57 protein-coding genes, 1 tRNA gene and 1 pseudogene (2 of these 59 only partly in view) are annotated in these 56,003 nt (G+C 53.5%); 31 read left to right on the top strand and 28 right to left on the bottom strand.

What is annotated here, in order from left to right:
* A protein-coding gene (locus tag EDF78_RS05675) for a hypothetical protein (protein ID WP_119826701.1) crosses the window boundary here: on the bottom strand, positions 1 to 1,059 show its 5' portion. The gene continues 117 nt to the left of window position 1, outside the view; the window shows 1,059 of its 1,176 coding nt (coding positions 1-1,059); the start codon lies at positions 1,057 to 1,059; its stop codon lies off the left edge, out of view.
* Between the two features lie 256 nt (positions 1,060 to 1,315).
* Here EDF78_RS05675 and EDF78_RS05670 point away from each other — a divergent pair, with 256 nt between their 5' ends.
* Positions 1,316 to 2,383: a DUF1176 domain-containing protein gene (locus tag EDF78_RS05670; protein WP_095925049.1), complete on the top strand. Its 1,068-nt coding sequence runs from the start codon at positions 1,316 to 1,318 to the stop codon at positions 2,381 to 2,383.
* Positions 2,384 to 2,467: 84 nt separating this feature from the next.
* Here EDF78_RS05670 and ybcJ read toward each other — a convergent pair whose 3' ends face one another.
* Positions 2,468 to 2,686, bottom strand: a complete 219-nt coding sequence (gene ybcJ, locus EDF78_RS05665) for a ribosome-associated protein YbcJ (RefSeq protein ID WP_095925050.1) — start codon at positions 2,684 to 2,686, stop codon at positions 2,468 to 2,470.
* Between the two features lie 32 nt (positions 2,687 to 2,718).
* Entirely contained in the window at positions 2,719 to 3,591 is an 873-nt protein-coding gene (gene folD, locus EDF78_RS05660) for a bifunctional methylenetetrahydrofolate dehydrogenase/methenyltetrahydrofolate cyclohydrolase FolD (RefSeq protein WP_095925051.1), read from the bottom strand.
* A gap of 185 nt (positions 3,592 to 3,776) precedes the next feature.
* On the opposite strand from folD, the gene EDF78_RS05655 reads away from it, so the two are divergent.
* Positions 3,777 to 4,688, top strand: a complete 912-nt coding sequence (locus EDF78_RS05655; protein ID WP_133822713.1) for an L-lactate dehydrogenase — start codon at positions 3,777 to 3,779, stop codon at positions 4,686 to 4,688.
* A 146-nt stretch (positions 4,689 to 4,834) separates the two neighbouring features.
* Positions 4,835 to 4,911 (top strand) — tRNA-Arg (locus tag EDF78_RS05650).
* Between the two features lie 15 nt (positions 4,912 to 4,926).
* Here the strand turns inward: EDF78_RS05650 and EDF78_RS05645 are convergent.
* Both EDF78_RS05645 and EDF78_RS05640 read right to left on the bottom strand, forming a co-directional pair.
* Positions 4,927 to 6,090 carry a site-specific integrase gene (locus EDF78_RS05645; protein ID WP_133822712.1) on the bottom strand — a complete coding sequence of 388 codons (1,164 nt, stop codon included), beginning with the start codon at positions 6,088 to 6,090 and terminating at the stop codon, positions 4,927 to 4,929.
* 244 nt (positions 6,091 to 6,334) lie between these two features.
* Complete coding sequence (locus EDF78_RS05640; protein WP_131692667.1) at positions 6,335 to 6,547, bottom strand: hypothetical protein; 213 nt, start codon at positions 6,545 to 6,547, stop codon at positions 6,335 to 6,337.
* A 188-nt stretch (positions 6,548 to 6,735) separates the two neighbouring features.
* Here EDF78_RS05640 and EDF78_RS25935 point away from each other — a divergent pair, with 188 nt between their 5' ends.
* Entirely contained in the window at positions 6,736 to 7,632 is an 897-nt protein-coding gene (locus EDF78_RS25935) for a hypothetical protein (protein ID WP_131692666.1), read from the top strand.
* A complete protein-coding gene (locus EDF78_RS05630) occupies positions 7,632 to 8,066 on the top strand; it encodes a hypothetical protein (protein ID WP_013575348.1) in 435 nt (144 codons plus the stop codon). The genes EDF78_RS25935 and EDF78_RS05630 overlap by 1 nt, the downstream gene beginning before the upstream one ends.
* Here the strand turns inward: EDF78_RS05630 and EDF78_RS05625 are convergent.
* Positions 8,057 to 8,629: an RNA 2'-phosphotransferase gene (locus tag EDF78_RS05625; RefSeq protein WP_242675555.1), complete on the bottom strand. Its 573-nt coding sequence runs from the start codon at positions 8,627 to 8,629 to the stop codon at positions 8,057 to 8,059. The genes EDF78_RS05630 and EDF78_RS05625 overlap by 10 nt on opposite strands.
* 136 nt (positions 8,630 to 8,765) lie before the next feature.
* Here EDF78_RS05625 and EDF78_RS05620 point away from each other — a divergent pair, with 136 nt between their 5' ends.
* From EDF78_RS05620 to EDF78_RS05615, 3 genes are read left to right on the top strand one after another with little or no spacing between them, the layout of a single operon-like run.
* Complete coding sequence (locus EDF78_RS05620; protein WP_243839420.1) at positions 8,766 to 12,368, top strand: hemagglutinin repeat-containing protein; 3,603 nt, start codon at positions 8,766 to 8,768, stop codon at positions 12,366 to 12,368.
* A gap of 32 nt (positions 12,369 to 12,400) precedes the next feature.
* On the top strand, positions 12,401 to 12,562 hold the full coding sequence (locus tag EDF78_RS25735; RefSeq protein WP_166654442.1) for a hypothetical protein: 162 nt from the start codon (positions 12,401 to 12,403) through the stop codon (positions 12,560 to 12,562).
* Entirely contained in the window at positions 12,559 to 12,855 is a 297-nt protein-coding gene (locus EDF78_RS05615) for a hypothetical protein (RefSeq protein ID WP_131692664.1), read from the top strand. The genes EDF78_RS25735 and EDF78_RS05615 overlap by 4 nt, the downstream gene beginning before the upstream one ends.
* Before the next feature lie 325 nt (positions 12,856 to 13,180).
* On the opposite strand, the gene EDF78_RS05605 is transcribed toward EDF78_RS05615, so the two are convergent.
* From EDF78_RS05605 to EDF78_RS05585, 4 genes are all read right to left on the bottom strand, one after another.
* Positions 13,181 to 13,432, bottom strand: a complete 252-nt coding sequence (locus tag EDF78_RS05605; protein ID WP_119826691.1) for an XRE family transcriptional regulator — start codon at positions 13,430 to 13,432, stop codon at positions 13,181 to 13,183.
* 451 nt (positions 13,433 to 13,883) lie between these two features.
* Positions 13,884 to 14,228, bottom strand: coding sequence for a DUF1294 domain-containing protein (locus EDF78_RS05595; RefSeq protein WP_133822711.1), 345 nt, complete (start codon positions 14,226 to 14,228; stop codon positions 13,884 to 13,886).
* Positions 14,229 to 14,244: 16 nt separating this feature from the next.
* The gene (locus tag EDF78_RS05590) at positions 14,245 to 14,874 is read right to left on the bottom strand and encodes a DNA-binding protein (protein ID WP_095925058.1); all 630 of its coding nucleotides are present in this window, start codon (positions 14,872 to 14,874) and stop codon (positions 14,245 to 14,247) included.
* Positions 14,875 to 14,971: 97 nt separating this feature from the next.
* Positions 14,972 to 15,685 carry a DUF2461 domain-containing protein gene (locus EDF78_RS05585; RefSeq protein ID WP_095925059.1) on the bottom strand — a complete coding sequence of 238 codons (714 nt, stop codon included), beginning with the start codon at positions 15,683 to 15,685 and terminating at the stop codon, positions 14,972 to 14,974.
* 388 nt (positions 15,686 to 16,073) lie between these two features.
* Between EDF78_RS05585 and rfaQ the strand changes: the two genes are divergently transcribed.
* Positions 16,074 to 17,231, top strand: a complete 1,158-nt coding sequence (rfaQ, locus tag EDF78_RS05580) for a putative lipopolysaccharide heptosyltransferase III (protein WP_243839419.1) — start codon at positions 16,074 to 16,076, stop codon at positions 17,229 to 17,231.
* 80 nt (positions 17,232 to 17,311) lie between these two features.
* The gene (locus EDF78_RS05575) at positions 17,312 to 18,451 is read left to right on the top strand and encodes an O-antigen ligase family protein (RefSeq protein WP_229921001.1); all 1,140 of its coding nucleotides are present in this window, start codon (positions 17,312 to 17,314) and stop codon (positions 18,449 to 18,451) included.
* Positions 18,452 to 18,482: 31 nt separating this feature from the next.
* On the opposite strand, the gene EDF78_RS05570 is transcribed toward EDF78_RS05575, so the two are convergent.
* A complete protein-coding gene (locus tag EDF78_RS05570) occupies positions 18,483 to 18,809 on the bottom strand; it encodes a hypothetical protein (protein ID WP_095925062.1) in 327 nt (108 codons plus the stop codon).
* 395 nt (positions 18,810 to 19,204) lie between these two features.
* On the opposite strand from EDF78_RS05570, the pseudogene EDF78_RS05565 reads away from it, so the two are divergent.
* Positions 19,205 to 19,357 (top strand): annotated as a pseudogene (locus tag EDF78_RS05565) (MFS transporter); the annotation flags it as partial.
* Positions 19,358 to 19,440: 83 nt separating this feature from the next.
* The gene (locus EDF78_RS05560; protein ID WP_119826681.1) at positions 19,441 to 19,986 is read left to right on the top strand and encodes a sugar O-acetyltransferase; all 546 of its coding nucleotides are present in this window, start codon (positions 19,441 to 19,443) and stop codon (positions 19,984 to 19,986) included.
* A gap of 200 nt (positions 19,987 to 20,186) precedes the next feature.
* Here the strand turns inward: EDF78_RS05560 and EDF78_RS05555 are convergent, their stop codons facing one another.
* Positions 20,187 to 21,086, bottom strand: coding sequence for a LysR family transcriptional regulator (locus tag EDF78_RS05555; protein ID WP_095925296.1), 900 nt, complete (start codon positions 21,084 to 21,086; stop codon positions 20,187 to 20,189).
* A gap of 321 nt (positions 21,087 to 21,407) precedes the next feature.
* Between EDF78_RS05555 and EDF78_RS05550 the strand changes: the two genes are divergently transcribed.
* The 7 genes from EDF78_RS05550 (at position 21,408) to EDF78_RS05520 (ending at position 28,902) form a co-directional block, all read left to right on the top strand.
* On the top strand, positions 21,408 to 21,743 hold the full coding sequence (locus EDF78_RS05550) for a helix-turn-helix domain-containing protein (RefSeq protein ID WP_095925064.1): 336 nt from the start codon (positions 21,408 to 21,410) through the stop codon (positions 21,741 to 21,743).
* A gap of 96 nt (positions 21,744 to 21,839) precedes the next feature.
* Positions 21,840 to 22,991 (top strand): efflux RND transporter periplasmic adaptor subunit, encoded by a 1,152-nt coding sequence (locus EDF78_RS05545; protein ID WP_133822708.1) that lies wholly within the window; start codon positions 21,840 to 21,842, stop codon positions 22,989 to 22,991.
* Positions 22,992 to 23,009: 18 nt separating this feature from the next.
* Positions 23,010 to 26,135 carry an efflux RND transporter permease subunit gene (locus tag EDF78_RS05540; RefSeq protein WP_133822707.1) on the top strand — a complete coding sequence of 1,042 codons (3,126 nt, stop codon included), beginning with the start codon at positions 23,010 to 23,012 and terminating at the stop codon, positions 26,133 to 26,135.
* A gap of 146 nt (positions 26,136 to 26,281) precedes the next feature.
* Positions 26,282 to 26,677, top strand: coding sequence for a cupin domain-containing protein (locus tag EDF78_RS05535; protein WP_095925297.1), 396 nt, complete (start codon positions 26,282 to 26,284; stop codon positions 26,675 to 26,677).
* A 276-nt stretch (positions 26,678 to 26,953) separates the two neighbouring features.
* Positions 26,954 to 27,958, top strand: coding sequence for a diguanylate cyclase (locus EDF78_RS05530; RefSeq protein ID WP_232770010.1), 1,005 nt, complete (start codon positions 26,954 to 26,956; stop codon positions 27,956 to 27,958).
* A 30-nt stretch (positions 27,959 to 27,988) separates the two neighbouring features.
* Positions 27,989 to 28,351: a hypothetical protein gene (locus tag EDF78_RS05525; protein WP_133822706.1), complete on the top strand. Its 363-nt coding sequence runs from the start codon at positions 27,989 to 27,991 to the stop codon at positions 28,349 to 28,351.
* 38 nt (positions 28,352 to 28,389) lie between these two features.
* On the top strand, positions 28,390 to 28,902 hold the full coding sequence (locus EDF78_RS05520) for a cupin domain-containing protein (protein ID WP_195816822.1): 513 nt from the start codon (positions 28,390 to 28,392) through the stop codon (positions 28,900 to 28,902).
* A 75-nt stretch (positions 28,903 to 28,977) separates the two neighbouring features.
* On the opposite strand, the gene EDF78_RS05515 is transcribed toward EDF78_RS05520, so the two are convergent.
* Complete coding sequence (locus tag EDF78_RS05515; protein ID WP_095925070.1) at positions 28,978 to 29,223, bottom strand: hypothetical protein; 246 nt, start codon at positions 29,221 to 29,223, stop codon at positions 28,978 to 28,980.
* A gap of 313 nt (positions 29,224 to 29,536) precedes the next feature.
* Here EDF78_RS05515 and EDF78_RS05510 point away from each other — a divergent pair, with 313 nt between their 5' ends.
* From EDF78_RS05510 to cspE, 5 genes are all read left to right on the top strand, one after another.
* Positions 29,537 to 30,550 (top strand): phosphatase, encoded by a 1,014-nt coding sequence (locus EDF78_RS05510; RefSeq protein WP_119826671.1) that lies wholly within the window; start codon positions 29,537 to 29,539, stop codon positions 30,548 to 30,550.
* Between the two features lie 89 nt (positions 30,551 to 30,639).
* Positions 30,640 to 32,727, top strand: coding sequence for a prolyl oligopeptidase family serine peptidase (locus EDF78_RS05505; protein ID WP_133822705.1), 2,088 nt, complete (start codon positions 30,640 to 30,642; stop codon positions 32,725 to 32,727).
* Between the two features lie 192 nt (positions 32,728 to 32,919).
* A complete protein-coding gene (locus tag EDF78_RS05500; protein WP_133822704.1) occupies positions 32,920 to 34,050 on the top strand; it encodes an ABC transporter substrate-binding protein in 1,131 nt (376 codons plus the stop codon).
* Between the two features lie 184 nt (positions 34,051 to 34,234).
* The gene (locus EDF78_RS05495; RefSeq protein WP_095925074.1) at positions 34,235 to 34,978 is read left to right on the top strand and encodes a DUF2076 domain-containing protein; all 744 of its coding nucleotides are present in this window, start codon (positions 34,235 to 34,237) and stop codon (positions 34,976 to 34,978) included.
* A 176-nt stretch (positions 34,979 to 35,154) separates the two neighbouring features.
* A complete protein-coding gene (gene cspE, locus EDF78_RS05490) occupies positions 35,155 to 35,364 on the top strand; it encodes a transcription antiterminator/RNA stability regulator CspE (protein WP_009636912.1) in 210 nt (69 codons plus the stop codon).
* Positions 35,365 to 35,426: 62 nt separating this feature from the next.
* On the opposite strand, the gene EDF78_RS05485 is transcribed toward cspE, so the two are convergent.
* The 3 genes from EDF78_RS05485 to crcB form a co-directional block, all read right to left on the bottom strand.
* Positions 35,427 to 36,614, bottom strand: a complete 1,188-nt coding sequence (locus EDF78_RS05485) for a multidrug effflux MFS transporter (protein WP_133822703.1) — start codon at positions 36,612 to 36,614, stop codon at positions 35,427 to 35,429.
* A gap of 9 nt (positions 36,615 to 36,623) precedes the next feature.
* A complete protein-coding gene (locus tag EDF78_RS05480) occupies positions 36,624 to 37,280 on the bottom strand; it encodes a TetR family transcriptional regulator (RefSeq protein WP_133822702.1) in 657 nt (218 codons plus the stop codon).
* Between the two features lie 310 nt (positions 37,281 to 37,590).
* Positions 37,591 to 37,974, bottom strand: coding sequence for a fluoride efflux transporter CrcB (gene crcB, locus EDF78_RS05475; RefSeq protein ID WP_133822701.1), 384 nt, complete (start codon positions 37,972 to 37,974; stop codon positions 37,591 to 37,593).
* A 114-nt stretch (positions 37,975 to 38,088) separates the two neighbouring features.
* On the opposite strand from crcB, the gene EDF78_RS05470 reads away from it, so the two are divergent.
* A complete protein-coding gene (locus tag EDF78_RS05470; RefSeq protein ID WP_095925078.1) occupies positions 38,089 to 38,511 on the top strand; it encodes a GNAT family N-acetyltransferase in 423 nt (140 codons plus the stop codon).
* Between the two features lie 4 nt (positions 38,512 to 38,515).
* On the opposite strand, the gene EDF78_RS05465 is transcribed toward EDF78_RS05470, so the two are convergent.
* Positions 38,516 to 39,862, bottom strand: a complete 1,347-nt coding sequence (locus EDF78_RS05465; RefSeq protein ID WP_133822700.1) for an aminotransferase class I/II-fold pyridoxal phosphate-dependent enzyme — start codon at positions 39,860 to 39,862, stop codon at positions 38,516 to 38,518.
* A gap of 210 nt (positions 39,863 to 40,072) precedes the next feature.
* On the opposite strand from EDF78_RS05465, the gene EDF78_RS05460 reads away from it, so the two are divergent.
* The 5 genes from EDF78_RS05460 to EDF78_RS05440 all read left to right on the top strand — a co-directional run bounded on the left by EDF78_RS05460 (position 40,073) and on the right by EDF78_RS05440 (position 44,722).
* Positions 40,073 to 41,029, top strand: a complete 957-nt coding sequence (locus EDF78_RS05460) for a nitrate ABC transporter substrate-binding protein (protein ID WP_095925298.1) — start codon at positions 40,073 to 40,075, stop codon at positions 41,027 to 41,029.
* Positions 41,030 to 41,073: 44 nt separating this feature from the next.
* The gene (locus EDF78_RS05455; RefSeq protein ID WP_095925080.1) at positions 41,074 to 41,868 is read left to right on the top strand and encodes a deaminated glutathione amidase; all 795 of its coding nucleotides are present in this window, start codon (positions 41,074 to 41,076) and stop codon (positions 41,866 to 41,868) included.
* Positions 41,869 to 42,048: 180 nt separating this feature from the next.
* The gene (locus tag EDF78_RS05450; RefSeq protein ID WP_095921140.1) at positions 42,049 to 42,957 is read left to right on the top strand and encodes an ABC transporter substrate-binding protein; all 909 of its coding nucleotides are present in this window, start codon (positions 42,049 to 42,051) and stop codon (positions 42,955 to 42,957) included.
* Positions 42,954 to 43,937: an amino acid ABC transporter permease gene (locus EDF78_RS05445; RefSeq protein WP_119826655.1), complete on the top strand. Its 984-nt coding sequence runs from the start codon at positions 42,954 to 42,956 to the stop codon at positions 43,935 to 43,937. Before EDF78_RS05450 ends, EDF78_RS05445 begins: the two co-directional genes overlap by 4 nt.
* Complete coding sequence (locus EDF78_RS05440; RefSeq protein ID WP_095921142.1) at positions 43,934 to 44,722, top strand: amino acid ABC transporter ATP-binding protein; 789 nt, start codon at positions 43,934 to 43,936, stop codon at positions 44,720 to 44,722. The genes EDF78_RS05445 and EDF78_RS05440 overlap by 4 nt, the downstream gene beginning before the upstream one ends.
* 34 nt (positions 44,723 to 44,756) lie before the next feature.
* Here the strand turns inward: EDF78_RS05440 and EDF78_RS05435 are convergent, their stop codons facing one another.
* The gene (locus tag EDF78_RS05435) at positions 44,757 to 45,821 is read right to left on the bottom strand and encodes a diguanylate cyclase (RefSeq protein ID WP_119826653.1); all 1,065 of its coding nucleotides are present in this window, start codon (positions 45,819 to 45,821) and stop codon (positions 44,757 to 44,759) included.
* Between the two features lie 258 nt (positions 45,822 to 46,079).
* Between EDF78_RS05435 and tatE the strand changes: the two genes are divergently transcribed.
* A complete protein-coding gene (gene tatE / locus EDF78_RS05430) occupies positions 46,080 to 46,283 on the top strand; it encodes a twin-arginine translocase subunit TatE (RefSeq protein ID WP_095921144.1) in 204 nt (67 codons plus the stop codon).
* Positions 46,284 to 46,374: 91 nt separating this feature from the next.
* Here the strand turns inward: tatE and lipA are convergent, their stop codons facing one another.
* The 10 genes from lipA to rsfS form a co-directional block, all read right to left on the bottom strand.
* Positions 46,375 to 47,340 (bottom strand): lipoyl synthase, encoded by a 966-nt coding sequence (gene lipA / locus EDF78_RS05425; RefSeq protein WP_095921145.1) that lies wholly within the window; start codon positions 47,338 to 47,340, stop codon positions 46,375 to 46,377.
* 306 nt (positions 47,341 to 47,646) lie between these two features.
* Entirely contained in the window at positions 47,647 to 48,585 is a 939-nt protein-coding gene (locus EDF78_RS05420; protein ID WP_095921146.1) for a YbeF family transcriptional regulator, read from the bottom strand.
* A 61-nt stretch (positions 48,586 to 48,646) separates the two neighbouring features.
* Positions 48,647 to 49,345, bottom strand: a complete 699-nt coding sequence (lipB, locus tag EDF78_RS05415; RefSeq protein ID WP_095921147.1) for a lipoyl(octanoyl) transferase LipB — start codon at positions 49,343 to 49,345, stop codon at positions 48,647 to 48,649.
* A gap of 57 nt (positions 49,346 to 49,402) precedes the next feature.
* Entirely contained in the window at positions 49,403 to 49,666 is a 264-nt protein-coding gene (gene ybeD / locus EDF78_RS05410; protein WP_095921148.1) for a DUF493 family protein YbeD, read from the bottom strand.
* Between the two features lie 125 nt (positions 49,667 to 49,791).
* The gene (gene dacA, locus EDF78_RS05405; RefSeq protein WP_095921149.1) at positions 49,792 to 51,000 is read right to left on the bottom strand and encodes a D-alanyl-D-alanine carboxypeptidase DacA; all 1,209 of its coding nucleotides are present in this window, start codon (positions 50,998 to 51,000) and stop codon (positions 49,792 to 49,794) included.
* Positions 51,001 to 51,170: 170 nt separating this feature from the next.
* Positions 51,171 to 52,319: an endolytic peptidoglycan transglycosylase RlpA gene (rlpA, locus tag EDF78_RS05400; RefSeq protein WP_095921150.1), complete on the bottom strand. Its 1,149-nt coding sequence runs from the start codon at positions 52,317 to 52,319 to the stop codon at positions 51,171 to 51,173.
* 9 nt (positions 52,320 to 52,328) lie between these two features.
* Positions 52,329 to 53,441, bottom strand: a complete 1,113-nt coding sequence (gene mrdB, locus EDF78_RS05395) for a peptidoglycan glycosyltransferase MrdB (RefSeq protein WP_095921151.1) — start codon at positions 53,439 to 53,441, stop codon at positions 52,329 to 52,331.
* A 6-nt stretch (positions 53,442 to 53,447) separates the two neighbouring features.
* Positions 53,448 to 55,352, bottom strand: coding sequence for a peptidoglycan DD-transpeptidase MrdA (gene mrdA, locus EDF78_RS05390; RefSeq protein ID WP_095921152.1), 1,905 nt, complete (start codon positions 55,350 to 55,352; stop codon positions 53,448 to 53,450).
* A gap of 38 nt (positions 55,353 to 55,390) precedes the next feature.
* Positions 55,391 to 55,861, bottom strand: coding sequence for a 23S rRNA (pseudouridine(1915)-N(3))-methyltransferase RlmH (rlmH, locus tag EDF78_RS05385; protein WP_112287631.1), 471 nt, complete (start codon positions 55,859 to 55,861; stop codon positions 55,391 to 55,393).
* Between the two features lie 3 nt (positions 55,862 to 55,864).
* Positions 55,865 to 56,003: the final stretch of a ribosome silencing factor gene (gene rsfS / locus EDF78_RS05380; protein ID WP_095921154.1), read on the bottom strand. The gene runs 179 nt beyond the window's last position; 139 of the gene's 318 nt are visible here — the last part of the coding sequence; its start codon lies off the right edge, out of view; it ends in the stop codon at positions 55,865 to 55,867.

Below are 56,003 nucleotides of genomic sequence, written 5' to 3'. Positions count from 1 at the left end.
ATACAGCCCTTTTTGCGTGAAATACCATGCCGGGAACTGCCACACCGACGGATCCGAATAGTCGCAATCATCATCGCTTTCTTCAGTCGGTTTCTTCATCTGCTGCGGATAGGCGGCGGTCAGTTGTTTGACCAGCCACGGCGCCCACGCCTTTTCGCGGTATTGTGCAAAGGTGTCGAAATCGACATCGTTTTTGCCGGTAAGCGCGTGATCTTCCGTGTTCAGATAATGGAACGGCGCGCCTTCGCCGACCCAGACCACGTCTTCCAGCGTCAGGGTGTCAGCGGTTTTCGCGTTCAGATTGACGGGAGCTTCACCGAAATCAGGATGCGCACCGCCACAGTCGTAAGTCGTAAATACGCTGATGCTGACCACGTCGGTACTCAGGTATTCCGGCGTGACGGTCTGCCGGTACTCGCCCTGACCAAAACGGCTCGCGCCGAGCATACAGGCATGCCAGCCACTGACTTCCTGCCACAGGCGGGCACGCAGTTTCTGATTAATCGCCGGCAGGCTGGCTTCCGGATAACCGGAAATAATCTCAAAGAAACTGATTTTCGATTGCGGTTCAGTCCACCATTGCAACTGATAACCCATAAAGTTTTCGCTTTTTCCCGCTTTCAGTTCCAGTGCGGATAAACGCAAATACTCGTACGGATCGGTGTGGATCAGCGAACTGAGATACCCGTCGTCCGCCGCCGTCGCCGGGAGTTGCGCCGGTTTCAACGTCACAGGTAATGTTTTGCCCTGCGGGTTAGTCCAGCTGCCTTGCCAGCCGCCGTTTTCATCTTTCGTCAGTGAAAGTTCAGGGCGCGGCGTATCGTCAAAATCATCCAGCCCTTCCTGAAGTTTCAGATCCTGACCGTCAAGCGTACCGTTCAGCGGCAGATCCAGACGATATTTCTGGTAGAAATAACGGCCTGTGACCTCGTCAGGTTTGTTTAAATCCAGTTCGACCACAATGCTGGTTTTGCCCAGCGTACCGGTGTACACCAGCGGCGGCTCTTCAGCCAGCGCGGGCAGTGACAGCACCGCTATCAGCCATATCCATAACTTCATCCGCATCTCCCAGAGAAAAGAATCTTATCCTTTGCGCCATTATTGTTTGTTATAGGCTCAGCCAGTGTACTGAAAGTTTCCCTGCGTCACCATTCTGGGATTTGATATGTCATGAAAAATTATTGTCTGCGAAAAAACAAATCCGGCCGGGTATCTCTTTCTAATTTCGAATAAAAAATGCTGCATTGTTGGCAGTGTCGTGGCGACGGTTACGCTATTATCAGAAAGATAATGTCGAAAAGAGCTGAAAATCATGATGTGCAGATGGATAACCGCCCCTTTATGCCTGCTGGCCGGAATGCTGGCTTTTAACGCGCAGGCCGAGCCGTTACAGGCGATGTATAACGACTGGCAACTGAGCTGCGATAACCTGAATCACTGTACCGCCCGCAATTCACAGGACGGGCAGGAACTGGTGATGAAAATTACCCGTGAAGCCGGACCGGAGGGCAAAGCCTCGGTCAGCATTGATTTCCAGCGCAACAGTGAGGAACAGACGACGGAAGCGCCGGTGGCTAACCGCCTGCAGATGAACGGTAAAACGCTGAGCTTCAATCACCGCGAATGGGATGTCAGCAAAAAACACCTGTCCACCACTAACCGTCTGGTGGTGAATGATTTTATCGCCGCGATCCGCGAAGGCAGCAGCATCCAGCTGGCGGGTAAAACGGATCCGTCTCAGCCGGTCAGACCGGCGATTTCCCTGAAAGGCATCAAAGCCGCGCTGCTGGCGATTGATGCACAGCAGGGGCGCGTCGGCAGCAAAACGGCGTGGATAAGCCGCGGCTCAAAGCCTGCCAGCAGCGTTCCGCCGATCCCGGCGACACCGGTGCTTCCGCGTTTCAGCGAACCGCATGCATTATCTGACTCTGAGATTTCCGCCATTACTCAGAATGCCGCGACGACCATTGAAAATAACGATTGCAGTCTCGACCCTTCCGAACGCGAAGTGCATATTTTTGCCCTGAGCAATGACAAGGTGCTGATGACCGTCAACTGCGACATGGGCGCCTATAACCTCTATGCGTTAGGTTTTCTGGTCTCGCGTCAGACACCTTATAAAATGGACGATCTGGCGCTGACCATGCCGTTCAAACTGGGCGAAGACGACGGGGCGCCGGAACTGATTAACGCTGACTTTGACCCGAAAACCGGCATGCTCTCCACTTACGATAAAGGGCGCGGTGTCGGCGATTGTGGCGTCTCCTCGCGCTGGGTATTTGATGGCAAACAGTTCCGGCTGGCGGCGTTTGCTTCAGAGCCAGCCTGTGACGGCTACAGCAGCGGCGGCGAATGGCCGGTGTTGTGGGTGACGCAGCAGTAAGGCGCCCGCGCTGAGGATAAAAAAATGCCCTGTGAGCTTTCGCTTGCAGGGCATTTTCTTTTGCAGTGCATCGTCGGCGTAAAATTACGCGGACGCTTTCACCACGACTTTGTTGCTGGCGAACTCAACGTTCTGATCAGCAACGATTTTGCAGCGTTTACGGGTTTCAACTTTGCCGTTGACCTTGACCTGGCCTTCAGCAATCACCGCTTTCGCGGTACCGCCGCTGTCACACCAGCCCATAAATTTGAGCAGGTCGCACAGTTCTACGTGCGGGTGTTTTTCGAGAAAGAAAGTTTCCATGTGTTCCTGACTTATTGTGTAGTGCAAATTGTTTAAGGCTTACTGGCGCTGATGTCGTGATATTCCTCGCACGCCTGCAAGGTATTCTGAATCAGCGTCGCGACCGTCATCGGGCCAACGCCGCCCGGCACCGGTGTGATAAAGGAAGCGCGCTCAGCGGCGGCATCATATTCCACATCGCCGACAACTTTACCACTTTCCAGACGGTTAATACCGACATCAATGACAATCGCGCCCGGTTTAATCCATTCGCCGGGAATAAAGCCCGGTTTACCGACCGCCACCACCACCAGATCGGCGTTCTCAACATGATGGCGCAGATTTTTGGTGAACCGGTGGGTGACGGTCGTTGTGCAACCAGCCAGCAGCAGTTCCATGCTCATCGGACGGCCAACAATATTGGACGCGCCGATCACCACAGCGTTCAGCCCGAAGGTATCAATGCCGTAACGCTCCAGCAGCGTCACAATGCCGCGCGGCGTACAAGGGCGCAGCGTCGGCGCACGCTGGCACAGACGGCCAACGTTATACGGGTGGAAGCCATCGACATCTTTATCAGGGTGAATACGTTCCAGCACTTTGATGTTATCGATACCGGCAGGCAGTGGGAGCTGAACCAGAATGCCGTCGATTTCGCTGTCGTTATTGAGTTTTTCGATCAGATCCAGCAACTCACCTTCAGTGGTGGTGGCCGGTAAATCGTAAGAGCGCGAGATGAACCCGACTTCTTCGCATGAGCGGCGTTTGCTGGCGACATAAATCTGTGACGCCGGGTTTTCACCGACCAGCACCACGGCCAGCCCGGGCGCACGTTTTCCTTCTGCCAGTCGTTGTTGAACACGCGCCGCAACTTCGCTTCTGACTTGCTGCGCAATCGTTTTACCGTCAATAATCTTTGCTGCCATCAGGGATAAAATCCATCAATTAATAAATGCAGGGGGATGCGCCTATTTTGTCAGAAGCCGCGCACGCTGTCAGGCGTTGAATGCGAATAACTTATGACGGGCGGGTGAGAATTTAACCTGAGACAGTGGCGAAAAAAGTGTCTATTTTAGAGATGACTCTTTTTAAATCATAAGGAAAGCGATAAATGACACGCAAAGTGGGGATCATCGGTGCCGGCCATGTGGGCGCTGACGTTGCATTCTCGTTGGTCACGCAGGGCTTGTGTGACGAGATTGTCTTGCTGGATGAAAATGAACCGAAGGCGGCCAGTCAGGCGCTGGAACTGCGCGATATGGCCTCGCTGACGGCTTCCCGGGTGCAGGTGATTGCCAATGATTATCACGAACTGCATGACGCCGATGTGCTGGTGATCGCCGTCGGCCCGAAAACCTTACTGCGCGAAGACCGTCTCGAAGAACTCGCCGAGACCCGCGCCGCCGTGCGTGAGGTCATTCCCCGCGTGGTCGCCAGCGGATTTGGCGGCGTGATTGTTAATATCACCAACCCGTGCGATGTCATTACCCAGATTATTCAGCAGACCAGCGGCTTCCCGGATACCCAGGTGTTCGGCACCGGCACGTCGCTGGACACCGCGCGCATGAAACGTGTGGTCGGCGAGTTTTTCGGTGTCGATCCGAAAAGCGTGACCGGCTATGTGATGGGCGAGCACGGCGAATCACAGTTTGTCGCCTGGAGCACCGTGACGCTCGGCGGCCGTCCGGTAGCGGAGCTGGCGGGCGATCGTGACGTCGACTGGGCAAAAATGGACGATGCCGTACGCGGCGGTGGCTGGGAGATTTTGCAGGGGAAGGGCTGGACCAGTTTTGGTATCGCGACGGCAACAGCGCGGCTGGTGGATGCGATTTTGTCCGATGCGCACAGCATTTATCCCGTGTCTGCTCTGGATGAAGAACTGAGCGTCTATATCGGTCAGCCTGCCGTTATCGGCAAAAAAGGCATCGTACAGACGCTGCAACCGGAACTGACGGCTTACGAAGGTGTGGCTTATCATGCCTCTGCGCGGGTTATTGCTGCCGCGCTGAAATCCGAAAAATAGCCGATACTGATCACATAACGTTGCAAGGCAGCCCGGGAATATCTGCAAATTGTTCAGGCATTAAGCAGTGAGTTCGAAAGCCATTGACTCATCCCGGTCTGCCCGTATAATCCGAACCCGCAACGCTCCCGAAAGGGACACGCAATGCGCCCTTAGCTCAGTTGGATAGAGCAACGGCCTTCTAAGCCGTAGGTCACAGGTTCGAGCCCTGTAGGGCGTACCATTTAAAATCAAGTGGTTAAGCCTTCTTCACTTCACCATCAAAATCCAAAAGTGCCAGATTAGTGACATGAATCGCCATAACGTCATCGATTTTGCGTGCGTGCTCGGTCAGGTGATTTGGTGACAGGTGTGCATACCTGCGTACCATTTCGATAGATTCCCAGCCTCCCATTTCCTGCAATGCAGAAAGTGGCACTCCGGCCTGAACTAGCCAGCTTGCCCAAGTGTGCCTCAGGTCGTGGAAACGGAAATCTGTAATTCCTGCCCGCTTTAAACCAGTCCTCCAAGCCGTGTTATCATCAACGCGCATCTTTCTCACCTCAGCAGTCTTTGTTCCATCAGCGCGGTGCCATGCTGAGTTATGGACAAACACGAACTTGTTGTGACGACCAATCTGCTCTTTCAGAACTTTGCATGCGGTATCATTCAGTGCGACGCCAATAGCCTTGCCCGCTTTGGCGTTCTCCGGATGTATCCATGCAACCTTCCTCTGCATATCAATCTGCGACCATTCCAAATCCAAAATGTTAGACCTGCGCAGTCCAGTTGCCAGCGCGAAGATCACAATCGGTTTGAAGCTGTCCGGCATGCATTCTATGAGCGTTAATGCTTCTTCGCGTGTCAGCCATTTGACGCGGCGGGAGATTGGCTTTCTCGTCTTGATGACAGGTGCCTTGCTTAGCCACTTCCATTCATCGGCGGCGATCCGAAATAATCCGCGAATGAATGAAAGGTATTGGCTGCGCGTGGCCGCTGAAATCATCTTCTCTTTGTACTCAGGGACTGGCTTACCTTTCCTCAGAGCTGCATCCCTGCGCGATTCCCATATCTGCTTGTGCTTCCTGTTAGGCATCCTTGCCACCGCTTTCATCACCTTATCCTCAGTAATGCTGGATAGCGGCTTTCCGGAGAAATGACCCAGGAAGAATTCAATCTTCGCCCTGTCATCGTCCAGTGATCGCTTATGTTCCTTTTCCGTCAGCCAGCGCAGGCAAGTTTCATCAAATGTGTGCTCGGCTATCTCACCGAGCTTATCGACTCCCCATGCTTCGGCCTTTAGCTGATCGAAGAGCTCCTGCGCTTGCTTCTTGTCTGACGTGCCAAGGCCGCGTCTAACTCTTTCGCCGTTCGGGCGAACGAAATCACAGTACCAGTTGCCGTACCTTTGTTTGAGCCCCATGCAGTATTCCTCTCTGTATGGCCGGCTCCTGCATTCACGGCCTGATTGTGTTGCTGATTGTGGATATATTCAAGACATGCTGACTTCAGGATTTCGAATCGCCCTCCACCATTTGCTCCGGACTTGCCGGCCATGAGCTTTCCAGCCTTAATTAACTGGCGAACGGTGCGGGGGGATTTCTTGAGAAACGCTGATGCTTCAGGCAGGTCGAATAGCACATCATCCATGCGGATATCTGCCATGCTTACCTCTCTTCAAACTGACCATTGATGCAGCCAATAGTCCACATGAACAGAGCCAGGCTGTATGCGGGAGAAATCGGCTGATGGTGTTTTTTAATGATGGGACCGGATAGGGTGTCGAAGGGTGCTTTGGGATTTGCTGCTATTGCTGAGTGGAGTTCGTCGCTACATCTTCGCGCAGCGGAGCGCAGGGCGTTTCTTTCTGCCTCGGTCATGTCTACTCCAGTTTTACACCGGGGATTTTGCCTGCTGAGATGGCGTCGTAGATATCACGAGCATCATCTTGTGTAGATGTTCCTTCGTTCAAGATTGAAATCATCTGCTCTATAGCCTCATCCCTTGCCACATCTTCAGGTGAGCGGATAGGGCGGAAGAAATCCTTATTAATTCCATTGTAATCACCATGCCGCTGACCACTGGCTACGATGATTACATCGCCATCCTGACCAAGCACTTTCTCTATACCCCATTCCAAATCGACAGCGCCAGTTTGCCGATGTTCGGGTATTCGGTTAGTGATCAAACCGGGGATGCGCTATCCCACTACGGTGTGGGGACGCGTATAGGTGGCCTGACGCAATTTACCGCCGGGGAACTCCAGGCGGTGGGTGGGGCAGCAATATGCACGACCACCGCGGGTGTAGCTTGCCTGGCAGGCGGTTATCTGGCAGCCTCAGGGATAGATACGGCTAATGCAGGCTTTAACACCTTCCTGTCTGGTGTCAACCAGAAAACCAGCGGTGCGTATTTGCTGGAAGGGTTGGGAGTCTCTCCACAGTACTCGGAAGGGATTTACGGCCTGACGCAGGTGGGCGCGGCGGGGATTGGCGGAGTAGGAAAAGCGACGTCAGTTACTGCCGATGTGGGTGCAAAAGGCGCTGGCAGTGTCACATTCCATGCGGCGGATGATATTCGGTTCTCGCAAAATAGCTTTTCATTCAATAAAACTGACCGAGACACGGGTAAAAATTACACATACGACGATTTGGTACAAAGCATGCGGACTAATGGTTGGAAAGGTGATCCAGTTGACGTCGTTAAAATGCCTGATGGCAAGCTGACTAGCATGGATAACACTCGAATTGCCGCGGCCAGAGAGGCGGGGATCGACGTTAAAGCTAGCGTCCGTGGATTTGATGATCCATTGACGCCAGCTATTCAAGAGGCTAGAGGGTGGCAGAATTTTAATACTTGGGGTGAGGCCATTACTGGTCGTATAAACAAACAGTCAGGGGGGTTTTCTACTTCTAATCCTTACGGTTCAACAGAACCACCACGTATTTCTGGAGGTGCTAAATAATGAAGCCTTTTTTGTACGACCTTCCAATTTTACCCAATAGTTTTGAATTCCCTGTTGATTACTTAGATGTGGTTTTAGCTGATGAGTTTTTAGATATAGAGCCTTGGCGGCTTCTATCGAAAGATATGGCGACATCTCTTTTTTATTACAGCTCGATGCTTTTGAAGTTTTCGGGGGCTGCCCTGGTTCCCTTTGCAATTATTCAAGATGAGTCAGGGCTGTATAATGATGGCTGGGTTGTTCTTGCTTGTTTTGATGGGGGAGGTAAGGATGGCACTACGGGTGTCCGGATTTATGATTATTCAAAACCGAAGTTAAGTCCTTGGGATAATTTGTCTTATTCTGGTTTCTCTGAATGGTTTAGTGCTGCCAAAGAAGAGTCTTCCCGCTATAAAGCCGAGCAAGTCGAAGACAAAGACAATGGCTATTCCTGATATATGAAAAAATTGGGGACATGGTTCGTTAACCATACGCCATTCTCAGCCTGAAAAAAGTTGAATCCCTGTTGGTGCATCCGCAGGGCTTCAACTTTTAGCACCGCAGGCTTTCCATATCGCTGTCCGACAGCTACGGCTGTGGTTATGTCTTGTGATAGATGCACATGGTGACGTGAACCTGCAATCAATCCTTGCTGAAGAATAGATTCAAAAAAGCGTGTTGCAGTGCCATGGTAGAGGAATTCTGGCGGTTTTTTCTCCATATGTTGAAGGTTCACGTCTGGTGTAGAATGTCCCTGAACTGCACGAATACGCTGGCCATCTTCGGAGAGAGTAAAACGTTTCTTATCACTGCTATTTACTACTGTCTGAATTATTGCCTGATCAAGTACGCGGCCTTCTTTCGCCGCGCCGAGAATCAAAGAATTGATATCTGCCCAGCCTTCTACATCAAGTTGCAATCCGATGGTGTCAGGTTTATGACGTAAAATATAACTTAGAAATTTACTTATTTCGTTAAGCATCTTGCTGTCCATGATTGCCCTAATTATGTTTGCCATGGGTGTGATGCCTGAGATATTAGCACACCCAAAACACGTCTCTTCCACGTTTTGAAATGCACACTGAATAGACGTCCCTGCCCATAATTCTGCATAATCCCAACATCCCAATTAAATCTTCAAACTCCGTCAGACGTTGACTTTAAAAAACATCGCTGGCGCACTCAAAATCCTGCTGAACGAATGGTCTTCGAGATCTGCCGGAGACCACGCAGGCAGCGCCGTCACCGCCAAAGGCGACGCCACGCTGGCGGCAGTCAACGACATCAACCTCAACACGATGGACAAGAGCAGCCATCAGAGCAGCGGTAAAAATCAGACTGACAGCAACAACGCCACCCGCACGGTGGTGAGCAGCGGCGGCGACCTGACGCTCAGCGCCGGGCGCGACCTTAACTCGCAGGCGGCGCAACTGACCGCCGACCTCAACGCCTCACTCAGCGCCGGTCGCGACGTCAACCTGAACGCGCAGCAGACCAGCACCTACAGCGAAACCCACGGCAGTAAAAGCGTGAGTATCCGTGAAAATGTCGGGCAGGAAGGGACAGCGGTGGTCAGCGGCGGAAGTACACAAATTAGAGCGGGTCAGGATGTTAATGCTCACGCCGCAAGTGTCACTGCGAAGCAGAACATCTCAGTCAATGCCGCTCGTGATGTCAATCTTGATACTGCCACAGAGAGCAGTTACGCCTACGACGAGAAGACGAAAACCAAGAAACACCTGTTCTCCGGCACGACCACGCACACGGTCGCTGAGGACTATGCCACCACAGAGAAAGCCTCGCAGCTGAGTGGCGACAAGGTGTCAGTTGTTGCCGGGCAAGACCTGACGGTCAAAGGTTCGTCCGTGGTCGGTGACGGGGATGTGACGCTGAAAGCGGGGAAAGACCTCAACATCGCGGCGGCGACAGAGGAACAGTCCAGCTACCGGCTGAGTGAGAAAAAAACCAGCGGCATGTTCAGCGGAGGCGGTCTGGGCGTGACGTTCGGCAGCAAATCCTCGCGTCAGCAAATCAATCAGGACGGCACCACCCAGAGCCAGAGCAGCAGTGCCGTCGGCAGCACCGGCGGCAACGTGAATCTGATTGCCGGTGAACAGGCGCATATCGGTGGCTCGGATGTGATCGCTAAAAATGACGTCAACATCGTCGGCGGCTCGGTCACGGTTGACCCCGGCAATGACATGCTGACCCGCAAACAAATCTACGAGCAGAAACAAAGCGGCCTGACGGTCTCGCTGTCGAGCCCGGTGACGGATGCGCTGTTGTCGCTCACCAGCATTGCCAAACAGGCCTCACAGACCGGCGACGGCCGAATGAAAGCACTGTATGGCGTGCAGGCGGTGGAGCAGGGCTGGATGTCCTCGATGGACGGGACCGCAACGCAGGCGTCTCAGTTGATGAATGGCAAAGTGGATGGCAACCTGGTCCAGTTGCAGGTCAATATCGGTGCGAGTAAAAGTAAATCCACTTCCGAACTGGAACAAAATCAGGTCACTGGCAGCACGATTACCGGTGGACGTAATGTTGCCATCGTTTCGACAGGTGCCAACGGGCAAAGCGGTGATATCACTATCACCGGCAGCGGTGTGACGGGAAATAAAGTCACGCTTGCTGCGCAGAACGATCTGCTATTGCAGGCCGCGACGAATAACAGCAAACAGACGAGTAAAGACAGTTCAAACGGCTGGAGTGTCGGCGCGCATATCTCACTGGGTAAGGAAACCGGCATTGGGGTACAGGGTAATGGGTATGCTGCGAAAGGTTCCTCGGACGGTGAAACGACGGAATACGTCAATACCCGCGTAAATGCCAAAGATAACCTGATGCTAAGCAGCGGGCGTGACACCGTACTCTCCGGAGCGCAGGCGTTGGGCGATAAAATCACGGCAAATATCGGGCGTGATTTGACGCTCACCAGTCAGCAGGATACCGACGACTACCAGAGTAAACAGCAGAGCATCAGCGGTGGATTCAGCTTCACCTTTGGGTCGATGACGGGCTCCGCTTCCCTGAGTATGAGCAAGTCTAAAACCCAAAGTGAATACGCCAGCGTCGGCGACCAGAGCGGGCTGTTTGCCGGTAATCAGGGCTATGACATCTACGTCGGTGACCATACACAACTGAACGGCGCTGTTATTGCCTCGACGGCTGATGCGGCAAATAACAGCCTGAATACCGGGACGCTGGGCTGGGACGATATCGAGAACAAGGCAAACTACAGTGCCAGCAGCGTCGGGGTCAGCGCCGGTTTCTCATCCAGTAAAGACCAGGGGGACGTGCGGCACAATGCAGGGGGTGTGCTGCCGGTGATGACCAATGCCAGCGGCAGCGCATCGGGCACCTCCCGTTCAGCGGTTGCTGATGGCAGCATTACGGTGCGTGATACCGGCCAGCAAACGCAGGATGTGAGTACGCTGAGCCGTGATACGGAGAACGCCAACGGGCATATCGATAAAATTTTCGACAAGCAGAAAATAGAAGAAAATCAGGCCGTGGCGCAGGCTATCAGCCAGGTGGGCGTCCAGACGATGCAGAATGTGGTCATGCAGGCGCAGGTGAATGCACGAAGTGACGCACTCGCAAGATTGTCAGGCACGGCGGAGTACAACAATGCCTCGCCTGCCGACCAGCAGAAGATGCTGGAGAACTCACCGGAAAACGTTGCTGCTGAGCAGAAATACGGCATCGGCAGCCCGTTCTGGACGGCGGGCACGGCGATATCAGGCGCGCTGGCAGGCTTAACCGGTGGCGACATGAGCCAGGCGCTGGCGGGCGGGCTGGCCCCTTATCTGTCTCTGGCGGTGAAGGCGGCGACCACAGACGCCAAAGGCAACGTTAACCAGGCTGAGAATATTACGGGGCACGCCCTTGCCGGCGCGGTAGTTGCCTATCTGCAGGGCGGCTCCGTGACCGGAGGCGCAGCGGGTGCGGCGACCGGCGAACTGGCGGCGCAGCTGATTGCGAAAGAGCTGTATCCGGGAGTAAAACCGGAAAACCTGACGAATGAGCAAAAGGCGAATGTGAGTGCCTTGAGCACGCTGGCCGCAGGACTGGCAGGCGGCGTGGCGGGGAATTCGTCTGTTGCAGCCGGTACTGCGGGGATTGCAGGGAAGACTTCGGTTGAGAATAACTATCTAAGCGCAGATCAAGGACTCGCTTTTGATAAAGAAATGCAGAGTTGCAAAGCTTCCGGTGGTGACTGTACGGCAGTGATTGATAAGTGGAAGAAAGTCAGTGACGAGCAAAGTGCAACCCTCGATCCTAAATGCGCTGAGAATCCTTTGCTTTGTCAGAACGTTGACAAACCGATCATTGAGATGGGTTCGGAAATGGCACAGCGTCCAGAATGGGTAGGAAATTTGCCTGGTGCGGACGTGATGACTGATGAGCAAGCTAAAATCTATGTTCAATACTGGAATGCACAAGATCTGGAAAAAATAGATGTTAATAGTCCTGCTTGGACGAAATTTGCGACGTTTATATCAGATCCAGAAAACCAGGCCGCAGTGGCTTCACTTGGAGTACTGGGTAAAGATCTTGTTCTTATAGCAAAAATAGCTTCACGACTAAATCATTGTTTAAAGAAATGTCAACTCAGGGTATTAAATTTACACCTGAAAACATTGTTAGTGCGGCAAAAGATTCCAGCGGGAAAATTATTTTCCTTGAAAAAGGTAGTTCTAAAGCAGGTTTGCAGCATATTGTCGAGGAGCATGGTAGCCAATTTGCACAAATAGGTGTGTCAGAAGCACGTATTCCGGATGTGGTAATGAAAGCTGTGACTGATGGTAAAATAGTTGTTTATCAAGGGACTGGCACTGGTCGCCCAATCTATGAAACCGTGATAAATGGCAAAAGATACAATATTGCTGTCACTGTAGGTAATAACGGGTATATCGTAGGTGCTAATTTACGGGGGGCAGTGAAATGAGAAAAATAAAATTAATGGCTGATTATCAATGTCATCCATTATGGAATATTTCCACAGAAGACCATGGAGATATTTCGCCAGAAGAATTTCCAATATCTTCGGAATTAAAATATAGACTTAGAGAATGGGCCGAACGGTATGATGCCATACTCAATATAGATGATCCGGCTTCGTCTGGTTTTGAAAGCAAAGAGGAAGAAAAACAATTTATTGACGATGGTCATAAACTAGCGCGTCTTCTTCAAGAAGAACTTGGAGACAGTTATAATATTATTTATCACTCTGAGTATTAATAAATCCCGGCCACCGAGCCGGGATTTTACTTTATACGCCAGCGGGTCACTCCTCAGCCGCTAGCCGGATGATCAGCTGTCCCGGCTGCGTGATCACCTCAAGCTTCTGCCCGGTGGTAAATGCCCGAGCCAGTGCCCCTTGAGGGGGATCTGTGGATACGGATCGCGCAGTCCGTGGTTAGGGCGGTAACACAATACTCTGACGTGCTTGGAGTGTGGCGGGTAATGACGTAGAAACATGTTCAGTCATGATCAACTCATGCCCAGTTGGTGGTGGTGAGCGGTCAGTCACTGCTAGTAACACTGACTGACCGCGCTAATTACATTAGTCCTTTACTTTAGCCGTCGCTTTGCTGACGCGCGCCACGTTCTGTGTGATCTGGCTTTTTACAATCACCGCATCAAGTACCGCTTTAGCCATTTCCTGGTCTTCGACAGGTCTCGCCGCCAGCGCTTCAAAACGTAACTTCACATCATCTTCAGGTTCACGTTCGCCCGGTTGGAATAAGAGAAAGTCAGAAGTGACATGCAGAACAATCGCCAGCTTTTCTAATGCATCCGCAGTAGGTATGGGCATAGAGGGATTTTTCGTCCATGAAAGCGCTCCAGGTTGATTAGATACTCAGAAGATTTACACATTCTTCTGGCAAAGCCGGACACATACGTTTTCTTCCAGCACCTCAAAGAGCATGGTGGAGGGTATTGGCTTGGTCAGGTTTACGATGACTGGTTTGGGTTTGTTATCGAGGAGCCGGTATCGCTCAGGCGAGGAATGGAGTATTTAATAGTGACGAGGGGCAACCAGGAGGGAATCATGGAGTTTGATGACAGTCTGGATAACTTCATGTTGAAAGGGTGAGACAAAGATGGGACGTATAAGGAATGGCAAGCCTTAACAAGGTTTGTCATCTTTTTGCATGTTGGGACATGTGAGTGAGGCTACATGCGGTAATTTAATGATTTATTAAACGGTTCTTAGAACTTCTAAGCCGTAGGTCACAGGTTCGAGCCCTGTAGGGCGTACCATTTCAAAGAAAAAAATCTCTCATCAGCCAGCTCACGCCCGCCACTATCACCAGATTCACTATCACGCTGATGGCGAACCAGGTTCTGAACGGCTGTTTTTGTGTTTTATGCCGAAAAAGCTGCTGACCGGCAATCGCCCCCATCCAGCCACCGGCAACACCCAGCAGCAGCAAGGTAAATTCCGGCACCCTGCTTCTCGCTTTATATGCCGCCCGCTTGTCTATACCGTAGAACACCAGCGTCAGCAGATTGACGATCAGGAACCACGTCACAAACGGATGCGGTAAGCATGCGCTGCCCGCAGCGGCTGAGGCTAACAGCAGATAAACAATATTCTTAAAATTCATCGTAGTGACAGCATATCTACACTTTCAGCCTGTACGCCGGAACCGGCCTTGTCGTCCCCGTCAGGGTATCAAATACCTCAACCTCAGACGTGGCGACCGGCATCCCCGTTTTTCTCAGCCGGAGGACATCTGCAGCAATACGCTGAAGCCCGAACCAGAACAGGCCGTCCAGAGGATTGACCTCCAGCCCGGCTTCGAGCGCTAACCGGAGACGATCGCGCGGTGCTTTGGTTTGTTGCGCTATCTGCCGGTAAGGGGCTTCATTGATGCCTGCCGCGTTAATGCGCCGGATACGGGTGGCAAGATGGTACTGAAATTCGTCCGGTATCCCGCCCAGATCCATTTTCAGGCTGTAGACACAGCCGAAACGCTTGCCATTAAACAGGACGTTTTTCTGGCTGAGTTGCAACTCATCGCGCACACGGTCAATGAGTTGCGGCGCACGGGTCAGCAGAAGCCGGAAAGGAAGCTCAAAGCTGGTGACGTAATCGACGTTCAGCAGCGCAATTCGCAGACGCTCCTCTGCACCCGCCTTATTCTCCTGACATTCGGCAATCACATCTTTCCATTGCTGGATAAGGCGAGGGGATTCAGTGGTTTCAGTAAAACGATATTTTTCAATCTGGTAATCAATGCGTCCGGTCACACCGAATTCCCTTCTGGTCACATTTCAGTATCGGTTGTTTACTTTACCAGCGGCAGGTCACCACCGGAAGCCTTCAAAAAAGCCTGACCGTGAGGCGTTAGAAATCCAGCTCAAGGGCAAAACACAGATAAGCCATTAACGGCGCGCAATGTCTGAACTGCTCAGCACAAAACTCAACAACATCCGACCGGCACAACTCTTCAAAGGCGATGTTTTTAATTGCGATAAAATCTTTGCGTTTTAATTCAGCTAACAGCGGATGGTTTTTATCATAGCCTCTTGGCGGACGGCTCAGGCTGTCGCCATCCATCACAAAACCGTTATCGTGCAATGTCTTCAGGGCTTTCTGATAAGCATTGGGATTCTCATCAATACAGGCGCGGATCGCGTTTAACGCTTTCGATTCCGGATGCCAGATCCCTGCGGCAATAAAACAACCGTCTTCGGCGATGTGCACATACAGGCCGGGCGCGTGAACATCTTTCCCCTGAAAATGACGAAACTGAATGCCGACATTGGTTTTGTAAGGCGTTTTATCTTTGCTGAAACGGCTGTCGCGTTGCGGGCGCATCAGGCTGCCACCCACTTTTTTAGACACGGCAGTCAGTCTCGGGGAAATGGCAACAATCTCTGGTTGCATGTGTTCGATAAACTTCAGCGCGGGCGTTCTCAGCGTATTCTCGTATTCATCCTGATTCGCTTTAAACCAGTCACGGGTGTTGTTCCGGGCGAGCTTATTGAGAAATTGCAAACCGTCGGCGCTAAAAATTGCCCCTGCCGGAGCCGTCTTTCCAGATGTCTGAGTCGTCATTATTGATGAACCTTTATCACTGCCAATGTGGAAAATAAGGGTAATCCTGACGCCAGATCCTATTCGGTGCCTGCCGAAAAGCCAACAGATTTGGAAAACCTTTCGCAAAGCGAACATTGGCCAGCGCGTGGATCCTCCCGCCGCTTACTGTTAAACATTCCTCTTAAATCATTCTGTTACACAAACCCATATAAAGAGTAATGGATTGATCGTTTTCACCGATCAGTCTGATCAATTCGATCTGTTTAACCAATTATCTTTTTGTTTTCTATGCCGATAAGATCGCCGCGCTTTATTAAGTGTTTACCTTATGAGATTCACATTATTTCGATTGCTGTCGGAAGGTATTGCTTTGCGCTTTTTTTGACATGACGGAATGGATACTGAAATGGACATCAGAGAAGAAATCGTGTTTTCCCCTGACTTGCCAGACCGTGACCCGCCGGCACGTATTCTGGTGATAAAACTCCGCCATTTTGGTGATGTGCTACTGATCACGCCCTTAATCAGCACATTAAAAGCGAACTATCCGCGCGCCCTGATTGATGTGCTGGTGTATGGCGGCACGGAGGTGATGCTGGCGGGAAATAAGGCGTTATACCTCACCTATACCGTTGACCGGACGCTGAAACAACAGGGGCTTAGGCAGCAATATCGCGGCGAGAGGGCGCTGCTGAACAGTTTGCGCGGACGGCATTACGATCTGATCCTCAACCTGTCAGATCAATGGCGGGCGGCATTTTACTGTTACCAGCTCCATCCCAAATTCAGCATCGGTTTTCGTTATCCCCGGCGTGACAATCTTTTATGGCGGTTTTGCCACTCGGCGCTGGTGGATACCGCCCGGCACGCTTCACAGCATACCGTCATGAATAACCTGAGCATTTTGCAGCCGCTGGCATTACGCGACAGGGTTACGGATGTCACGATGGCCTGCCGGCAGAGGGACGTTGATCATCTGGCGCGGTTGTGCGGGAAAACACCGCTTACCGACTATATCGTGATCCAGCCGTCTGCACGCTGGGCATTCAAAAACTGGTCGATGGCCTCATACAGCAAACTGATTGATCACCTGATGCAGCGTGGCGAAAAGGTGGTGATCACCGGTGGCCCTTCCGCCGGAGAACGCGACACTGTCCGGCAGATCCTTGATGGCTGTCTTTATCCGCAGGACATTATCAATCTGGCCGGAAAACTGGACATGCCTGAACTGGCGGTACTGATTGACCGCGCCAAATTGTTTATCGGCGTGGACTCCGCGCCGATGCATATGGCCGCCGCACTGCAAACACCTTCTGTTGTCCTTTTTGGCCCCAGCAATCTCAGACAATGGCATCCCTGGCAGGCACCTCACACGCTGATCTGGGCAGGCAATTATCGTCCGCTGCCGTCGCCGGAGGACATTGATACCGGTACGGCGGAGCGATACCTCGATGCCATTCCGGTGGCGGATGTGATTACCGCGGTTTCCCGCCGTCTGGCATTGCTCAACGCACCGGTGATCCGCCCGGCAACATCACAAAATTGTTTACCTGAAATGAGTTGATCATGATCCCACCCGTTCCTGCTGTTGCATCTTCCACTGCCCGTCGTCATCTTATCCGACCGGATAACGCGGCGGCTTTTATGCTGGGCGTGTCCTTGCCGGTCTCCAATGCCCTGATGCATCTTGCGCTGGGGAGCATCTTGTTATGTGTTCTCTGGCAGCGTGACGGAAAAAATCTGCGCAGACTCATCCGGCATCCGCTGGTGTGGTTGCCTGCGCTGATGTTCACTCTGCTGGCCTGTTCTGTTTTTCTGCAACCGCAGGATTACGGCGCGGAGATGGTGGAGAAGTACAAAAAGCTGTTGTATGTCCTGCCGCTGGCGCTGTTTTTCCTTAACGTCCCGGCGGCGTTTAACCGGTTTGTCAGCGGATTTTTACTGGCAAACGGCGTGATATTGCTGCTCAGTCTGGCGGCCGGTCTTCTTCCCCTGTCGATCGGGCATATCAGTCCGCTGAACCCGACGGTTTTTAAACTGCACATCACGCAGAATTTCTTTATGGCGCTGGCGGCGCTGCTGTGGCTGTCGAGGGCCTTTGCCCATCGGGGGATCAGACGACCGGGCTATGCTGTGTTGGTCGTGCTGGCCAGTTATGACGTGCTGTTTCTGGTATTAGGCCGCACCGGTTATGTCGCGCTGGTCGTTGGCACCGGCGTCTGGCTGTTGCTGTCTTCGGGATGGCGTCAGCGTCTGGCCGTGATGGCATGCGGGGTGTGTGTGATTTGCGTGGTGGTGCTGATTCCCAACCGTGCGGCGGAACGCGTGGTGCTCGGCGTGGCAGAAATACACCATTGTCTGTCGCTGACCGGTGGCGATGCTTACGACGCCTGCAAAACATCGATGGGGCAACGCACGGCGTTTGTCCAGAAATCGCTGCGGCTGATAAAACACTCGCCGTGGTTCGGGAACGGCGCGGGCAGTTTCTGGTACGGCAATCCGGATACCGGTTATCAGGTTAATAATCCGCATAATCAGTATCTGCTGGAAGCCGTACAGTCCGGCCTGACGGGGCTGGCATTGTTTCTTGTCTGGATGGCGTATTGCTACCGCGAAGCCTGGCGGCAGCCGGTCGCCATCCGCAACCTGATGATCGCGGTACTCACTGCCTATATGGCCTGCCACTTATTCAACGCCTTCCTGCTCGATTCAGCGGAAGGCCATTTGTTTATGGTGATGGCGGCGGTGCTGGCGGGGAAGGGCATGAAGCGAAGGCAGGAATAGCCTGTTCCTGCCTTCATGCTGACCGTGACGCTTACAGGGTGAAAACAGACGGGGCTCTGCCTTTTGCCAGCCCGTCATTCGCCCGTTCACTCAGCTCAAACAGCACCGGCACTAAATGCGCGGTCGCCTTGAGATAGGCGCTGATCTGCGGGATACCTTCCGGCGGGACGATCTCGCCATTCTCCAGCCCTTCGCTCAGGCAAAGCAGACCATGACACAATCCTTCGGCAGAGTCTGAGGCCAGCGCGCTGAGATCGTAAAGCTGGGCATCTTCAAAGTGACTGAATTCCAGCTCTGCGATCAGTGAGCGGAAGACGGTAATTGAGTTTTCTGTTAATGCAGTTTCGGTGTTCGTCATTTTAAAAGCTCCTAGATGATTAAATGACTGCAACACAAGACGCTAAACTTGGGTGGCAGCTCAGACGGGGTTAGCGTACCGGACACACTAGGAAAACCGGTGCTTCTTTCGAAGCCCCCACCTGAGCCACCATTATTTAGAGTGAATCAAAGTGCGCGGCATTATTACACAATGTCGCCTAGTTATGTCTTTCGGAACGCTAATTCCGGCTGCGGATTTTGCCGCAGCAAGGAGACTTTATTCCTGCCGCCGGAACAAAGAAACAGGCTGGATGCATTTACAGGGAGTTGTATTCAGATCTGGAAGACGTCTCGCAAAGAGCAGTATAAAAGCAATCGATGTGGCAAAAATGGCGGAGTATCCGCTGAAAAATACCAGGGTCATTTGCGGCGATGATGAGCGCCGCGCCGGTGGTGTGGATCCTATGTTCTGAAATCCAGCCGTTACAACGTCGCGATTTTGATATCACCTGCTCGACCACCACCAACGGGATCTTTACTATGATGATCGGCGCAACTTTTCTGACGTTGATGGACAATATCGGCGCGGCAGGGAAGAAGCTGCGCGATATCGGGCAGTAAGTGCGGAAAAATGGTTATCCGCAAAGCAAACAATCATCAGGGAGCGGTATATGCGTGAGCTAACGAAAATGACCAGCGGGCTGGATTATCAGATCAACGATGAGGAATTACGTGAAATTCGTTATCAGACCCGCGATAAAGTGGATGCGTTTAATGCGCTGAGCGCACGACAAACCGCAGAAAAGGACGCACTGATCAGAAAAATATTTGGTCAGGTGGGCAGTAATGTGCATTTTGAAAAAGGCATGCGCATTGATTACGGTATCAATACCGTGCTCGGGAATAATGTCTTTATTAATTTTAACTTTGTCTTACTCGATTGCGCGCCGGTCACGATAGGCAATAACGTTTTTATTGGCCCCGATGTGCAAATTTATACGGCGCAACATCCGCTGGATATTGAGATACGTCGTGAACATATCGGCAGCGCGCGGCCGGTGACTGTCGGTAACGATGTCTGGATCGGCGGAGGGTGTATCATTCTGCCGGGCGTCACTCTGGGTGATGGCTGTACTGTCGGGGCGGGCAGCGTGGTCACGCGATCCGTTCCGGCGGGTTCGGTGGCCTGCGGGAGTCCCTGTCGCGTCATTCGTTAAAGAAATTCCTAATCAAAAAATATTCATGCTTTGAGAAACAAGACATAAAAAAGCCCGCTCCAGGCGGGCTGCAAATGCAAAAAGTACAATATTTCTTAAAGTGCGCACAGCATGAAACACAATGTAATCTAAATCAATTAATTATCTTCCTGAAATAAGTATCAGCACACTTTTTGGGGATTTTGATCAAATAGTGATCGTTATGACGGTTCTTTATATCGCAGCGCATCCAGCAATAAAGCAAACGCGGTGGTGTGTTGTTTGCGGCTGGGATAATACAAATAATAGCCGGGGAAAGGTTCACACCAGTCCTGCAATACCCGTATTAACTTTCCGCTGGCGATGTCCGATGCCACGGAGTCTTCCGGCACATACGCCAGACCGAAGCCGTTAACCGCCGCATCAATTCTCTGCCGCAGGCTGTTAAAGGTTAACTGTCCGTCGACGCGTACTTTTAATTCCCGTCCATCCTGACCAAATTCCCACGCATAAATCCCGCCCATGGTCGGCAGACGCATATTGATGCAGCGGTGGCTTTGTAATTCCTGCGGCGTTAAGGGAATACCTTCCCTGGCGAAATACGCGGGGGAACCGATCACCGCCATGCTCATTTCAGGCCCGATACGCAGGGCGATCATGTCTTTGGCGACCTGTTCCCCGAGACGAATTCCGGCGTCGAAGCGGCCTGTCACAATATCTGTCAGCGCATTATCCAGAATGATTTCGATATTAATATCGCTGTATTCGGCGAGGAATTTTTTTAATACCGGCCAGAGGATCGAATCCACTGCGTGTTCGCCGGCGGTAATGCGGATATTCCCTGCCGGGCGTTCGCGCATCTCGCTTAACGCCTCCAGTTCAGATTCTATTTCTGCAAAGCGCGGGCCGAGGCTGGCGACCATTTTTTCACCGGCTTCCGTCGGGGCAACGCTGCGGGTGGTGCGGGTCAGCAACCGCAGCTCCAGCCGTTCTTCCAGACCCCGGATTGAATGACTGAGTGCCGATTGTGAAACCCCCAGTTTTGCCGCCGCTTTGGTAAAACTGCGCTCCCTCGCCACGACGAGGAAAGAAATTAAATCGTTGAAATTCTCTTTTAACATGCCGGATCCGATTGTCATTACCCATTACTGAGCGGATTATAATCAGTTCATCTTTCGTAAGCGACGCCTATTGATGCCGGATTAGTGAATGAGATTCATAACGGCAATCATAATTTAGCGTCTTATTACCGCGTATTCCGGATGCTATTATCGCCCCATAAGAGTGATGACTATCCCGGTCACATTTAATCTTATCCACGCCTCTGTCACTGCTGTCATTTTCAGTTTCCGATTGAAATCAGCTGCCGTTTGAAAACAAACCACGTGTGATCCCGTGTCGAATCGCGCACTCATTACGCTATTTTTAAGAGGACGCTTGTGATGCATAAAGACGTTATTGACTCCCTGATCGGGTGGATAGATGAACATATTGATAAGCCGTTGAAAATCAGCGATGTTGCTGAAAAATCAGGCTATTCAAAATGGCATTTACAAAGAATGTTTCAGCAGGTCATCGGTGAAACGCTGGGCAATTATATTCGCGACAGAAAACTCGAATTAGCGGCGAATGAACTTCTCCACACAAAAAATGCGGTAATTGATATTTCCTTTAAGTACGGGTACGACTCGCAACAATCTTTTTCCCGCACCTTTTCGCGCAAATACCATTTGCCGCCGCAGGCATATCGCAGAATGCATCAGTCACAACCTGCGTAATGATTAATTACTGACGTACTTTTTGATTTTGTTTTTATTTAACGCAAATTCACTGATTGAGTGAATAACCAGATGGGAATATTGAGGTGGGAAACCATGAATAATTTGGGGCGCATCAGGCCTTTGGCAGTGCTTTGTCTTTTATCCGGGAGTGTAGTGTTTGCCGGCTGTGACAGCGGTAAAAACGCCGCGTCGGGCCAGCCTGCATTACCTGACGTCAATGTCGTGAAACTCAGCACCGCACCGCTGAATATGACCTCCGAATTGCCGGGCAGAACCTCAGCGCTGCGGGTGGCAGAAGTGCGCCCGCAGGTCTCCGGCATCATACAAAAACGTCTTTTCACCGAAGGCAGCGATGTGACTGCCGGACAGGCGTTGTACCAGATTGATCCCGCGCCCTATCAGGCGACGCTGGATAACGCGCTGGGCGCACTGGCACAGGCTGAAGCCAGTGCGCGCATCGCCGTCACCACGGTGAACCGTTACCGTCCGCTGACCGGCACGCATTACATCAGTCAGCAGGATTTCGATCAGGCGCAGGCCACGGCGCAACAGGCGCAGGCGGCAATGGTTGCCGCAAAAGCGGCGGTGAAATCCGCGCGTATCAATCTGGGTTATACCCGTGTGACGTCACCGATTTCCGGGCGTATTGGCCGCTCCTCCGTCACCGAAGGCGCGCTGGTGCAAAACGCCCAAACCACGGCGCTGGCGACGGTTCAGCAGCTCGATACCTTGTATGTCGATGTCACGCAGTCGGGGGATGAATTCCTGCGTCTGCGTCAGGAAATGTCCGGCGGCCAGCTGCGTCAGGTGGAAGGCAAAGCTGAAGTTACCGTGCTGCTCTCTGACGGCAGCGCGTATGCGCCGAAAGGTTCGCTGGAATTCTCCGACGTGACGGTGGACGAAACCACCGGCTCCATCACCTTGCGCGCGCTGATCCCGAACCCTCAGTACCGGTTATTGCCGGGAATGTTCGTGCGTGCGCGGCTTGAAGAGGGCGTTGCTCCGTCGGCGTTACTGGTGCCGCAGGTGGCGATTACCCGCAACCCGCGGGGAGATGCGACGGCGCTGGTGGTTGGCACGGATAACAAAGTGGCACTGAAAAATGTCATCACAGGCAAAGCCTTTGGCGATCAGTGGCAGGTGCTGTCAGGACTGGCGGCGGGCGAGCGCGTGGTGGTGTCCAGCGTACAAAAAGTCAAACCGGGTGAAGTTGTTTCTGCCCACGAACAGCCAGCCAGGTCTTAATCAGGGAACGCGGAAATCATGTCTAAATTCTTTATCGATCGGCCTATTTTTGCCTGGGTGATCGCCATTATCGTCATGCTGGCAGGGGCGATCTCAATCATTAATCTGCCTGTAGAACAGTATCCCAGCGTAGCGCCACCGGCGATCCAGATCCGCGCACAATATCCGGGCGCGGATGCCACCACGTTGCAGAACTCCGTGACGCAGGTGATTGAGCAAAACATGAATGGCCTCGACGGGCTGATGTACATGTCCTCAACCAGCGATTCGTCGGGCACCCTGCAACTGACGCTGTCCTTCAAAACCGGCACCGACGCGGATATCGCGCAGGTTCAGGTGCAGAACAAACTGCAACTGGCGACGCCGTTATTGCCGTCGGAAGTGCAGCAACAGGGGATCACCGTCCGTAAATCGTCCAGCACCTTTATGATGGTGGTCGGTTTTGTGAACAGTAATCACACCATGACCCAGCAGGATATTTCGGACTACGTCGGTTCGAATATTAAAGATCCGATCAGCCGTATCGATGGCGTGGGGGATACGCAGATCTTCGGTTCGCAATACGCCATGCGTATCTGGCTGGATCCGGCCAGACTGAATAATTATCAGCTGACGCCGGTGGATGTGATCAGCGAGCTGAACACCCAGAATGCGCAGGTTGCCGCCGGACAAATCGGCGGTGCGCCACCGGTGCCGGGACAGCAACTGAATGCCTCGCTCATCGCGCAAACCCGGCTGATCTCACCGGAAGAATTTGGCGACATTTTGCTGAAGGTGAATGCCGACGGTTCGCAGGTGCGGCTGCGTGATGTTGCCCGCATTGAGCGCGGCGGGGAAGATTATCAGTTCGTGGTGAAAATTAACGGGCAACCGGCGTCGGCACTGGGGATCCAGCTCGCGGCCGGAGCCAATGCGCTGGATACGGCGGCGGCGGTGCGCGCCGAACTGGAACAACTGCGGCCGTTCTTCCCGGACGGTTTGCAGGTGGTCTATCCCTACGACACCACGCCGTTTATCAAAATCTCGATTAATGAGGTGGTGAAAACGCTGTTCGAAGCCATTGTGCTGGTGTTTCTGGTGATGTTCCTGTTCCTGCAAAACGTCAGGGCGACGCTGATCCCGACCATTGCCGTGCCGGTGGTGTTACTGGGGACGTTTGGCATTCTCGCCGCCTGCGGTTTTACCATCAACACGCTGACGATGTTCGGCATGGTGCTCGCCATCGGGCTGCTGGTGGATGATGCGATCGTGGTGGTGGAAAACGTTGAGCGCGTGATGGCCGAAGAGGGTCTGTCGCCCAAAGCGGCGACACGAAAATCGATGGCGCAAATTCAGGGCGCGCTGGTGGGTATCGCGCTGGTGCTGTCGGCGGTCTTTGTGCCGATGGCCTTTTTCGGCGGCACCACCGGCGTGATTTATCGTCAGTTCTCGATAACGATTGTGTCTGCGATGGCCTTGTCGGTGCTGGTGGCATTAATACTGACGCCCGCATTGTGCGTCACGTTGCTTAAACCGGTGGCGCAGGGCAGCCACGGGAAAACCACCGGTTTCTTTGGCTGGTTCAACCGTAAGTTTGACCAGAGTACGCAGCATTACACGTCCTCGGTCGGGCGGATTTTGCAAAGTACCGGGCGTTACATCGTCATTTATCTGCTGATTGTGGCAGGCATGGTGGTGATGTTTATGCGCCTGCCGACCTCGTTTTTACCTGATGAAGATCAGGGCGTGCTGGCGACGCAGGCCATTTTACCGGCGGGTGCCACGCAGGAGCGGACGCAGAAAGTGCTCGATTCCATCACTGCACACTATATGAATGACGAAAAACGTAATGTCGCGAATGTCCTCACCGTTAACGGTTTCGGGTTTGCCGGACGCGGGCAAAACGTCGGTATCGCCTTTATCGGCCTGAAAGACTGGCGCGAGCGTGCCGGTGACGCCAACAACGTGACGGCGATCGTTCAGCGTGCCAACGCGGCGTTTTCAAAAATCCTCGACGGCACCGTCGTGGCGTTCAACCTGCCGCCGATTATCGCGCTGGGCAATGCCACAGGTTTCGATTTTGAACTGATCGACCGTGGCAATCTGGGGCATCAGAAACTGCTTGAGGCGCGTAATCAGTTGCTGGCGCTGGCAGCGCAGCATCCGGATGTGCTGATGGCGGTAAGGCCGAACGGCATGGAAGATATGCCGCAATACAAAGTGACAATTGATCAGGAAAAAGCCAGGGCGCTGGGGTTATCGCTGTCGGATATCAACACCACCTTGTCGGCGGCCTGGGGCGGCAGTTACGTGAACGACTTCGTCGATAATGGCCGCGTGAAAAAAGTCTATGTCATGAGTGATGCGCCTTACCGCATGATGCCGGACGATCTCAATAACTGGTTTGTGCGCGCGACTAACGGGAAAATGGTGCCGTTTGCCAGCTTCTCGACGGCGAAATGGGTGTATGGTTCGCCGCGTCTGGAACGCTATAACGGACTGTCTTCACTGGAGATCCTCGGGCAGCCTGCGCCGGGTAAAAGTTCCGGCGAAGCCATGGCGCTGATGGAACAACTGGCGGGGCAGTTACCTGCGGGGATGGGTCATGACTGGACCGGCATGTCGTATCAGGAACGCATGAGCGGTGAACAGGCACCGGCGCTGTATGCCATCTCGCTGGTTGTGGTGTTCCTGTGTCTGGCGGCACTGTATGAAAGCTGGTCAATCCCGTTCTCGGTGATGCTGGTAGTTCCGCTTGGCGTGGTCGGCGCGTTGCTGGCGACCAGCCTGCGCGGGCTGAATAACGATGTGTATTTCGTGGTCGGCCTGCTGACCACCATCGGGCTGGCGGCGAAAAACGCCATTCTGATCGTCGAATTCGCCAATGATCTGATGCTGAAAGAAGGCAAACCGCTGCTGGAAGCCACGCTTGACGCGGTGCGGATGCGGTTGCGGCCGATCCTGATGACGTCGCTGGCGTTTATCCTCGGGGTCCTGCCGCTGGCGATCAGCAACGGCGCGGGTTCCGGTGCACAAAACGCGGTCGGAACCGGCGTGATGGGCGGGATGATTTCCGCCACGTTACTGGCCATCTTCTTTGTGCCGGTGTTCTTCGTGGTGGTGCGCCGGCGTTTCGCCGGGACGCCCGGCCAGAGCGAAGAGTAAGGGCGGAAGGGGCTATTAATGAGTTTAATTCATAGCTCCTTGCGTATTCAGCTATATAGTCGCAACAAACGAATGGCGCTACAGTCTGTATTACGATGACTATTCCAGCGGCGGTTGCCGCAGCGGAGAATGAAATGACTGACAAAATGAAAATTACCCGAAGCGGTTCTGTGCCTTCTCAGAACGGTCCTGAAAGTTACTTCACCGGTAAGGTGCGTATCGACTCGCCGTTCAGCGGCACTGAATCTGCCCGTGTGGGCGGGGCGACCGTGACCTTTGAGCCGGGCGCCCGTACCGCCTGGCATACCCATCCGCTGGGTCAGACGTTGATCATTACGCAGGGTCGCGGCTGGTTACAGGAAGAGGGCGGCGAAATCCGTGAAATGAACGTCGGCGATATCGTGTGGATCCCGGAAGGGGTGAAACACTGGCACGGCGCAACCCCTGAGAATGCCATGACGCACATCGCGATTGCCGAATCCCTGAACGGCAGCCCGGTAGAGTGGATGGAAAAAGTGACGGACGCGCAGTATTCCAGATAATGTAAAGTCACACGTTAATGTCTGCAAACGGCTGCCCTTTGGGTGGCCGTTTTTTTATCCTAAATTATCGGGCTAACCGCTCACCTGTTTTATTTACGGTTAAAAAGCCCCGTTATTCGACGCATTAAAACCGCCGCTTTCTGTAGCCCTGTAATCACTAACTCGACTAATATAAACAGACATCAACTACAGAGTCGTATCGGTATGCCTTATTATTCTCCGGGTGAGAGTCTCGTGCGTGAGCGTTCGGATCGCTTTTTAAAGCGAATGTATTTAATGCGCATGCTCGGCACTTTCCTCTGCTTTTTTCCGGTGCTTTCCGTTCTGCTCGAACGTCAGGTTTCCTGGATACCGATATGTCTGCTGGCGCTGAATGCGTTTGTCTGGCCGCATGTCGCGATGCTGATTTCCCATCGCGCAAAACATCCTAATCAGGCCGAGTTCAGAAATCTGGCGTTTGACGCCATCGCAGGCGGCGCATGGGTGGCGCTGATGGGCGTGTGCCCGCTGCCGTCGGCCATTATTACGTCTATTCTGATTGCCGACCGTTTCTCTGCCGGTGGCTGGCATTTGCTGCGCCGTGCCGCGCTGTTTTATTGCGCTGGTTTTCTCCTTTGCTGGCTGGCGGCGGGAATGCCTTTTTATCCCGTCGTCACCGACCGGACGCTGTGGCTGACGCTGCCGCTGTCGACTATTTATATTATTGCCTTCAGCGCCGCCAATTATTCCATCTCCCGCAAGCTGCGCGATAAACAACATGAGCTGGAAAAGGCGGCGCTGATGGATCCGTTCCTCGGGCTGCCAAACCGGCGTTTACTTGACCGGCGGCTGATGCTGGAATTTGAACGTTCGAAACATGATTTATCCTGCCTGATGGTATTGGGCGTGGATGATCTTAAGATGGTGAATGACTTATTCGGGCGCGAGGCGGGGGATTATGTATTGCGATCCGTGTCAGCGATTTTGCGCCATGAAACCGGGCAAAATGATTTCCCGGCTATTCTGGGCGGCGATGAATTTGTGGTGATCCTGCCGGGCGTCTCCGAAGAGGAAGCCTATGCCGTGGGTTACCGGTTATTACTGAAAACCTCAGAGATCCGTTTGTCGCAAGACTCGGGTTTCCAGTGCTCGCTGAGTATCGGGGTGGCGACGTCCAGACATCATGAGAATTACAATCAGTGGCTGGCGGCGGCAGAGCGCGCATTAGTGAACGTCAAAAAAAATGGCAAGAACAGTATTGGCAGTGTGGGCCGGGCGGAACTCGCGGCTCAGCTACAATGAAGTGAATTCACCGTTTATCCTGGATGATCAATGAAAAATATCACAATAATGATGGTAGCAGCGGTAGCTATAGCGGGTGTGCTGGCAGGGTGTTCATCGATTGATAAGCCGGTGGGAGACGAAACCTATCGTCCGGCGAATTATGATGCGGCGTTTGCGCAAGGCGAGGCGAGCTATACCACGTCCGTTTTTTCAATTCTTGAACGTCAGCGCCGTGCGGATACCTACAAAAAAATCTTCACGTTTTGTACCGGTAAATTCCAGACGCTGGGCGAAAGTAATGATGGCGAGAAGGTGCACATAAGATTTGCCTGCCTGCCGAAACAGACGTCTCAGACGCAGCAAAGCCCGTATTCGCTGCAACCGGCGACCACGTCACCGTCGCTGTACTGAGACTGAGACGTCGTCCCTTTATCCGAGGAAACATGCACATGGAAAGACCTGATTTCATCCGTCACTGGCGCGAACTCGAAAGCCCGGATGACAGCGGTTATGCCGGTGATGACGAACGGATGTCCTTCGGCGCGCCGCTTGGCAGGGCGCTCGGATTGACGAAAATTGGCATTCACCACGAACGTTTGTTGCCGGGGCGGCGTACCTGTTACGCGCACGCAGAAAGTTCAGAAGATGAGTTTGTCTACGTGCTGGAAGGCACGCCGGATGCCTGGATCAACGGCCACCTGCACCGGCTTAAACCGGGCGATGCCGTGGGGTTTCCGCACGGAACCGGCATCTGCCACACCTTTATCAATAATACGGACGAGGAAATTCGTCTGCTGGTGGTGGGCGAGGCGAATAAACCGGAAAACCGGATTTATTATCCGCTGAATCAGGAATACGAAGCGACGCGCAAAGACCGCTGGCGGGATGTGCCTGAGCAGCAATTCGGTGACCATGACGGCATTTCTGACCGGCGACGTGAGCACAATAAAACGTCTGACTGACCGCCGGAAAACGTAAGAAAAAAGCCGGTGTTCTGAATACCGGCTTTTCTATTTAAGATGTCTGATTACACACATTTACTGCACCGAAAGCGACTGCCAGCGTTGCTGACAATACGGCATCATGCGGTGAATTTTCAGGCTCTGCGCCTGATGACGGTTCAGTGAATAGCCCTCCGGCGTGATCTCTAAGGTATCGCCGGTGTGCAGGGTGAAATCATTATCCACGGACAAGATCAGCTTCAGATTTTTAAACGCCTGAATGCAGATATATTTCAGTCCGGTTTGCGGGATACTCAGGATGTCTATGATTTTCCATTCCATATTCTCACTCCTTTCCTGTGGCTGCCTGATTTTTCGTTTCCCTTTTCTACCTCAAATCCCTGTCATTTTTTGTCATGACAAAGTAATGATTTCTTTATAGGCGTTCCTGTTATTTGAATGCTTGAACTGACTCACAAAAAGCAAGACGGGCTTGCGTACGGATCGCAGAATGAATTAATTAAACGAGATCTCACTCTTTTAGAAAGGTTATTCAGAGCGTAAACGGAAATTAAAAAGACTTGAACTCAACGCTATAAAGCGGGTATTCCTGAGTGCTTTCTACTTTTCTTATATTTTTCAGGGGCAGGACGACATGCATTATTGGATGAAGGGTTTTCTCGGTACGCTGTTCGCGTTAAGCACTTTTTCCTCGCTGGCCAGTCAATGTATCGAAACCCGCGCGGGAATTGACATGGGATCCGGTACCACCAAAATTCAGGTGGCGCAGGTGGATATTTGCCAGCATCAGCTGGGAAAAGTGCTGTATGAAGACCAACGGCCGCTGGGCTTTAATGACGACCTGGGCAAATCCGGCAACAACCACATCAGCGAAGCCATGCAACAGCAAGGCGTGACGGCGCTGAAAGAGATGGTCGATAAAGCCCGCACTTTCCATCCGCAGCGCATTACCGGCGTCGCCACGGCCGTGTTTCGTTCGGCGGCCAACGGTCAGCAGGTGATTGACCGTTTCAATCAGCAGACGCACATCCAGTTGCGGGTGATTTCTCAGGAGCAGGAAGCGGAGCTGGGATTCCTGTCGGCGAAAGCGGCGCTGCATGACAACACCATTAAAAATCAGGATCTGCTGGTCTGGGATATCGGCGGAGGCTCGATGCAAATGACCGCCCTGCGTGAGCAAAATGGTCAGCCGGTGACGGATATTTATCAGGGCAGACTGGCGTCTGTGACGTTGAAAGAATTCATTATCAGCGTACTGAAAAATCAGGCACTGGATAAAGCCGCCTCGCCCAACCCGATTGGCTCGCTGCGCAATACGGTTCTGCGTTACGTGAATTTCTACGCCCGGACGCACGTCAGCCCGCAAATCAAACAGGATGCGCAAACCCGCCGGGTGATCGGAATCGGCGGCGTGCACGGTTTTTCGCTGAAAGATCAGCTGCATCCGAAGGACAATACCTACACGCTGGCCGATGTTGAACGCGTGTCTAAAAATCAGGTATGGAAAGGGGACAGCGAACTTACCGGCGAATACCGCGCCACCGATGTCAGCAATTTGCTGCTGGTGGAAGGTTTTATGCAGGCGCTGAATATCCCGCAGGTGACGATTGTCAAAGCCAGCCTGATCCAGGGCATCCTGGTGCAATAAATCCGGTAAACGATGCGCGACACTGCGCTTAGCGTTTATTCAGAAGACCCCTTTAAGAACGGCTGTTTTCACTGAAGGAGCAGAATGATATGACAACTGACTCAATGACCCCGCCGCAGGATGATTTCATCTGGCTGGAAGGTTTACGCAACGAAAAAGCGCTGGAATGGGCGCGCGGGCAAAATGCCATCACGCTGAAAGCCTTTACGCAGGGCAAGGACTTCGAACCGTTGCGGGAGAAAGTGCTGGAAGGTCTGAACTCACCGGATCACATCCCCGGTGTGTGGAAATGCGGGCATGACTGGTACAACTTCTGGCAGGATGCGCAGAATCCAAAAGGGTTGTTGCGTAAAACAACGCTGGATGAATTCCGCAAAGCACAACCGGCATGGCAAACCGTGCTGGATATTGATGCGCTGGGCAAAGCCGAAGGCAAGGACTGGGTGTTTCATGGCTTCCTGAATCTGAAGCCGGATTTTGACCGTGCATTGTTAATGCTCTCACCCGACGGGGGAGATGCATCAGAAGTGCGCGAGTTTGATTTAGTCACTCAGGATTTCGTTCCCGGCGGGTTCTGTCTGCCGGTCGCGAAAAGCCGTATCAGCTGGATTGACCGCGACCATTTATTTGTCGCGACCGATTTTGGAGAAGGATCCCTGACTGATTCGGGTTACCCGCGCATCGTCAAAATCTGGCAGCGCGGTACGCCGCTCTCTGACGCGGTCACCGTGTTCAGCGCGGAGAAAACCGACATGCTGGCGGCGGGTTATCGCGATGCCATGAAAGGCTTCGAGCACAGTTACGTCGTTCGGGTGATCGACTTCTATCACCGCGAAGTGTTCCTGCTTGATGACGGCAAAGACCTGGTCAAAATCGATCTGCCGACGGATGCCAAATTCAGTACCTGGCGGGAATGGATCCTGATCCAGCCTTCCAGCGAATGGCAGGTAAACGGTGAAAGCTGGCCTTCCGGTTCGCTGCTGACCATGAATTTTGATGCCTTTATGGCCGGTGATCGTACGCTGAAGCCGCTGTTTATGCCTTCTGCTCATGCTTCCCTCAGCGGCGTCACGGCAACCCGTGACCAGCTCAACGGTTATTCTTACACCCGTGATCACATTATTCTCAGCATCACCCGCGATGTGTCCAACCGGCTGGAAGTACTGACGCCAAAAGACGGCGGCTGGCAGCGTCAGCCGTTTGGCAACGTGCCGGAACTGAGCAAAATCAATGCGTGGGGCGTGGATGACGACACCAATGAATATTTCATGAGTGTCAGTGGCTTCCTGCAACCGGCCAGTTTGTCGCTTGGTAATCTGGATAACGGCGCGGAGGTGGAAGCCGAACTGCTGAAACAAGATCCGTCGCATTTTGACGCGTCAGCGTATCAGGTCAGCCAGCATTTCGCGGTCTCCGACGACGGCACCCGCGTGCCGTATTTCGTGGTCTGCCGCAAAGACGTGGCGTACGACGGCAAAAATCCGACCCTGCTTTATGGCTACGGCGGTTTTGAAGTCTCGCTTGACCCGTATTATCTCGGCGTCAGTGGCGTGTCGTGGCTGGATCGCGGCGGCGTGTTTGTGGTGGCGAATATCCGCGGCGGGGGCGAATACGGGCCGGAATGGCACAAAGCGGCGCTGAAGGAAAAACGTCTGCGCGCCTATGAAGATTTCGCCTCCGTGGCGAAAGCGCTGATCGCCAGTAAAATCACGTCTCCGGCCCATCTGGCGGCGCAGGGCGGCAGCAACGGCGGTTTACTGGTCGGCAATATGCTGACGCGCTACCCGGAACTGTTCGGTGCGATTGTCTGTGAGGTGGCGCTGCTGGATATGTACCGGTATACGCAAATCTCGGCTGGCGCGTCATGGATTGCGGAATACGGCGACCCGCAGAAACCGGAAGAGTGGGCGTTTATCCGCGAATTTTCTCCGTATCACAATATCGATCCGGCAAAAAAATACCCGCCGGTGTTGTTCTCTACGGCCACCAGCGATGACCGCGTCGGGCCTGACCATGCGCGTAAAATGGCAGCGAAAATGCAGGCGCTGGGCATCCCGGATGTCTGGTTCTACGAGAATACCGACGGCGGTCACAGCGCCGCTGCTGACAAAAAACAGTCGGCGTTTAAGCGGGTGATGGTCAGTGAATTCCTGATGCATACCCTCGGCCGCCACTGAGCACGTTAAGCTGCTGACTGACCCTCAACGGGATACCCTCGTGGTATCCCGTTCATATTTCGACATGTTTTATCCGCGCTGAATCACCGTAAAAACGTTGCCCCGCTAATCATTCCTTGTTTATTATTTCGGCTTCATTTGATAACAATTATCAAAATCATTTCTTATTCATTCTCATTTTCGGGTAATCGCATGTTAAAGAACACCGCTCGCGTGCTGTCAGTTGCCGGCCTGATGGCCACTTCCTTTGCCAGTTTAGCCACCACCTATCCGCTGACCGTGACGGATATGTCCGGCCAGCAAGTCACGATCGATAAAGCCCCGCAACGGGTAATTTTACAGGATGGCCGTGACCTGCTGGCGCTGGCCGTGCTGGACAAAGCCAACCCGTTCCAGCATGTGGTGGCATGGAATAACCTGCTGAAAAAAACCGACAGCGGCACCTGGGACATGCTGAAAAGCAAATGGCCGGAATCCGCTAAAATCCTTGATATGGGATTCAGCGATAAAGGGCAGGTGGATCTGGAAACTGTGATCGCCAAAAAACCGGATCTGATGGTGGCGCAGTTGCGTGCGAAAGATTCGCTGGCGCAGGCAGGCGTGCTGGATAAACTGGCGGCGTTGCATATTCCGGTGGTGTTCCTGGATTACGAACTGGATCCGGCCAAAAATACCGCCCCGAGCATCGAACTGCTCGGCCAGGTGATGGATCAGGAAGACAATGCCCGCGCCTATACCACCTTCTATAACCAGCATTTTGACGCTATTCAGAAAGCGGTGTCTGCCGTTAAAACCAGGCCAAATGTGTTCATTGAGCCGATTGCCGGTCGCGATGATTCCTGCTGCTTTACCCACGGTAACGCGGGCTGGGGCAAACTGATCCAGGCGGTTGGCGCCAATAACATCGGCTCGACATTGCTGCCGGGCGCATCGGGCACGGTTTCGCTGGAGCAGGTGATCAGCATGAAGCCAGACGTGTACATCATGACCGGCTCGGCGCGTCCGAAAGGCGGTTCCGTGACGCATATTCTGCCGTTCGGGTATGGCGCAGATGAAGCCAGCATTGATAAAGAAGCCGCGGTGCTGACTCACCGTACCGGCGTGGCGCAGATCCCGGCCGTCAGCGACAAACGCGTGTATGCGATTTATCACCAGTTCTACAACCACCCGTACAACATTGTCGGGATGGAATATCTGGCGAAGTTTATCTATCCGCAGCAGTTTAAAAACGTCGATCCGGCGAAGACTTACCACGATATCGTACGCAACTACACCAACCTGCCGGATCAGGATCTGATCCTCGGCTGGTCTGCGAAAAAATAAGCCCTGAGACCCGCCCGTCTGTGGTCACGCAGGCGGGTTTTCAACCCCCGTGGTATGCCTTCTGCACAAACTTTACCTCCGTCACATTTGTTGACACTCCGTTAATTCATACAAAAATCTAACTGTATTACTGTATCTGCATAACGCCGACTGGCGTGGTACGACACATCAACAAGGTGAATTTATGCAATCTGAAGAACAGCGTTTAATTGACGGGCTTTTTAGTCGCTTGCAACAGGCTGAGTCCAATACGGCACCGCGTGATGCGGAAGCTGAACGTGTGATTCAGGCCCATATTCGTCAGCAGCCGTCTGCCCCGTATTACATGGCGCAGGCGATGATTATTCAGGAAGCCGCGCTGACCAAACTGAACGCCCAGGTGCAGGAACTGCAACAGCAGGTCGAACAACTGCAACAGCAGGCGCAGACCGCCAAACCGCAAAGCAGCGGATTCCTGGCCGGGTTGTTTGGCGGCGGTGCGTCACAGCCTGCGCCGCAACGTCCGGCGTCACAGGGCAGCCAGCCGATCCCCGGCACGCAGGGATGGGGGGCTCAGCCACAACAGCCGCAATATGCCCAACAGCCGCAACAGCAGGCACCGGCACAGGCTGCACCCCAGCAGCCGGGTTTTCTGGGCAGCGCATTACGTACCGCCGCAGGCGTGGCGGGCGGTGTGGTGCTGGCGGATATGCTGACCGGCATGTTCCACCACAGCCAGCCGCAGGAAATCGTCAACATTATCGAAGAACCGCCGGTGCAGGATCTCAATCCTGCCGACAGCAGCTTCCTCGATAACAGTCAGGGGTTCGACAGCAATCAGCCGTCGTGGGAAGACGCGTCACTGCGTAATGACAACGCGGATTTGGGTTTCGGAAATGACGACTTTGATACGGATGATTTCAACAACGACGACGATTCGTTTTTCTAACTGACTGATGTTATACGATTCAGAAGGGCAATCTGGCAGCAGAAAACGGCAACAAAATGCCAGGAGTGAGAGGTTTATCGCTTATTGCTATCAGAATTCTGGACAAAAGTTAAATCTGTTGCTGTACTGTATTTGACACACATTTTGTGTCCAACATTCACGTAAAGGTAAGTTTGATGTCTAAGATTAAAGGTAGCGTTAAGTGGTTCAATGAATCAAAAGGTTTTGGTTTCATTACCCCTGAAGATGGCAGCAAAGATGTTTTCGTTCATTTCTCTGCTATTTCCAGCAACGGTTTCAAAACCCTTGCTGAAGGCCAGCGCGTAGAGTTCGAAATCACCAATGGTGCCAAAGGCCCGTCGGCTGCTAACGTTATCGCTATCTGACTTTAGCCGAATTCTAAAAAACCCGCCGAAGCGGGTTTTTTTTTGCCTGTTATCCGCCAGCGTTATTCTGCTTTACGCACCAGCGTGACAAACATCAGGATGGCGATGGCGTAGCAACCGAGGATCGTCAGCCCCATCGACAATGCCGGATGGCTGCCAAAGCCGGTCACCGGTACCGCAACCGCGCCCAGAGCAAACATACACACGCCCAGCAGGGCGGAGGCGCTGCCTGCATTTTTTCCCTGACTTTGCATCGCCAGCGACCCGGCATTCGGGCCGATAATCCCGATCACCATCACCGAGAAGAACAGCGGGATCAGCAGCATGACCAGCGGCGCATTCAGGCTGGCGGAAATCACCAGCGCCACCGAGGCTATGGCCGCGATGCATAAACCGGCTTTGACCAGTGCCATTTCGCCGAAACGGTGGCTCAGGCGGGTTGAGACCTGCGCGGAAATCACCAGTCCGATACCGTTAATGGCGAAGCACAGGCTGAACATCTGCGGGCTGAGATGGTAAATCTGTTGCAGAACGAACGGCGATGCACCGATATAGGCAAACATCCCCGCCATGATAAAGCCCTGCGTCAGGCACAGGCCCATAAAGGGACTGTGTTTCAGCAGGCCAAATACCGAGCCTAACATGCTGAGGATCCCGCCCTGCGCCCGGCGTTCCGGCGCTAAGGTTTCGTGCAGTTTCAGCGAAGAGAAGCTGAACAGCAAAATGGCGATTAAGGCCAGTACGCCGAATATGCCCCGCCAGTTCATCCAGTTCAGCATCGCGCCACCCAGTACCGGCGCGACAATCGGCGCCAGCCCGTTCACCAGCATCAGCAGGGCAAAAAAGCGGGTCAGTTCATGCCCGTTATACAGATCCCTGGCCACGGCGCGCGACAGTACCGCGCCGCCCGCACCGGCAATGCCCTGTAACAGACGGGCGACTATCAGCTGATTGATGTCCTGCGCCACCGCGCACCAGACAGAGGCGGCCAGCAATAAGGCCAGTGACCACAATAAAGGGCGCATACGGCCATAGCGATCGCTCAGCGGGCCGAACAGCAACTGGCCGAAACCGAGACCGAGTAAACCGGCGGTCAGGCTGAGCTGCGCGCTGGCCGTCGACGTATTCAGGTCGCCCGCCATTTCCGGCAGCGCCGGTAAATATAAATCTGTGCATAAAGGTCCGAGAGCGGCGAGTGAGCCGAGGACCAGGGCATAACCGAGGCGTTTTTCTTGCAGGTGAGCGCTCATGGTAAATGTTTATTCCGCTTTGCTGGTGGTTAAATCCGTTTCGAAGAGATCCTGAAAGTAGCGATGGTATAAGGCTTCCAGAAGCTCCGCGTCGGCGTGAACAGTTGTCATGCGACGAAATGCGGTGCCTTCACAAATCACCGCTAAAGACTCCACTTTCGCCGTCATTTCGGCATCAGAAAACTGCGGGAAAGTGGCACTGAGGAGAGATTTTGCTTCGCTGAACAATTGTTTTTCAGAGTCGCGCCAGATTTTTTCCACGGCGGGATTGCGGGTGGCTTCTGCGGCCACTTCCAGCATCAGCGCGTGGTCAATTTCTGCCTGCTCTTTTTGTTCGGTGCACTGTTCTTCTTTATAAGGTGCGCTCAAATTGCCGATCCGCCGGTACGCCAGATTATGGGCGACCTGCTGCAAATTATGCGCATTGCCGGTCATCAGACGGATTTTCTTCATCACGATGCGCCGGACAATTTCCTCAATGATCGCGTCTTTATTGGCGAAGTACCGGTAAATTTGCCCCACACTCAGCAGTGACGTTTTGGCGATTTCAGCCATCCCCGCCCCGTGAAAGCCGTGTTTGCGAAAACACAGGCGGGCGGCGGCAATGATCTGGTCGCGTCGTGCGCTGATGCGCGCGTCTTTGGTGCATTGTTGTGGGGGAAGCATGAGATACCTGGTCGGTTGCCAATAATGATTGTGAACGATCATTCTCAATTATAGGCAATATGGAGAGACAGGTAAATATTTGTATTATGAATGGAATAAAAAGTGACGTTTCATTTCAGCCTGACCCGCGTCACTTGGCGGGGCCGCTATGACAGATAAGCCTGCAAAAAGGCCATGACAGTGAAGAGGCACAGGGCGACAGTCAGGAATTCAGAAGACGTTTTTGGAGCAGAAAACATAGGAACCTCAATTTATAAACTGACATGAATTGAGGCTATTATCGGTAAGGAACATGAAGGAAACATTAAGATCAGTGCGCGGTGTACCAGCTGACCAGCGCAAAGGCCAGTAAGGTCATGGCCAGCGAACCGGCGAGATTCAGCGCCATGTTCAGCAGGGCGGCACCGAAGCGGCCATCCTGAAGCATGTACACCACTTCCAGAGAGAAGGTGGAAAACGTGGTCAGGCCGCCGCAGAAACCCGTGGTGATCAGCAGTTTCCACACCGGATCGATATGAGTCAGGCGGGTGAAAATGGCGATACCCAGACCGATGATAAAGGCACCGACCAGATTGACGGTCAGCGTACCGGCTGGCAGCACCGGGCTGATGCCGTTCATTTTCAGACTGACATACCAGCGCACAACGCTGCCAATACCGCCACCAATAAAGACTGCAAGTAAGGTGCTAAACATAGGAATGCCTTAAAAAAACAGATGAATTCACAAAGGGCCGGGCGCTAAGTTTACCCCGCGCATTCAGGCTTGTGTAGCCGTGAGACTGAAACAACATTTTACGAGGAGAAAGGCATGTTGATCAGAGAAGGTATGGCGTCCGATGCGCCGGTTCTGGCGCAATTACTGGGCGATCTGGATTATCCCAATACGCCGGAAGCGATCGCGGAACGGGTGGTGAAAATGGCGGCAAACCCGGACAGCCGTCTGCTGGTCGCCGAAGCGGACGGGAAAGCCGTCGGGTTCATCTCGCTGCATTTTATTCCGCAGATCGCGCTGGCCGGAGAATTTTGTCGCATCAGCTATTTGTGTGTCAGCGACCTGTCGCGTGGCGGCGGTATCGGCCAGACATTGCTGGATGAAGCCGAACGTCTGGCGGCAGAACGTGGCTGCGACCGCATGGAAGTTCACAGCCATACCCGCCGCGTCCGCGCCCACCATTTTTATGCGCGGGCGCAGTACGAAGAATCCCCCAAATATCTGCTCAAAAAATGCTGAGTGATCAGGCATCCAGCGCCAGCACAATGGCGTCAGCGATCAGGTCAACCTGCTCCGGTTTTACCTGACTGGTACTGATACGGATAAACTGCCCCGGCCCGATGCGGCTGCGCTCGCCCGGCAGCACCGCAATACCGCGTGCTGCCATGGTCACCAGCGCGAACTGCTCTGAAGGCACCGGGATCCACATCGCCAGCCCGTCGCGTTCCGGGATAGTGACGCCACGGATACGCAGGGCATCGGACATGGCTTTACGGCGCTGTGCATACACGCTTTTGGCGTGCGCAATGCCTTCCTGCGTCTTTGGATCGTTGATCAGCCACGCCAGTGCCTCCTGCAAAATACGGCTCGACCAGCCCGCCCCGAAGTTACGGAATGATTTGATTTGTTTGATTAAATCCGTTGAACCCGAAATCACTGCCAGACGTAAATCCGGCCCGTAAGCTTTCGAATAGGAACGGACATGCACCGTGCGGTCCGGCAACCGGCTGCCCATACTGAGCGGGGCGTAACGCGACAACTGACCGATGCCGTCATCTTCAATAATCAGGGTATGACTTTGGCTGAGAATATCGGCCAGCGCAGCATAACGTTCTGCGCTGAGGGCATGGCCGCAATGCGAGTGCGTGCGCGGCTGAAAAATAAAGGCGGATGGATTTTTCAGCAGCGCCTGACTGAGGGATTCCGGCGTGGGGCCAAATTCGTCGCACTTCACCGGGATCACCTGCGCCCCCAGGTTATCCAGCATATCCAGCAGACGGGTGGCGGTCGGGTCTTCAATCGCCACCACCGAACCCTGCATCAGCAGGGTTTGCAGCGTCAGGTTCATGCCGTCAAATCCGCCGTCCGCACTCATAAACGCCGGGGCATCGTAAGGCCAGTCCTGTTTTGCCGCTGCCAGCAACGACGGGGCGATAGCCTCACGCTGATAGCTGTTCAGGTTATCCGCGCCGACACCGTGCAGCATGGCGTCGCGCAGGTCGGGCAGCAGCGCCGGATCGGGCGATGACAGCGCCAGATCGGCAATAATATGCTCGCCAAAATTACCGATTTTTTCAAAGCGGGCCGGGCGCGGCGACAGCATATCGCCACATACCCAGACGCCATTACGCCCGCGTCCGGCGATCACTTTCTGACGTCGCAACTGCCCCCAGGCGGCAGAAACCGTGGCCGGACTGACCCCGAGCGCCTGCGCCAGTTCACGCACCGCAGGCAGATGGGTACCAATCTCGATCACGCCGGATCGGATCATCGCCGCTGTTTCAATCGCAATTCCCCGCATGGAACGATCCTGTAACCGGTTGGCTAACCATTGCGCATCCAGCGTTTTTTCGAGGAGGTTTTCTGCCATTTTTTCGCCTTTTGTCCAGTAACAAAGATTCTATTGTACATATTAATTTATGCCATTAGTATCAAACTTAGCCAACGGAGGCGATAAAATAATCACATTGCCGTAAAGATGAGGGCCTTCGTGAAAGAAATGGGTGTGTTTTCAGGAAAATTTGTAAACGCACCGTTGTTTTTCTGCATATCAACCATGCTGACACTTAAGGGGAAAGATGTGACGATTACCATCAGGCTGGCAGTTCGTGACTGGGATTATTTTACGCCGCTGGCGTTAGGCGATCTTAAACCGGAAGGGTTTAATCTTGAGATAGACCGTGTGGGCACGCTGGTCGATAACCTTGGCACCAGCGACAAATACGATGCGGGTGAAGTCTCTTTCAGCCGTTATGCACAAGGGCGTGCGCGGGGCGAATCTGATCTGCTGGCGATACCGCATTTCCTGATGCGCGGCTTCCGTCAGCGTTGCATCATCACCCGCGAAGACAGCCCGCTGACCGAACTTTCTCAGCTGGCCGGTAAACGTATCGGCCTGACCGGCTGGCAGGATTCAGGCAATACCTGGACCCGCACGCTGCTGGCGCTGGAAGGTGTGGGCATCGAAGACGCTAACTGGTATGTCGGCCGCCTGACCGCATCGCATCCGATTGTCGATCGTCTGGCCGGTTTTGGCCGTGAAGGGCGTATCGAAGCGGTGCCGGAAGAGCGTCCGATGATGGAATTATTGCAGGAAGGCTGGCTGGACGCGGTATTTACGCCGTTTATGCCTGACGGTTTCTTTAAGCCGGATTCTGGTTTCCGTCAGTTCCAGCCGGATTTCCGCGCTGCTGAACTGGCCTATTTTAACCGCGTCGGTTACATCCCCGGCATTCACCTGCTGGCGATCAAACCGGCGCTGGCGGAAGAACATCCGTGGCTGCCGCAGGCGCTGAGCGACATCATCGATCGCTCTTATCAGATGTGGATGGACAAGCGCGCAAAATACGCCGACACCACGCCATGGTTGCTGGACGATCTGCGCCGCACGGTAGTGGATTTACCGGCGGACTGGAACGCAAACGGTTTCGCCGCCAATGAAAAGATGATCGACGATTTTGCGCAGGAATTGCATGCTCAGGGGCTGACGGCTAACCGACTGACGCCGCAGGAGTTGTTCCCGAACTTTGCTCAGTAACACTTAACCAATCGCGTTTCATACTCAGCGACAGGGGAGTAAAAATGAAAGTTGCATTAGGTCAGTTTGCCGTTTCCCGCGAATGGGAAGCGAACGTGGAAACCTGTCTTTCACTGATGGCGAAATCTCTGGAAGCGGGCGTGGATTTACTGGTGCTGCCGGAAGGTATTCTGGCACGCGATATCACCGATCCGGATCTGGTACTGAAAGCGGCGCAACCGCTGGATGGCCCGTTCGTCAGCCAGTTGCTGGCGGCCAGTCGCGGTAATCAGATGACCACCATGATGAGCGTGCATACGCCCGCTCCGCAAGGTCGTGCCTATAACGTCCTGATTTCAATCCGTAATGGCGAGATTATTTCTGAATATCAGAAGCTGCATCTTTACGATGCGTTTTCCTCGCAGGAATCAAAAAACGTCACCGCAGGGGACGACGTCCCGCCGCTGGTGAATGTTGCGGGCTTTAACGTCGGCCTGATGACTTGCTATGACGTCCGTTTCCCGGAACTGGCGCGCCGGCTGGTGCTCGACGGGGCCGACGTTCTGGTACTGCCCGCCGCGTGGGTGAAAGGCCCGCTGAAAGAAATGCATTGGGAAGTGCTGGTCACGGCACGCGCACTGGAAAACACCGCGTATATGGTGGCCGTGGGCGAATGTGGCGAGCGCAATATCGGCAACAGCATGGTGGTCGATCCACTGGGTGTGGCCATTGCCCGCGCAGCAGAAGCCCCGGCGCTGGTGTTTGCTGAGCTGGAGAAAGATCGTCTGGCGCATGCCAGAAAAGTGTTGCCGGTGCTGGCGAACCGCCGTTTTGGTTTGCCGCAACTGCGTCACGACTGAGCCTGTGTGCAGCCGGTCCTCAACGGCTGCCTTAACGCTCAGGCAGTACCGCGCCCTCACCAGGGAACGCGTGAACGATGAAAAAGAACTACCCGGAAATTCGCCACGGAAGGTACTCACTATAAAACCACAACATTCATAAACTCACAGACCGACTTTTTACACAGAGGAAATAAGAGAATGATGGCAAAACAACTTCGTCAGGCTGCTGTACTGACCGCTGCATTACTTTCCGTATCTTCCATAAACGCCTTTGCTGCTGAAAATGTGACGATCCCGACTCAGACGATGGATCCGGCGATCCACGCTAAATTACCTGCGGATATTCAGAAATCAGGTGTGATGACCTCTGTGAACAATGGCTCATTCCCTCCGTATGAAATCGTGACCGGTGCCAACGGTCTGGACGGGGCGAGTGCCGATCTGGCGCACGCGCTGGCGGAAGTCATGGGTGTCAAAATTGAGCATGCTTCTGTGAGCGGCTTGTCAGGCATTCTCAGCGGCATGGCTGCTGGACGCTATCAGATGGGCATCGGCCCGATTGGCGACTACCCTGATCGTCAGGCGAAAAATGATTTCATCGATTTCGTCAAAGAGTATGTGGTATTCGGTGTGCGTAAAGGTAACCCGGAAAAAATCAATTCTCTCGATGACACCTGCGGTAAACGCATTGCCGTGATGGCGGGCGGCTCGGCGGAGCAGGTGATCCGCAAGCAGTCTGAGGTGTGTGTCAAAGACGGCAAACCGGCGGTCACCGTGCAATCTTTCTCTGATCAGCCGACGTCGATTCTGGCCGTGCGTTCTAACCGTTCCGATGCGTTCTTCTCTTCTCAGGCCCCGCTGACGTACTTTGTGGAAAAAGCCAACGGCCAGCTGGAACTGACCGGCACCGGCAAATCCAACGGTTTTGGCGATATTTTCCAGGGCACGGTGGTCGCGAAAGATTCACCGGTACGTGATGCCATTCTTGCCGGTTATCAGAAACTGTTCGATAACGGCACGTACGCCATCATCATGAAAAAATGGGGGCTGGAAGGCAATATGATTTCTGCTCCGGGCATCAACCTGGCAAAGGCGCAGGCTAAATGACTGATAAAACGTATAGTTCAAAGCCGGCAGTCAAGGACGACTATACGCAGGATCCACGACGTAACGTTGAGTTTTCCCACGCACCGCGTCACTACGGCCGGTGGATTGCCTGGATAGTGGTGCTGCTGATTGCCGCCGATGTGATCTGGGCGGTGTCGCACAACGAGAATTTTGAATGGCACGTTGTCGCGCAGTGGTTTACGGAAGGGTCGGTGATCAAAGGTCTGGGCGTCACGCTCGGCCTGACCGTGGTGTCGATGTTGCTCGGCGTGTTCATCGGGCTGATGCTGGCTATCGCCCGGTTGTCTGACAGCATGTTGCTGCGCAGACTGGCGGGGCTGTATATCTGGTTCTTCCGCGGTACGCCGCTGCTGGTGCAGTTACTGTTCTGGTACAACATGTCGACGCTGTTCCCGCGTGTGGTATTGGGGATCCCGTTCGGCCCGGAATACATGAGCTGGAATACCAATGATCTGATCACGCCGCTGACGGCCGCGATTGCCGGTCTGGCACTGAATGAAGCGGCCTATATGGCGGAAATCATTCGTGCCGGTTTGCTGTCGGTGGATAACGGTCAGGCGGAAACCGCACAAGCCTTTGGCATGAGCAGGGGGCGCGCGTTACGCCGCATCATCATTCCGCAGGCCATGCGCTCGATCATTCCGCCGACCGGCAACCAGCTGATCAGCATGATTAAAGCCACGTCGCTGGTCAGTGTGATCGCCATGGGGGATTTGCTGTATTCCGTACAAACCGTCTATAACCGCACCTTTGAAGTGGTGCCGATGCTGATGGTGGCGGTGATCTGGTATCTGTTTATCACCTCCTTGCTCAACCTCGGTCAGTCCGCCATTGAGCGTTATTATTCCCGTGGCACGCGCCGGACGTTACCTAATGTCAAACGGCGTCAGAACACGACTGAAGATAAAGCGGTGCCGATCATTAATTCACCCGGCCTGGCCCGAAAGGAGGACTTATGAGTCAAATATCCGCTGACTCCGCCCAGACTTCTCTGGTGGTGGCCCGTAATGTGCACAAAAGTTATGGCGATAACGAGGTTTTAAAAGGTATCGATCTGGAGGTAAAACCCAGCGAGGTGGTGGTGATCCTCGGGCCGTCCGGCTCCGGTAAATCGACATTCCTGCGCTGCATTAACCATCTGGAAGATATCGATCGCGGCTCGATCATGGTCGGCGGTGAGCAGATCGGTTATGAGTTGCGTGGCGAACGGCTGCATAAATTGTCTGAACGGGCGATTGCGCGTCAGCGCCGCGATATCGGTATGGTGTTCCAGCAATTCAACCTTTATCCGCACATGACCGTGTTGCAGAACATCATTGAAGCCCCGGTGGGCGTCCACAAGGAAAGCCGTCAGGAAGCGGAAAAGTATGCCCGTGAACTGCTGCAAAAAGTGGGACTGAGCGATAAAGCCGATGCCTATCCGCGCCATCTTTCCGGCGGCCAGCAACAGCGTGTGGCTATCGCCCGCGCGCTGGCGGTGAAGCCTAAACTGATGTTGTTCGATGAGCCGACGTCGGCGCTCGATCCTGAACTGGTGGGCGAAGTGCTGGGCACCATGCGGGATCTGGCGCAGCAGGGGCTGACGATGATTGTTGTGACGCATGAGATTGGTTTTGCCAAAGAGGCGGCAGACCGCGTGGTGTTTATGGATCGCGGTGTGGTGGTCGAACAGGGCGCGGCGGATGAGGTGTTAGTCAATCCGCAGCATCCGAGAACCCAGGCATTTCTGAGCCGTTTTATCTGATCTGACGGCGGGCTGAAACCGGGAGGGCGGGGCGTTATCCCGCCAGTTCGACCCGGTTTCGCCCGTTTTTTTTCGCCTCATATAAGGCATGGTCGGCGGCATTCAGCCAGTGTGTCGGCGTTTCCTGCGCGTCATCGCATTCGGCAATACCTGCACTGATGTGGATCTGCAATTGCGGATGCTGCGGGAACAGGCTGTTTGCCAGACGGCTTTGCAGACGCTCCATCGCCCGCTTTGCCTGCAATTGGGTACTGTGCGGCAGGATCGCGGCAAATTCATCCCCGCCGAACCGCCCGATAATATCCGCCGTACGCATGGTTTGCTGTAACTCCTGCGCCAGCAAAATAATCGCCTGATCGCCGACGCTGTGGCCGTAGTTATCGTTAATCGCCTTGAAGTGATCGATGTCGATCAGGATCAGCGTCGTTTTGTGCCGGTAACGGCGGAAGCTTTCCAGCTCATTTTGCAGCAGAGATTCCCAGTGACGGCGGTTATACAAACCGGTCAGACCATCACGGACGCTGATTTGCATGATCGCCTGCTTATGTTCCGCCAGACGGCGCGATGTCCGGTAGGTGACGTTGCCGAGGAAAATCGGGTAAATCATGATCATCGGCAGACAAAGATACAGCTGGAACGGAGTGGTTTCCGGGCGGAAGGGAAGGTCAGCGAGGAATAAGACCGACAGCGCGACCGTGACCTGCGCGATGACGCAGCGGAAGAACAAAGTTTTGCCTCCGGCAGAGATATTGTTCATGCCCATCATGGCGAAAATGGTCGCCGAGGGCAGGGCGTTGAAGCCCATGACGGCAATCCACAGACCGCCGAAAATGGCATCCGCCTGCAGGTTGTGGATCTCACTTTTGAAAGGCGCGGATGAGCGTCTGGCTTTCCAGTACGCGATGTGCGGCCAGATGAATCCGTTGAGGAACAGCAGCAACCACAGCCAGCCCGGCGTCGTCTGTTCAATCATCACCGAACCGACACAGAAGCATCCTGTGCCCATTCCGACGATGCGGGGAAGATAAGTCCGTTTCGCGAAACGCAGTCCGGAATGATGAGTATCGTTAACCAGAGTCGTATGAAGCTTTTTCGGCATCGGTTCTCATTACAGGGTGTGTTAACCCGGGCTAGTAAATCTGGTCGAAATCAAATTTGACGCGGTTTTGCGGTAAATAAAGACAGAAGTCCTTTATGAGCGTGCTGTTCACGCTCATAATAGCTCACTCTGGTCACAATGCGCACAGTTCTGGATCCGTTCTGTTACATTTTCGGGTTGTATTAACGTCGCGAATGGCCGTTAATAACGGCAAATTGTCACTGCTGTTTTCCAGCACTCAGTGTAAAGAAGGTATGTATGGAAGGTCTAAGTATTACTAAATTGTTGGTGGTCGGCGTGCTGATCGTTCTGTTGTTCGGTACCAGCAAACTGCGTTCTCTGGGCGGCGACCTGGGCGCGGCACTGCGTGGCTTCAAGAAAGCCATGAATGATGACCCGGCGCCGGCTGAAAAAACCACAGCAGAAGAAAAACCTGCTGAGCGCGTAGAGCACAAAGACTGAGTCTTGCTTATTCGCTCACGTTTTCCGGGCATAAAAAAGGTTGTTCTTGCGAACAACCTTTTTTGTTTTGCGACGAAGTCGTAACGAGATATTACTTCACTTCCAGACCTTTGGCTTGCAGGTCGGCGTGGTAAGAAGAACGCACGAACGGACCGCAGGCAGCATGGGTAAAGCCCATTTCCATCGCCGCTTCTTTCATCTGGTCAAACTCTTCCGGGCTGACATAACGCTGCACCGGCAGGTGATGGCGGCTTGGCTGTAAGTACTGGCCGAGGGTCAGCATCGTCACGCCATGACGACGCAGGTCGCGCATCACTTCAATGATTTCTTCGTTGGTTTCACCCAGACCCACCATCAGACCGGATTTGGTCGGGATTTCCGGATGCGCTTCTTTGAAGCGTTGCAGCAAGGTCAGCGACCACTCGTAGTTAGCGCCCGGACGAACCTGACGGTAAACACGCGGCACGTTCTCCAGATTGTGGTTGAACACATCCGGCGGGCTGGCGTTCAGGATGTCCAGCGCACGATCCATACGGCCACGGAAATCCGGCACCAGCGTTTCGATTTTGATGGTCGGGTTTTTCGCGCGGATTGCCGTAATACAATCAGCAAAGTGCTGGGCACCGCCGTCGCGCAGATCATCGCGGTCAACCGAGGTGATCACCACATAACGCAGCCCCATATCCGAGATGGTCTGTGCCAGTTTTTCCGGCTCGTTGGTGTCGGGTGCGGTCGGGCGGCCATGTGCCACGTCGCAGAACGGGCAGCGACGGGTACAAATAGCGCCCAGGATCATGAAGGTCGCGGTGCCGTGGTTAAAGCATTCGGAAAGGTTAGGGCAGGCGGCTTCTTCACAAACGGAATGCAGGCCATTCTTGCGCAATGCGGATTTAATGCCCTGAATTTTCGTTGAGTCGGCAGGCAATTTGATTTTCATCCATGCCGGCTTACGTAACATTTCCTGCCGGTCACTGACCACGGTTTTCACCGGAATTAACGCCATCTTATCTGCATCGCGGTATTTAACGCCGCGTTCCATCTGAATCGGTTTACTCATAATCTTGCAGCTTCCAGGTTTGTCACTCGATAACCGAGTTTTTTCAGGACATTCAATGAACTGGCTGATTCATCAAAAAAAGTAGAAATAATGCGGAAATTATATCATTGAAGCATCCCTACGTTCAGCCCTTCGTCATGGCCGGATGTGCTAAATGCTGCAATTTTTTAACGTTAAATAAGAATAATTCTCGAAAAAACGACAAGTAACTGACGTTAGTTTATTGAAAATATTAGTTTTTATATCAGTTCAGGGTCACCCGACAGAGGGTGTTAATGGTGTGTAAATATTTTTTCGCAGCGGGCATTATTCCGCCGGAGGGATTTCCAGCGCCGCGAATGCCTGACTGATGGCGTCGATAATCATGCTGAGCGTCTTATCGCCGCTGACCATTTTGTTGTAATACATCATGATGTCGTATGACTGCGACGGCACTTCGCATTCGAGGATCTCAACGGGGAAAGTGTCTTTGAAGAGTTCGACCATTTTCCGGGGGAGGATCCCCAGCAAATCGGTGCCGGACACCATGGAAAGAATATTGATCCCGTTATAACTGGTGAAGGCGACAGGGCGCTCCGGCAGGGCTTCGCTGATCTCAAACTGCATGCGTCTGAGTTCGCTGGCATCGGTTATCAGCATGGTTTGTGGCGTGGTCAGCGCCTGTTCCACACTCAGGGTTTTACTCAGCGTCGGATGGTTTTTTCTGCACACAAAAACCGTGCTGTCCGACATCAGCCGGATGCCTTTAAGCGTGCTGTTGAACAGCGGCCCCGTGTCGATCACCAAATCCGCACGGTGCTGCACCAGCGTCTCTTCGGGATCCGTCAGCGGCAGATGTTTCAGCGAGTAGTTGATATTGATTTTTTCCAGGACTTTCAGGATCACCGGAAAAGTAATCAGTGCGGCGAAAGGGTAACAGCTGATGGTCAGAACGCGGGATTTATCATTGTCCTGAGAGAAATCCAGACCGGTGAGAATGGCATTCAGTCCCTGGCTGATATGCGTATGCAGATTGTTGGCATACGCCGTCGGGCTGATGCCCTGACCGTTGCGGATAAACAACGGGTCAGGAAAGGTATTGCGTAATTTCTGAATAGACTGACTGACCGACGATGGCGTCAGATTCAGTGCTTTCGCAGCATGCACAATGCCTTTGTGCAGATAGACCGCCTCGAAAACAGTCAGCAGATTCAGGTCGAGATTGCGAAGCTTGTTCAGACTGGCATTAATATCGTTATCATCCATAAAACATTCCTGTCAGTGTGAAGGGCTTTCCCGCTTACGCGTCAGCGCGTCAGAATCAACGTCATGGCGCGGAAGGGGCGTAATGTTCAAGCTGCCAGGGGAGATAATCAACCTGCTGGTAATCCAGACGATGGTTGAACGATTTCACCAGTACGGGCATCACCTGATCCACGGTCAGTCCCGGTTTTTCGCGGCTGGCTTGTGTCATTTCAAGACCGGCGTAACCACAGGGATTGATACGGTGGAAAGGCTCCAGATCCATATCAATATTCAGCGCCAGACCGTGCAGCGAGCAGCCTTTGCGGATGCGCAGCCCCAGCGAGCAAATCTTTTTACCGTCAACATAGACGCCCGGTGCATCGGCGCGCGGATAGGCATCAATGGAAAAATGGGCCAGCGTATCGACAACCGTTTGTTCGATAGCGGTCACTAACTGACGGACACCCAATTTCTTCCGCTTCAGGTCGACCATCACATACATCACCTGCTGGCCGGGACCATGATAAGTCACCTGACCGCCACGGTCGCTCTGGATCACCGGAATGTCACCGGGCATCAGTACGTGTTCGGCTTTACCCGCCTGACCCTGCGTGAAGACGCGCGGATGCTGAACCAGCCAGATTTCATCCAGCGAGTCGGCGTTGCGGTGTTCAGTGAAATGGTGCATCGCCAGAGAAACCGGCTCATAAGGTTGCAGGCCAAGCTGGCGCAGTACGATACGTTCTTGCGGATTTTGTGATTGCACGGCAGTTATCGTCATCAGGGGAGGGAGAAACGCGCGACAGGCTTGCTCTCGCGCGGGTCGGTCAGAAAGGGCTTACAGCACCATGCGGACAATTTCGATATTGCCCAGCTCATCGTACAGGGTTTCGACCTGATCGATGTGGGTGGCAGTGATCGTAATAGAAACGGAGTGGTAATTCCCTTTACTGCTCGGTTTTACCTGAGGATTGTAATCGCCAGGCGCATGGCGTTGCACGACTTCCACAACCTGGTCCACCAGCTCGGGTTGTGCCAGGCCCATTACTTTGTAGGTAAAGGTGCAAGGGAATTCGAGCAGTTCGTTCAGTTTGGTTTTCATGTGCACTCCAGCGTGTTGTACAGCGTATTTAGTGTAGTCTCTGAAAGTATAACTCCCGCCGAAGCGGGAGCCATAATCTATACCGATTATATGGGGATCGTTGCAAACTTTTTCAAGCAGGCAACTTAGCCAAACCAGTGGTGGAACATCAGCTTGATGTAATCCACGATGCGACCGAAGAAACCGCCTTCTTTCACTTCGTTCATGACCACCAGCGGACGCTCATCAATGGTTTTGCCATCAAGCTGGAAGTTGATTGAACCGACCACCTGATTTTTCTGCAACGGCGCATGCAGTTCCGGCGTGTTCAGCACATAACTGGCTTTCAGATCTTTCATGCGACCGCGTGGGATCGTCAGGTAAGCATCTTTCTCAACACCCAGGGCAACGCGGTCGGTATCGCCGAACCACACAGGTTCAGAGGCAAATTCTTTACCGGCTTTCAGCGGAGAAACGGTTTCGAAGAAACGGAAGCCCCAGGTCAGCAGTTTTTTACTTTCAACTTCACGGCCTTTGTAGGTATGACCGCCCATCACCGCAGAGATCAGACGCATCTGGCCTTCTGTCGCGGAAGCCACCAGGTTATAGCCCGCTGATTCCGTATGACCGGTTTTGATGCCGTCAACGCTCAGGCTGTTATCCCACAGCAAACCGTTACGGTTCATCTGGCGGATATTGTTGAAGGTGAATTCTTTTTCTTTGTAGGTGGCGTATTCGTCCGGTACATCACGGATCAATGCCTGACCGATCAGCGCCATATCGCGGGCTGAGCTGTACTGACCTTCTGCATCAAGGCCGTGAACGGTGCCGAAATGGGTATTTTTCAGGCCAAGGGCATTCACGTAATTGTTCATGATGGCAACGAAGGCATCCTGACTGCCGGCGACATGGTCAGCCATTGCCACACAGGCGTCGTTACCGGATTGCAGGATAATGCCGCGGTTCAGCTCAGAAACCGGGACGCGATCGCCAGGTTTGAGGAACATCAGGGAAGAGCCTTTGAACACCGGATTACCGGTTGCCCAGGCATCCTGACCGACGGTGACGATGTCTGTCGGTGAGATTTTTCCGGCTTTGATGGACTGACCAATGACATAACTGGTCATCATTTTGGTCAGGCTGGCCGGATCACGGCGTGCATCGGCATTCATTTCTGCCAGAACTTTGCCGGAGTTGTAGTCGATCAGGATATAGGCTTCAGCATCAATCTGCGGAACGCCCGGGATCATTGTTTTTAAATTAACATCGTCGGCATAGGCGGACGCTGCACTAAAAGTGATGACGGTGCCAAATGCGAGGCTTTTGACTAAACGTGAAGTATTTACAAGTTTCATGATCGGGACAACAACATCCGTGGGAGTAAGTGATAAACGTGCGCCACTATAGCAGAAGAGTCATAAGTCAGACATCTTCGATTACCGGCGCTTACTGACTTTTACTTATAAGACAAAGTCCTTATAAGACAGAGCACTTATAAGAACGGGGCCGCAGCCCCGTATTCAGATTACATGCTGGCAGTGACGAAAGACTGCTGCTGGGCTTCGCTGGCCAGTCGCTGTTTCAGCTGTTCGGCCTGCTGGCGGGTGCTGAACGGACCAAGCTGGACGCGGTACGTGCTGCCGTTGGCCTGCACTTTCCCCGGCACGGAGAAACGCTGGCTGAGGCTTTTTTGCCACAACTGTGCGTTCTGCGGGTTACTCAGCGCGCCAACCTGCACCATAAAACCTGAGCTCGGGATGGCGGTGGTATGCGCGGGCGCTGCGGAGGCCGCAGACGCGGCTACCGGTGCGGCACTGGCGACGGCGACGGGCGCAGCCACCGGTTCACTGCCTTCTAACACGCCCTGACGCAGCGGAGTGGGAGCGCTCAGAAAGCCGCCGCCGCTGCTACCGGACATCGTGGTCGCTGCCGGCGCAGAGGCTACGGTGCCGTTGTTATCTTCGTCATTAGTTAAAGGCGCAGCATTCGGATTACTCAGGGTGCTGTTGCTGATCGGACGGACATCTGAGGTATCGACCGGTTGAGCGCTCAGCGTCGGTGTGCCCATGCTGCTGGCACCTAAACTTGGACGTGACGGCAAAGCGTAAGATTGTTTGGCAACGGTCGTACCAATCGTGCCCGGACCGGACAGGGTGCCGTCAGGTGCCACGTTGATAAAATCGATGCGGACTTTGGTGCTGTTGGTCAGATTCAGACGATCGGCCGCCGCCTGTGACAAATCAATAATTTTGCCCGGCACGTAAGGGCCACGGTCATTCACACGCACCACCAGCATACGGCCGGTCGCCATGTTGGTGACACGCACATAACTTGGGATTGGCAAGGTCGGATGCGCGGCGGTCATGGCTGAAGGGTCGAACTCTTCGCCGATGGCGGTCATATTGCCGCCATTTTCCTGACCGTACCAGGCTGCTTGTCCCACCTGCGAGAAGTTAGACGGGTCTTTGATGATTTTATAGGTTTTACCGTTAACGGTATAATCCTGCATCGTGCCCTGATTATAAGGTTCGTAACGCGGATCAGCCCCGCCGATTTCTACCACAGGGCCGTTGTAGGCTTGCTGCGGTGCCGGTTGTTGTTGCTGAACATCGTCAGTGGCACAGCCACTTAACAGCAAACCGATAATGACAGCTCCAAGCCACTCCTTACGCATTGCTCACCTCTATAAATTTTTCGACAACATTTTTCGATGAGTATGTATCGACATGACGATACCAAACCCTGCCATTAGCACGATGAGTGCTGACCCGCCATAGCTGACCAGAGGCAAAGGTACCCCAACTACCGGGACAATGCCACTGACCATGCCGATGTTAACAAACACATAAACGAACAGGATCAGCATCAGCCCGCCGGACATCACGCGGCCAAACGTGGTCTGCGCATGGGCGGCGATCACCAGACCGCGCATGATGAGACATAAGTACAGTCCCAGCAGCACCAGTACGCCAATCAGCCCCAGTTCTTCGGCGAGCACGGCGAAGATAAAGTCGGTATGACGTTCAGGCAGGAATTCCAGCTGTGACTGGGTGCCGTGCAGCCAGCCTTTACCGGAAAGTCCGCCTGAGCCGATGGCAATTTTCGACTGAATAATATGATAGCCCGCACCCAGCGGATCGCTTTCCGGATCCAGTAACATCATGACGCGGTCGCGCTGATAATCATGCATCAGGAAGAACCACAGGATTGGAATAAACGCGGCAACCAGAAGGGCGGCAACGGCGATCAGTTTCCAGCTCATACCGGAAAGGAACAGCACAAATAAACCGGAGGCGGCAATCAGAATCGACGTACCCAGATCGGGCTGTGCGGCCACCAGCAGGGTAGGGATGAAGATCAGTGCCAGCGCAATCGCGGTATTTTTCAGGGAGGGCGGGCAGACATCGCGGTTGATAAAACGCGCGACCATCAGCGGTACGGCGATTTTTGCCAGTTCCGACGGCTGGAATTTGATGATCCCCAGATCCAGCCAGCGTTGCGCGCCTTTACTGATACTGCCGAAAGCATCCACCAGCACCAGCAGGAAGACGCAGAAAATATACAGATACGGTGCCCAGCTTTCATACACGCGCGGCGGAATTTGCGCCATGATCAGCATGATCACCAGACCCATCAGGATCTGGCCAATTTTACGTTCCATCATGCCCATATCCTGACCGCTGGCGCTCCACATCACGAACGCACTGTACGTCAGCAGGGCGAGCACGATCAGCAGCATCGTCAGGTCGATATGCATTTTCGACCACAATGATCTTTTTTGTTGGTTCTCAGTCATTGACGGTTAATCACCTTCGGTTCCCGGCGGCGCAGGCGCGTCAGCCGGTAATTGTGTCGTGTTGTCGCCCAGTAAAATATGGTCGAGTATCTGCCGCGAAATCGTCCCCACTGCCGGACCTGCACCGCCGTTCTCCAGAACGACAGCCACCGCCACCGTAGGTTTGTCGAACGGGGCAAACGAGGTCATCAGTTTGTGGTCGCGCAGATGCTCAGCAATCTTATGCGCATTATAGATTTCATTGGCTTTCAAACCGTAAACTTGTGCGGTACCGGATTTTGCCGCTGCTTTGTAAGGGGCATCGGCAAAATATTTGCGTGCGGTGCCGTTCGGCCGGTTAGCCACGCCGTACATGCCGTCTTTGGCAATTTCCCAGTAACCGGAATGGATATCCCCAATCTGGGTGGTTTCCTGCTGCTGATAAGGGACCTGCTTCCCTTCCACTTTCGTGCTCAGCAACAAATGCGGCGTTTTCACATTGCCGTCGTTAATCAGGGTGGTCATCGCTTTCATGATTTGTATTGGCGTTGCGGTCCAGTAGCCCTGACCGATCCCCACCGGAATGGTGTCACCCTGATACCAGGGTTTCTTGAAGCGTTTAAACTTCCAGTCGCGGTTTGGCATATTGCCGCTGCGCTCTTCCGACAAATCGATGCCGCTGTAATGACCGTATCCGAATTTGCCCATCCATTCTGACAGCCGGTCGATGCCCATATCATAGGCCACCTGATAGAAGAAGGTATCGGCCGATTCCTCAAGGGATTTGGTGACGTTCAGGCGGCCATGCCCCCAGTGTTTCCAGTCACGGTAGCGTTTATCAGAACCCGGCAACTGCCACCAGCCCGGATCAAACAGGGAGGTGTTTTTGGTGATCACACCAGAGGTGAGTGCGGAGACGGCAATATAAGGTTTCACCGTCGACGCTGGCGGGTAAACCCCCTGCGTCGCCCGGTTGATCAGCGGTTTGTTCGGATCGTTTAACAAGCCGCTGTAATCTTTGCTCGATATGCCATCCACAAACAGGTTCGGGTCATAGCTCGGGTTGGAGACCAGCGCACGGATCGCGCCATCGCGCGGATCGGTGACCACGACGGCGGCACGGCTGCCGGTCAGCAATTCTTCAATGTATTTCTGCAACGGCAGGTCAATGGTCAGGTAAATGTCTTTACCGGCCTGCGGTGGCTCTTCGTGCAACTGGCGGATGACGCGCCCGCGGTTATTGACCTCAACCTCTTCATAGCCTGTTTTGCCATGAAGGGTGTCTTCGTAATAACGCTCGATACCCAGCTTGCCAATATCGTGTGTGGCGGCGTAGTTGGCCAGAATGCCATCTTTATCCAGACGCTCAACGTCACGATCATTGATTTTCGACACATAGCCGATGACGTGCGTCAGTGCAGAACCGTACGGGTAATAGCGACGCTGATAGCCTTTGACTTCAACGCCGGGGAAATGGAACTGATTGACGGAGAAACGCGCGACCTGAACTTCCGTCAGGGCCGTTTTGACCGCAATAGAGGTAAAGCGTCGTGAACGCTGGCGCTCTTTTTTGAAGTTATCGATATCTTCAGGGGTGAGATCGACAATCGGCTTGAGACCTTCAAGCGTGGCCTGCAAATCGTCCACTTTTTCCGGCACCAGTTCCAGCTGGTAAATGGTGCGGTTCAGGGCCAGCGGGGTGCCATTGCGATCGTAGATAATCCCGCGGCTGGGCGCGATGGGCACCAGCTTGATACGGTTATCATTAGAACGGGTTTGGTAATCCTGAAAACGGACTATTTGCAGATTATAGAGATTAAAAGCTAAGACGCCGCTAAGTAGCAGAATGCCGATGAACGCCACCAGTGCACGGCGCACAAAGAGGGCTGATTCAGCCGTATAGTCGCGAAAAGGGTTACGATCTATTTTCATCCCACTACTTAATTCATGTTGCTGACATTCACCACCCGTTATTCGCGGTGGTATGGATGATTAGTGGTAATACTCCAGGCGCGGTAAAGACTTTCCGCGACCAGAACCCGAACCAGCGGGTGAGGAAGTGTCAACGGCGAGAGCGACCAGCTCTGTTCCGCTGCGGCTTTACAGGCCGGCGCCAACCCTTCCGGTCCGCCGATTAACAGGCTGACATTGCGCCCGTCCTGTTTCCAGCGTTCCAGTTGTTGCGCCAGTTGCGGGGTTTCCCACGGTGTGCCCGGAATATCGAGCGTCACAATGCGATTTCCCTTACCGACGGCAGCCAGCATCAGCTCGCCTTCTTTTTCAAGAATGCGTTTGATATCTGCATTTTTCCCACGTTTCCCGGCCGGAACTTCAGTCAGTTCAAACGGCATGTCTTTAGGGAAACGGTGCAGATAATCGTTAAAACCGGTTTGTACCCAGTCAGGCATTTTTGTGCCGACGGCGACAAGTTGCAGCTTCACGCATCAGCCCCAGAGTTTCTCAAGCTCATACAGCTGGCGGCTTTCTTCCTGCATTACATGGACAATTACTTCGCCCAGATCAACCACGACCCAGTCGGCTTCGTTAATGCCTTTCACACCCATCGCATCCATACCTGCCGCT

Source organism: Rahnella sp. BIGb0236 (genome assembly GCF_004364755.1).
Lineage (GTDB): Bacteria > Pseudomonadota > Gammaproteobacteria > Enterobacterales > Enterobacteriaceae > Rahnella > Rahnella victoriana.
Note: the sequence above shows the minus strand (reverse complement) of the source record. Positions and strands in the feature narration are given on the sequence as shown.

What these genes read in the sequence shown, in the direction of transcription:
- EDF78_RS05670 (WP_095925049.1), top strand. Translation starts at nt 1,316, where the DNA reads ATGTGCAGATGGATAACCGCCCCTTTATGCCTGCTGGCCGGAATGCTG.
- ybcJ (WP_095925050.1), bottom strand. Translation starts at nt 2,686, where the DNA reads ATGGAAACTTTCTTTCTCGAAAAACACCCGCACGTAGAACTGTGCGAC.
- folD (WP_095925051.1), bottom strand. Translation starts at nt 3,591, where the DNA reads ATGGCAGCAAAGATTATTGACGGTAAAACGATTGCGCAGCAAGTCAGA.
- EDF78_RS05655 (WP_133822713.1), top strand. Translation starts at nt 3,777, where the DNA reads ATGACACGCAAAGTGGGGATCATCGGTGCCGGCCATGTGGGCGCTGAC.
- EDF78_RS05645 (WP_133822712.1), bottom strand. Translation starts at nt 6,090, where the DNA reads ATGGGGCTCAAACAAAGGTACGGCAACTGGTACTGTGATTTCGTTCGC.
- EDF78_RS05640 (WP_131692667.1), bottom strand. Translation starts at nt 6,547, where the DNA reads ATGACCGAGGCAGAAAGAAACGCCCTGCGCTCCGCTGCGCGAAGATGT.
- EDF78_RS25935 (WP_131692666.1), top strand. Translation starts at nt 6,736, where the DNA reads ATGCCGCTGACCACTGGCTACGATGATTACATCGCCATCCTGACCAAG.
- EDF78_RS05630 (WP_013575348.1), top strand. Translation starts at nt 7,632, where the DNA reads ATGAAGCCTTTTTTGTACGACCTTCCAATTTTACCCAATAGTTTTGAA.
- EDF78_RS05625 (WP_242675555.1), bottom strand. Translation starts at nt 8,629, where the DNA reads ATGGCAAACATAATTAGGGCAATCATGGACAGCAAGATGCTTAACGAA.
- EDF78_RS25735 (WP_166654442.1), top strand. Translation starts at nt 12,401, where the DNA reads ATGAAAGCTGTGACTGATGGTAAAATAGTTGTTTATCAAGGGACTGGC.
- EDF78_RS05615 (WP_131692664.1), top strand. Translation starts at nt 12,559, where the DNA reads ATGAGAAAAATAAAATTAATGGCTGATTATCAATGTCATCCATTATGG.
- EDF78_RS05605 (WP_119826691.1), bottom strand. Translation starts at nt 13,432, where the DNA reads ATGCCCATACCTACTGCGGATGCATTAGAAAAGCTGGCGATTGTTCTG.
- EDF78_RS05595 (WP_133822711.1), bottom strand. Translation starts at nt 14,228, where the DNA reads ATGAATTTTAAGAATATTGTTTATCTGCTGTTAGCCTCAGCCGCTGCG.
- EDF78_RS05585 (WP_095925059.1), bottom strand. Translation starts at nt 15,685, where the DNA reads ATGACGACTCAGACATCTGGAAAGACGGCTCCGGCAGGGGCAATTTTT.
- rfaQ (WP_243839419.1), top strand. Translation starts at nt 16,074, where the DNA reads ATGGACATCAGAGAAGAAATCGTGTTTTCCCCTGACTTGCCAGACCGT.
- EDF78_RS05575 (WP_229921001.1), top strand. Translation starts at nt 17,312, where the DNA reads ATGCTGGGCGTGTCCTTGCCGGTCTCCAATGCCCTGATGCATCTTGCG.
- EDF78_RS05570 (WP_095925062.1), bottom strand. Translation starts at nt 18,809, where the DNA reads ATGACGAACACCGAAACTGCATTAACAGAAAACTCAATTACCGTCTTC.
- EDF78_RS05560 (WP_119826681.1), top strand. Translation starts at nt 19,441, where the DNA reads ATGCGTGAGCTAACGAAAATGACCAGCGGGCTGGATTATCAGATCAAC.
- EDF78_RS05555 (WP_095925296.1), bottom strand. Translation starts at nt 21,086, where the DNA reads ATGTTAAAAGAGAATTTCAACGATTTAATTTCTTTCCTCGTCGTGGCG.
- EDF78_RS05550 (WP_095925064.1), top strand. Translation starts at nt 21,408, where the DNA reads ATGCATAAAGACGTTATTGACTCCCTGATCGGGTGGATAGATGAACAT.
- EDF78_RS05545 (WP_133822708.1), top strand. Translation starts at nt 21,840, where the DNA reads ATGAATAATTTGGGGCGCATCAGGCCTTTGGCAGTGCTTTGTCTTTTA.
- EDF78_RS05540 (WP_133822707.1), top strand. Translation starts at nt 23,010, where the DNA reads ATGTCTAAATTCTTTATCGATCGGCCTATTTTTGCCTGGGTGATCGCC.
- EDF78_RS05535 (WP_095925297.1), top strand. Translation starts at nt 26,282, where the DNA reads ATGAAAATTACCCGAAGCGGTTCTGTGCCTTCTCAGAACGGTCCTGAA.
- EDF78_RS05530 (WP_232770010.1), top strand. Translation starts at nt 26,954, where the DNA reads ATGCGCATGCTCGGCACTTTCCTCTGCTTTTTTCCGGTGCTTTCCGTT.
- EDF78_RS05525 (WP_133822706.1), top strand. Translation starts at nt 27,989, where the DNA reads ATGAAAAATATCACAATAATGATGGTAGCAGCGGTAGCTATAGCGGGT.
- EDF78_RS05520 (WP_195816822.1), top strand. Translation starts at nt 28,390, where the DNA reads ATGGAAAGACCTGATTTCATCCGTCACTGGCGCGAACTCGAAAGCCCG.
- EDF78_RS05515 (WP_095925070.1), bottom strand. Translation starts at nt 29,223, where the DNA reads ATGGAATGGAAAATCATAGACATCCTGAGTATCCCGCAAACCGGACTG.
- EDF78_RS05510 (WP_119826671.1), top strand. Translation starts at nt 29,537, where the DNA reads ATGCATTATTGGATGAAGGGTTTTCTCGGTACGCTGTTCGCGTTAAGC.
- EDF78_RS05505 (WP_133822705.1), top strand. Translation starts at nt 30,640, where the DNA reads ATGACAACTGACTCAATGACCCCGCCGCAGGATGATTTCATCTGGCTG.
- EDF78_RS05500 (WP_133822704.1), top strand. Translation starts at nt 32,920, where the DNA reads ATGTTAAAGAACACCGCTCGCGTGCTGTCAGTTGCCGGCCTGATGGCC.
- EDF78_RS05495 (WP_095925074.1), top strand. Translation starts at nt 34,235, where the DNA reads ATGCAATCTGAAGAACAGCGTTTAATTGACGGGCTTTTTAGTCGCTTG.
- cspE (WP_009636912.1), top strand. Translation starts at nt 35,155, where the DNA reads ATGTCTAAGATTAAAGGTAGCGTTAAGTGGTTCAATGAATCAAAAGGT.
- EDF78_RS05485 (WP_133822703.1), bottom strand. Translation starts at nt 36,614, where the DNA reads ATGAGCGCTCACCTGCAAGAAAAACGCCTCGGTTATGCCCTGGTCCTC.
- EDF78_RS05480 (WP_133822702.1), bottom strand. Translation starts at nt 37,280, where the DNA reads ATGCTTCCCCCACAACAATGCACCAAAGACGCGCGCATCAGCGCACGA.
- crcB (WP_133822701.1), bottom strand. Translation starts at nt 37,974, where the DNA reads ATGTTTAGCACCTTACTTGCAGTCTTTATTGGTGGCGGTATTGGCAGC.
- EDF78_RS05470 (WP_095925078.1), top strand. Translation starts at nt 38,089, where the DNA reads ATGTTGATCAGAGAAGGTATGGCGTCCGATGCGCCGGTTCTGGCGCAA.
- EDF78_RS05465 (WP_133822700.1), bottom strand. Translation starts at nt 39,862, where the DNA reads ATGGCAGAAAACCTCCTCGAAAAAACGCTGGATGCGCAATGGTTAGCC.
- EDF78_RS05455 (WP_095925080.1), top strand. Translation starts at nt 41,074, where the DNA reads ATGAAAGTTGCATTAGGTCAGTTTGCCGTTTCCCGCGAATGGGAAGCG.
- EDF78_RS05450 (WP_095921140.1), top strand. Translation starts at nt 42,049, where the DNA reads ATGATGGCAAAACAACTTCGTCAGGCTGCTGTACTGACCGCTGCATTA.
- EDF78_RS05445 (WP_119826655.1), top strand. Translation starts at nt 42,954, where the DNA reads ATGACTGATAAAACGTATAGTTCAAAGCCGGCAGTCAAGGACGACTAT.
- EDF78_RS05440 (WP_095921142.1), top strand. Translation starts at nt 43,934, where the DNA reads ATGAGTCAAATATCCGCTGACTCCGCCCAGACTTCTCTGGTGGTGGCC.
- EDF78_RS05435 (WP_119826653.1), bottom strand. Translation starts at nt 45,821, where the DNA reads ATGCCGAAAAAGCTTCATACGACTCTGGTTAACGATACTCATCATTCC.
- tatE (WP_095921144.1), top strand. Translation starts at nt 46,080, where the DNA reads ATGGAAGGTCTAAGTATTACTAAATTGTTGGTGGTCGGCGTGCTGATC.
- lipA (WP_095921145.1), bottom strand. Translation starts at nt 47,340, where the DNA reads ATGAGTAAACCGATTCAGATGGAACGCGGCGTTAAATACCGCGATGCA.
- EDF78_RS05420 (WP_095921146.1), bottom strand. Translation starts at nt 48,585, where the DNA reads ATGGATGATAACGATATTAATGCCAGTCTGAACAAGCTTCGCAATCTC.
- lipB (WP_095921147.1), bottom strand. Translation starts at nt 49,345, where the DNA reads ATGACGATAACTGCCGTGCAATCACAAAATCCGCAAGAACGTATCGTA.
- ybeD (WP_095921148.1), bottom strand. Translation starts at nt 49,666, where the DNA reads ATGAAAACCAAACTGAACGAACTGCTCGAATTCCCTTGCACCTTTACC.
- dacA (WP_095921149.1), bottom strand. Translation starts at nt 51,000, where the DNA reads ATGAAACTTGTAAATACTTCACGTTTAGTCAAAAGCCTCGCATTTGGC.
- rlpA (WP_095921150.1), bottom strand. Translation starts at nt 52,319, where the DNA reads ATGCGTAAGGAGTGGCTTGGAGCTGTCATTATCGGTTTGCTGTTAAGT.
- mrdB (WP_095921151.1), bottom strand. Translation starts at nt 53,441, where the DNA reads ATGACTGAGAACCAACAAAAAAGATCATTGTGGTCGAAAATGCATATC.
- mrdA (WP_095921152.1), bottom strand. Translation starts at nt 55,352, where the DNA reads ATGAAAATAGATCGTAACCCTTTTCGCGACTATACGGCTGAATCAGCC.